This is a genomic window from Pantoea sp. sgz302252, from assembly GCF_042610525.1.
In the GTDB taxonomy this organism is placed as follows: Bacteria; Pseudomonadota; Gammaproteobacteria; order Enterobacterales; family Enterobacteriaceae; genus Erwinia.
This window is the reverse complement of sequence record NZ_JBHDVM010000004.1, coordinates 193,281-250,025: the sequence shown is the minus strand read 5'-3', so window position 1 is coordinate 250,025 and position 56,745 is coordinate 193,281. Positions and strand designations below refer to the sequence as shown.

General features: G+C 56.6%; 54 protein-coding genes (1 of these 54 cut by a window edge). 29 read left to right on the top strand and 25 right to left on the bottom strand.

What is annotated here, in order from left to right; genetic code table 11:
- Both ispE and lolB read right to left on the bottom strand, forming a co-directional pair.
- A protein-coding gene (gene ispE / locus ACETPC_RS09535; protein ID WP_380180741.1) for a 4-(cytidine 5'-diphospho)-2-C-methyl-D-erythritol kinase crosses the window boundary here: on the bottom strand, positions 1-686 show its 5' portion. 178 nt of this gene lie to the left of the window's left edge; 686 of the gene's 864 nt are visible here — the first part of the coding sequence; its start codon is at positions 684-686; its stop codon lies beyond the left edge, outside the window.
- Positions 683-1,300: a lipoprotein insertase outer membrane protein LolB gene (gene lolB / locus ACETPC_RS09530; protein WP_380180739.1), complete on the bottom strand. Its 618-nt coding sequence runs from the start codon at positions 1,298-1,300 to the stop codon at positions 683-685. Before lolB ends, ispE begins: the two co-directional genes overlap by 4 nt.
- 225 nt (positions 1,301-1,525) lie before the next feature.
- Between lolB and hemA the strand changes: the two genes are divergently transcribed.
- The 6 genes from hemA to kdsA are packed head-to-tail and all read left to right on the top strand — an operon-like array spanning position 1,526 to position 6,828.
- Positions 1,526-2,779: a glutamyl-tRNA reductase gene (gene hemA / locus ACETPC_RS09525; protein ID WP_380180737.1), complete on the top strand. Its 1,254-nt coding sequence runs from the start codon at positions 1,526-1,528 to the stop codon at positions 2,777-2,779.
- A gap of 36 nt (positions 2,780-2,815) precedes the next feature.
- Complete coding sequence (prfA, locus tag ACETPC_RS09520) at positions 2,816-3,898, top strand: peptide chain release factor 1 (protein ID WP_380180735.1); 1,083 nt, start codon at positions 2,816-2,818, stop codon at positions 3,896-3,898.
- Positions 3,898-4,725 carry a peptide chain release factor N(5)-glutamine methyltransferase gene (gene prmC, locus ACETPC_RS09515; RefSeq protein ID WP_380180733.1) on the top strand — a complete coding sequence of 276 codons (828 nt, stop codon included), beginning with the start codon at positions 3,898-3,900 and terminating at the stop codon, positions 4,723-4,725. The genes prfA and prmC overlap by 1 nt, the downstream gene beginning before the upstream one ends.
- Positions 4,726-4,739: 14 nt before the next feature.
- Entirely contained in the window at positions 4,740-5,138 is a 399-nt protein-coding gene (locus ACETPC_RS09510) for a SirB2 family protein (protein WP_380180732.1), read from the top strand.
- The gene (gene sirB1 / locus ACETPC_RS09505) at positions 5,135-5,944 is read left to right on the top strand and encodes an invasion regulator SirB1 (protein WP_380180730.1); all 810 of its coding nucleotides are present in this window, start codon (positions 5,135-5,137) and stop codon (positions 5,942-5,944) included. Before ACETPC_RS09510 ends, sirB1 begins: the two co-directional genes overlap by 4 nt.
- 29 nt (positions 5,945-5,973) lie before the next feature.
- Positions 5,974-6,828 (top strand): 3-deoxy-8-phosphooctulonate synthase, encoded by an 855-nt coding sequence (kdsA, locus tag ACETPC_RS09500; RefSeq protein ID WP_380180728.1) that lies wholly within the window; start codon positions 5,974-5,976, stop codon positions 6,826-6,828.
- 42 nt (positions 6,829-6,870) lie between these two features.
- Here kdsA and ACETPC_RS09495 read toward each other — a convergent pair whose 3' ends face one another.
- The 3 genes from ACETPC_RS09495 to chaA form a co-directional block, all read right to left on the bottom strand.
- The gene (locus tag ACETPC_RS09495) at positions 6,871-7,053 is read right to left on the bottom strand and encodes a hypothetical protein (protein ID WP_380180726.1); all 183 of its coding nucleotides are present in this window, start codon (positions 7,051-7,053) and stop codon (positions 6,871-6,873) included.
- Positions 7,028-7,549, bottom strand: coding sequence for a hypothetical protein (locus ACETPC_RS09490; protein ID WP_380180724.1), 522 nt, complete (start codon positions 7,547-7,549; stop codon positions 7,028-7,030). Before ACETPC_RS09490 ends, ACETPC_RS09495 begins: the two co-directional genes overlap by 26 nt.
- Positions 7,550-7,684: 135 nt before the next feature.
- Positions 7,685-8,776 carry a sodium-potassium/proton antiporter ChaA gene (gene chaA, locus ACETPC_RS09485; protein WP_380180722.1) on the bottom strand — a complete coding sequence of 364 codons (1,092 nt, stop codon included), beginning with the start codon at positions 8,774-8,776 and terminating at the stop codon, positions 7,685-7,687.
- Between the two features lie 380 nt (positions 8,777-9,156).
- Between chaA and chaB the strand changes: the two genes are divergently transcribed.
- Positions 9,157-9,387: a putative cation transport regulator ChaB gene (gene chaB, locus ACETPC_RS09480; protein WP_380180720.1), complete on the top strand. Its 231-nt coding sequence runs from the start codon at positions 9,157-9,159 to the stop codon at positions 9,385-9,387.
- 472 nt (positions 9,388-9,859) lie between these two features.
- Positions 9,860-10,537 carry a gamma-glutamylcyclotransferase gene (locus ACETPC_RS09475; RefSeq protein WP_380180718.1) on the top strand — a complete coding sequence of 226 codons (678 nt, stop codon included), beginning with the start codon at positions 9,860-9,862 and terminating at the stop codon, positions 10,535-10,537.
- A 9-nt stretch (positions 10,538-10,546) separates the two neighbouring features.
- Here the strand turns inward: ACETPC_RS09475 and ACETPC_RS09470 are convergent, their stop codons facing one another.
- From ACETPC_RS09470 to ACETPC_RS09435, 8 genes are all read right to left on the bottom strand, one after another.
- Entirely contained in the window at positions 10,547-11,986 is a 1,440-nt protein-coding gene (locus ACETPC_RS09470; protein ID WP_380180715.1) for a serine/threonine protein kinase, read from the bottom strand.
- A gap of 52 nt (positions 11,987-12,038) precedes the next feature.
- Positions 12,039-12,986 carry a hypothetical protein gene (locus ACETPC_RS09465; protein ID WP_380180713.1) on the bottom strand — a complete coding sequence of 316 codons (948 nt, stop codon included), beginning with the start codon at positions 12,984-12,986 and terminating at the stop codon, positions 12,039-12,041.
- A gap of 12 nt (positions 12,987-12,998) precedes the next feature.
- A complete protein-coding gene (locus tag ACETPC_RS09460; RefSeq protein ID WP_380180711.1) occupies positions 12,999-13,772 on the bottom strand; it encodes a PP2C family protein-serine/threonine phosphatase in 774 nt (257 codons plus the stop codon).
- Positions 13,769-14,929 (bottom strand): type VI secretion system-associated FHA domain protein TagH, encoded by a 1,161-nt coding sequence (gene tagH, locus ACETPC_RS09455; protein WP_380180709.1) that lies wholly within the window; start codon positions 14,927-14,929, stop codon positions 13,769-13,771. Before tagH ends, ACETPC_RS09460 begins: the two co-directional genes overlap by 4 nt.
- Before the next feature lie 34 nt (positions 14,930-14,963).
- Positions 14,964-15,656 (bottom strand): type VI secretion system-associated protein TagF, encoded by a 693-nt coding sequence (tagF, locus tag ACETPC_RS09450; protein WP_380180707.1) that lies wholly within the window; start codon positions 15,654-15,656, stop codon positions 14,964-14,966.
- 17 nt (positions 15,657-15,673) lie between these two features.
- Positions 15,674-17,761 carry a type VI secretion system membrane subunit TssM gene (gene tssM / locus ACETPC_RS09445; protein WP_380180705.1) on the bottom strand — a complete coding sequence of 696 codons (2,088 nt, stop codon included), beginning with the start codon at positions 17,759-17,761 and terminating at the stop codon, positions 15,674-15,676.
- Positions 17,761-18,978, bottom strand: a complete 1,218-nt coding sequence (gene icmH, locus ACETPC_RS09440) for a type IVB secretion system protein IcmH/DotU (protein ID WP_380180703.1) — start codon at positions 18,976-18,978, stop codon at positions 17,761-17,763. The genes tssM and icmH overlap by 1 nt, the downstream gene beginning before the upstream one ends.
- Positions 18,979-19,051: 73 nt before the next feature.
- Entirely contained in the window at positions 19,052-19,540 is a 489-nt protein-coding gene (locus ACETPC_RS09435; RefSeq protein WP_380180702.1) for an SH3 domain-containing protein, read from the bottom strand.
- Positions 19,541-19,814: 274 nt separating this feature from the next.
- Between ACETPC_RS09435 and ACETPC_RS09430 the strand changes: the two genes are divergently transcribed.
- The 7 genes from ACETPC_RS09430 (at position 19,815) to cobA (ending at position 31,762) form a co-directional block, all read left to right on the top strand.
- Positions 19,815-21,086: a nitrate- and nitrite sensing domain-containing protein gene (locus tag ACETPC_RS09430; protein WP_380181060.1), complete on the top strand. Its 1,272-nt coding sequence runs from the start codon at positions 19,815-19,817 to the stop codon at positions 21,084-21,086.
- Positions 21,087-21,316: 230 nt separating this feature from the next.
- Positions 21,317-22,567 carry a CmpA/NrtA family ABC transporter substrate-binding protein gene (locus tag ACETPC_RS09425; protein ID WP_380180700.1) on the top strand — a complete coding sequence of 417 codons (1,251 nt, stop codon included), beginning with the start codon at positions 21,317-21,319 and terminating at the stop codon, positions 22,565-22,567.
- A complete protein-coding gene (gene ntrB / locus ACETPC_RS09420; RefSeq protein WP_380180698.1) occupies positions 22,564-23,451 on the top strand; it encodes a nitrate ABC transporter permease in 888 nt (295 codons plus the stop codon). The genes ACETPC_RS09425 and ntrB overlap by 4 nt, the downstream gene beginning before the upstream one ends.
- Positions 23,451-24,230 (top strand): ABC transporter ATP-binding protein, encoded by a 780-nt coding sequence (locus tag ACETPC_RS09415; RefSeq protein ID WP_380180696.1) that lies wholly within the window; start codon positions 23,451-23,453, stop codon positions 24,228-24,230. Before ntrB ends, ACETPC_RS09415 begins: the two co-directional genes overlap by 1 nt.
- Before the next feature lie 10 nt (positions 24,231-24,240).
- Positions 24,241-28,308 (top strand): nitrite reductase large subunit NirB, encoded by a 4,068-nt coding sequence (gene nirB, locus ACETPC_RS09410; RefSeq protein ID WP_380180694.1) that lies wholly within the window; start codon positions 24,241-24,243, stop codon positions 28,306-28,308.
- On the top strand, positions 28,305-30,911 hold the full coding sequence (locus ACETPC_RS09405) for a molybdopterin-dependent oxidoreductase (RefSeq protein WP_380180692.1): 2,607 nt from the start codon (positions 28,305-28,307) through the stop codon (positions 30,909-30,911). The genes nirB and ACETPC_RS09405 overlap by 4 nt, the downstream gene beginning before the upstream one ends.
- A 2-nt stretch (positions 30,912-30,913) precedes the next feature.
- Positions 30,914-31,762 carry a uroporphyrinogen-III C-methyltransferase gene (cobA, locus tag ACETPC_RS09400; protein WP_380180690.1) on the top strand — a complete coding sequence of 283 codons (849 nt, stop codon included), beginning with the start codon at positions 30,914-30,916 and terminating at the stop codon, positions 31,760-31,762.
- Here cobA and ACETPC_RS09395 read toward each other — a convergent pair.
- On the bottom strand, positions 31,678-32,469 hold the full coding sequence (locus tag ACETPC_RS09395) for a DeoR/GlpR family DNA-binding transcription regulator (RefSeq protein WP_380180688.1): 792 nt from the start codon (positions 32,467-32,469) through the stop codon (positions 31,678-31,680). The genes cobA and ACETPC_RS09395 overlap by 85 nt on opposite strands.
- A gap of 340 nt (positions 32,470-32,809) precedes the next feature.
- Between ACETPC_RS09395 and ACETPC_RS09390 the strand changes: the two genes are divergently transcribed.
- The 9 genes from ACETPC_RS09390 to ACETPC_RS09350 are packed head-to-tail and all read left to right on the top strand — an operon-like array spanning position 32,810 to position 41,896.
- Entirely contained in the window at positions 32,810-33,616 is an 807-nt protein-coding gene (locus tag ACETPC_RS09390) for a transketolase (RefSeq protein ID WP_380181059.1), read from the top strand.
- Positions 33,616-34,530 carry a transketolase family protein gene (locus ACETPC_RS09385; RefSeq protein WP_380180686.1) on the top strand — a complete coding sequence of 305 codons (915 nt, stop codon included), beginning with the start codon at positions 33,616-33,618 and terminating at the stop codon, positions 34,528-34,530. The genes ACETPC_RS09390 and ACETPC_RS09385 overlap by 1 nt, the downstream gene beginning before the upstream one ends.
- Positions 34,531-34,540: 10 nt before the next feature.
- A complete protein-coding gene (locus ACETPC_RS09380) occupies positions 34,541-35,335 on the top strand; it encodes a GolD/DthD family dehydrogenase (protein WP_380180684.1) in 795 nt (264 codons plus the stop codon).
- Between the two features lie 44 nt (positions 35,336-35,379).
- Positions 35,380-36,312, top strand: a complete 933-nt coding sequence (locus ACETPC_RS09375; protein WP_380180682.1) for a D-ribose ABC transporter substrate-binding protein — start codon at positions 35,380-35,382, stop codon at positions 36,310-36,312.
- A 36-nt stretch (positions 36,313-36,348) separates the two neighbouring features.
- On the top strand, positions 36,349-36,960 hold the full coding sequence (locus ACETPC_RS09370) for a DUF2291 family protein (protein ID WP_380180680.1): 612 nt from the start codon (positions 36,349-36,351) through the stop codon (positions 36,958-36,960).
- Between the two features lie 10 nt (positions 36,961-36,970).
- Positions 36,971-38,497 carry a sugar ABC transporter ATP-binding protein gene (locus ACETPC_RS09365; protein WP_380180678.1) on the top strand — a complete coding sequence of 509 codons (1,527 nt, stop codon included), beginning with the start codon at positions 36,971-36,973 and terminating at the stop codon, positions 38,495-38,497.
- A gap of 16 nt (positions 38,498-38,513) precedes the next feature.
- On the top strand, positions 38,514-39,581 hold the full coding sequence (locus ACETPC_RS09360; protein WP_380180676.1) for an ABC transporter permease: 1,068 nt from the start codon (positions 38,514-38,516) through the stop codon (positions 39,579-39,581).
- A complete protein-coding gene (locus tag ACETPC_RS09355; protein ID WP_380180674.1) occupies positions 39,574-41,097 on the top strand; it encodes an FGGY family carbohydrate kinase in 1,524 nt (507 codons plus the stop codon). Before ACETPC_RS09360 ends, ACETPC_RS09355 begins: the two co-directional genes overlap by 8 nt.
- 1 nt (position 41,098) lies before the next feature.
- A complete protein-coding gene (locus tag ACETPC_RS09350) occupies positions 41,099-41,896 on the top strand; it encodes an SDR family oxidoreductase (RefSeq protein ID WP_380180672.1) in 798 nt (265 codons plus the stop codon).
- Here the strand turns inward: ACETPC_RS09350 and ACETPC_RS09345 are convergent.
- Positions 41,893-42,441 (bottom strand): YbhB/YbcL family Raf kinase inhibitor-like protein, encoded by a 549-nt coding sequence (locus ACETPC_RS09345; RefSeq protein ID WP_380180670.1) that lies wholly within the window; start codon positions 42,439-42,441, stop codon positions 41,893-41,895. The genes ACETPC_RS09350 and ACETPC_RS09345 overlap by 4 nt on opposite strands.
- A 170-nt stretch (positions 42,442-42,611) precedes the next feature.
- Here ACETPC_RS09345 and ACETPC_RS09340 point away from each other — a divergent pair, with 170 nt between their 5' ends.
- From ACETPC_RS09340 to spy, 4 genes are all read left to right on the top strand, one after another.
- Positions 42,612-44,045, top strand: coding sequence for a YchO/YchP family invasin (locus ACETPC_RS09340; RefSeq protein ID WP_380180669.1), 1,434 nt, complete (start codon positions 42,612-42,614; stop codon positions 44,043-44,045).
- 73 nt (positions 44,046-44,118) lie between these two features.
- On the top strand, positions 44,119-45,024 hold the full coding sequence (locus ACETPC_RS09335; RefSeq protein WP_380180667.1) for a bestrophin family protein: 906 nt from the start codon (positions 44,119-44,121) through the stop codon (positions 45,022-45,024).
- 161 nt (positions 45,025-45,185) lie between these two features.
- Complete coding sequence (astE, locus tag ACETPC_RS09330) at positions 45,186-46,190, top strand: succinylglutamate desuccinylase (protein WP_380180665.1); 1,005 nt, start codon at positions 45,186-45,188, stop codon at positions 46,188-46,190.
- A 321-nt stretch (positions 46,191-46,511) separates the two neighbouring features.
- On the top strand, positions 46,512-47,000 hold the full coding sequence (spy, locus tag ACETPC_RS09325; protein ID WP_380180663.1) for an ATP-independent periplasmic protein-refolding chaperone Spy: 489 nt from the start codon (positions 46,512-46,514) through the stop codon (positions 46,998-47,000).
- 100 nt (positions 47,001-47,100) lie between these two features.
- On the opposite strand, the gene cho is transcribed toward spy, so the two are convergent.
- The 4 genes from cho to ACETPC_RS09305 form a co-directional block, all read right to left on the bottom strand.
- Complete coding sequence (gene cho, locus ACETPC_RS09320; protein ID WP_380180661.1) at positions 47,101-47,970, bottom strand: excinuclease Cho; 870 nt, start codon at positions 47,968-47,970, stop codon at positions 47,101-47,103.
- Between the two features lie 135 nt (positions 47,971-48,105).
- A complete protein-coding gene (nadE, locus tag ACETPC_RS09315) occupies positions 48,106-48,933 on the bottom strand; it encodes an ammonia-dependent NAD(+) synthetase (protein ID WP_380180659.1) in 828 nt (275 codons plus the stop codon).
- A gap of 110 nt (positions 48,934-49,043) precedes the next feature.
- Positions 49,044-50,237, bottom strand: a complete 1,194-nt coding sequence (locus ACETPC_RS09310) for a multidrug effflux MFS transporter (protein WP_380180656.1) — start codon at positions 50,235-50,237, stop codon at positions 49,044-49,046.
- Positions 50,234-50,815: a TetR/AcrR family transcriptional regulator gene (locus ACETPC_RS09305; protein WP_380180654.1), complete on the bottom strand. Its 582-nt coding sequence runs from the start codon at positions 50,813-50,815 to the stop codon at positions 50,234-50,236. The genes ACETPC_RS09310 and ACETPC_RS09305 overlap by 4 nt, the downstream gene beginning before the upstream one ends.
- A 191-nt stretch (positions 50,816-51,006) precedes the next feature.
- Here ACETPC_RS09305 and osmE point away from each other — a divergent pair, with 191 nt between their 5' ends.
- Positions 51,007-51,342: an osmotically-inducible lipoprotein OsmE gene (osmE, locus tag ACETPC_RS09300; RefSeq protein WP_380180652.1), complete on the top strand. Its 336-nt coding sequence runs from the start codon at positions 51,007-51,009 to the stop codon at positions 51,340-51,342.
- A gap of 140 nt (positions 51,343-51,482) precedes the next feature.
- On the opposite strand, the gene ACETPC_RS09295 is transcribed toward osmE, so the two are convergent.
- The 6 genes from ACETPC_RS09295 to ACETPC_RS09270 all read right to left on the bottom strand — a co-directional run.
- On the bottom strand, positions 51,483-51,962 hold the full coding sequence (locus ACETPC_RS09295; RefSeq protein WP_380180650.1) for an Hcp family type VI secretion system effector: 480 nt from the start codon (positions 51,960-51,962) through the stop codon (positions 51,483-51,485).
- 236 nt (positions 51,963-52,198) lie between these two features.
- Positions 52,199-52,624: a hypothetical protein gene (locus ACETPC_RS09290; protein WP_380180648.1), complete on the bottom strand. Its 426-nt coding sequence runs from the start codon at positions 52,622-52,624 to the stop codon at positions 52,199-52,201.
- Positions 52,621-53,325, bottom strand: coding sequence for a hypothetical protein (locus ACETPC_RS09285; RefSeq protein WP_380180646.1), 705 nt, complete (start codon positions 53,323-53,325; stop codon positions 52,621-52,623). The genes ACETPC_RS09290 and ACETPC_RS09285 overlap by 4 nt, the downstream gene beginning before the upstream one ends.
- A gap of 247 nt (positions 53,326-53,572) precedes the next feature.
- On the bottom strand, positions 53,573-53,980 hold the full coding sequence (locus ACETPC_RS09280) for a DUF6515 family protein (RefSeq protein ID WP_380180644.1): 408 nt from the start codon (positions 53,978-53,980) through the stop codon (positions 53,573-53,575).
- A 94-nt stretch (positions 53,981-54,074) separates the two neighbouring features.
- A complete protein-coding gene (locus ACETPC_RS09275) occupies positions 54,075-55,415 on the bottom strand; it encodes an MFS transporter (RefSeq protein WP_380180642.1) in 1,341 nt (446 codons plus the stop codon).
- Between the two features lie 162 nt (positions 55,416-55,577).
- A partial coding sequence (locus ACETPC_RS09270) for a catalase (RefSeq protein ID WP_380180640.1) occupies positions 55,578-56,745 on the bottom strand: 1,168 nt, incomplete at its 5' end.

Genomic DNA, 56,745 nt, shown 5'->3' with positions numbered 1-56,745 from the left:
GAAACGAGCTGTTCAACCTCGCGAAAACGTTTTCTTACTACTGGCTCACAATCATTGCGGTAATTATCCGCTAATAACTGGCTGATTTCCCTTACAGGCGTGTCGCGAATCAGCTCCGGGTCGTTGAAAACCACCGGCGTTGAGATATGCACGCCGGGGTGGATCACCAGATACCATTTTTCCGCTGGTGAGACCGGCGTCAGCGCCTCGCCAACGCCCTGGGCGAAGGCGGCAAAACCCTGAACGAATACCGGCACGTCCGCGCCAAGCTGTAATCCCAGCGCCGCCAGCTCGCTAAAGTTGAAGCCGGTTCGCCAGTAATGATTCAGCGCCACCAGCACGGTAGCGGCATCCGAAGAGCCGCCGCCCAGACCGCCACCCATCGGCAAGCGTTTTTTTATAGCGATAGCGGCACCCGCGCTTTCCGGCAGCGTGCCGCGTAGTCTGGCGCTCTCCCGCAACAGCTCCGCCGCGCGAACGATCAGGTTTTCCTCGTCAGGCACCCCTTCGACCGGCGTCAGCAACTTGATCTGGCCGCTGCTGTCCGGCTCGATGCCAAGCTCATCGCCATAATCAAGAAACTGAAAAAGCGTTTGCAGCTCATGATAGCCGTCGGGACGACGGCCAGTGATATAGAGGAATAGATTTAGTTTAGCGGGCGCGGGCCATTTAGCGACTGCCGTCATTTTACCGTCCAGCCGTCCATTTTCAGCTTAATGCGCTGATCGCCCTCGCGCAGCTCCATATTGGAAGGCAGGGCAGGCTGCTGTTTGCTGTCATAGCCCTGGTAAGTGACTTTCCACTGCTGGCCGTTGCGGCTGTAGTTCACCTCACGCAGGCGATACTGGTCATCCAGCGCATAGTCGGTAGCGTCGCCAGGCAGGCCCATCATCCACTGGTGCAGGCTGGTCAGCGGAATATCCATGCCGGTCAGCTGCGAGATCATTTTCTCTGCATCGTTGCTGGTATAGCGCTTGCCTTTGTTATCGACCAGCTGCACCACGCTGCCCTGCGCGTCCAGCTGCAGTTCGGTGCTGCCCAGCGGGTTGGTCAGCAGCAAGCGATAGCGATCCGGCGCGGTTTGCTGCCAGTTAAAGCGCGCATAAACCTTTTGCTTGTCGGAAAGATAGGCGAATGCGCCGCGCGTCTGGTATTGGGTGATTTTTTCCACGGCGCTTTGATGTTGCTGCCATTGGGGAGAAGTAACGCTCTGCCCCGGGCCCTGGGGCTTATTAACGCTACAGGCTACCAGCAGTACGCTGGCCAGCGGGAGAAGACGCAGTGTGCTCTTCATCAACATAGGGGATAGGCTCCTCAGACTCCGTCCATGCGCTTTCGCGCGAATTAACCGTTTAAGCTAGCTACCGCCAGAGACGGCGTCAATGCTCAATTTGTTCTGTTTCGTGCTTAATAGCTATATCTTGTTACAGCGAACGGTGAATGTGGCTTTTCTTGATCTCGCGCATCTTGTAGAATGCGCCTCACAAAACCCTATCAACTGTGGGATCTCCAAGACCTTATCACCATGACGTTGCTGGCACTCGGAATAAATCATAAAACGGCTCCTGTGGCTCTGCGCGAACGCGTGACGTTTTCGCCGGATACGCTGGATCAGGCTCTCGACAGCCTGCTTGCTCAGCCGCTGGTACAGGGCGGCGTAGTGCTGTCTACCTGTAACAGGACCGAGTTATACCTTAGCGTTGAGCAGCAGGAAAATCTGCAGGAACAGCTGGTAAAATGGCTGTGCGATTACCACCAGCTCAGCGCCGACGACGTGCGTAAAAGCCTCTACTGGCACCAGGATAACGAAGCGGTCAGCCATCTGATGCGCGTCGCCAGCGGCCTGGATTCGCTGGTGCTGGGCGAGCCGCAGATTCTGGGGCAGGTGAAAAAAGCCTATGCCGATTCGCATCGCGGCCACACCACCTCCAGCGAGCTGGAGAGAATGTTCCAGAAATCGTTCTCCGTCGCCAAGCGCGTGCGCACGGAAACCGATATCGGCGCCAGCGCCGTTTCTGTTGCCTTTGCCGCCTGTACGCTGGCGCGGCAGATTTTCGAATCGCTGTCGACCGTCAACGTGCTGCTGGTCGGTGCGGGCGAAACTATCGAGCTGGCTGCGCGCCACCTGCGCGAGCACAAAGTGCAGAAGCTGATTATCGCGAACCGCACCCGTGAACGCGCCCAGAAGCTGGCCGACGAAGTAGGAGCAGAAGTCATCGGCCTGGCAGAGATAGACTCGCGCCTGGCGGAAGCCGATATCATTATCAGTTCTACCGCCAGCCCGCTGCCGATTATTGGTAAAGGCATGGTGGAACGCGCGCTGAAACAGCGCCGCAACCAGCCGATGCTGCTGGTGGATATCGCCGTACCGCGCGATGTTGAGCCGGAAGTAGGCAAATTGCCTAACGCTTATCTCTACAGCGTCGATGACCTGCAGGCGATTATCGAAAGCAATATGGCGCAGCGAAAAGCCGCTGCGGTACAGGCAGAAACCATCGTCGTGCAGGAAAGCGGCGAGTTTATGTCCTGGCTGCGTGCGCAGAGCGCCAGCGAAACCATACGCGAATACCGTTCGCAGGCCGATCAGGTTCGCGCAGAGCTGGAAGAGCGCGCGCTGGCGGCGCTGGCCCAGGGCGCAGATGCGCAAGCGGTGCTGCGCGAACTGGCCCACAAGCTGACCAACAAACTGATCCACGCCCCGACCAAATCCCTTCAGCAGGCCGCGCGCGACGGCGATGACGAACGCCTGCAAATTTTACGCGACGGCCTCGGGCTGTAGCGTCTTTACCTCTTTACATACAGGGTACGTATATTAATGAAGCCTTCTATTGTTGCCAAACTGGAAGCCTTGCAGGAACGCCATGAAGAAGTTGAGGCGATGCTGGGCGATGCCGGCGTTATCGCCGATCAGGAGCGCTTCCGCGCGCTGTCGCGCGAGTATGCTCAGCTGACTGACGTCAGCCAGTGCTTCCGCCGTTGGCAGCAGAATCAGGATGATATTGCCGCCGCCGAAGAGATGCTCGAAGATCCAGAAATGCGCGATATGGCGCAGGAAGAGCTGAAAGAGGCGCGTGAAGCCAGCGAGCAGCTGGAGCAGGAGCTACAGGTACTGCTGCTGCCGAAAGATCCGGACGACGAGCGCAACTGCTATCTGGAAGTGCGCGCCGGTACAGGCGGCGACGAAGCGGCTATTTTTGCCGGCGATCTTTTCCGTATGTACAGCCGCTATGCGGAAGCCCGCCGCTGGAAAGTAGAAGTAATGAGCGCCAACGAAGGCGAGCACGGCGGTTATAAAGAAGTCATTGCTAAAATCGTTGGCGACGGCGCCTATGGCCGCCTGAAGTTCGAATCCGGCGGCCATCGCGTACAGCGAGTGCCAGAGACAGAATCCCAGGGCCGCATTCATACTTCCGCCTGTACCGTAGCGGTGATGCCGGAAGTGCCGGAAGCAGAGCTGCCGGATATCAACCCGAGCGATCTGAAAATTGATACTTTCCGCTCCTCGGGCGCGGGTGGTCAGCACGTTAACACCACCGACTCCGCTATCCGTATTACCCACTTGCCGACCGGTATAGTGGTAGAGTGCCAGGACGAGCGTTCACAGCACAAAAATAAAGCCAAAGCGCTGGCGGTGCTGGGCTCGCGTATTCGCGCCGCAGAAATCGCCCGACGCCAGCAGGAAGAGGCCTCGACGCGCCGTAACCTGTTAGGCAGCGGCGACCGTTCCGATCGCAACCGTACCTACAACTATCCGCAGGGCCGTATCACCGATCACCGCATTAACCTGACCATCTACCGTCTGGATGAAGCGATGCAGGGCAAGCTGGATATGCTGATTGAGCCGGTGGTGCAGGAATATCAGGCGGATCAGCTGGCCGCGCTGTCCGAGCAGGAATAATGGAGATTCGCCAGTGGCTGAAAGAAGCCATTACGCGTCTCGACACGGAAAGCCCGAAACGGGATGCGGAGATTTTGCTGGGGTTTGTTACCGGCAAATCCCGCAGCTGGTTAATCGCTTTTGACGATACAGTATTGACGCCAGACCAGCTGGCGCAGCTGGCCGCGCTGCTGGCGCGGCGCATCAAGGGCGAACCTGTCGCCTGGCTGGTTGGCGAGCGCGAATTCTGGTCGCTGCCGCTCAGCGTTTCTCCCGATACGCTGATTCCCAGACCGGATACCGAGCTGCTGGTAGAGCAGGCGCTGGCGCATCTGCCGGTAGAGCCTGCCGCCGTGCTGGATTTGGGGACGGGCACCGGCGCTGTTGCATTGGCTATCGCCAGCGAGCGTCCCGACTGCCGGATTATCGGCGTCGATCGTATTCAGGGCGCAGTCGAGCTTGCGCAGCATAACGCTCAACGCCTGGGCATCAATAACGTCGAGTTCCGCCTCAGCAACTGGTTCAGCGCGCTGGCGGACGAGCGCTTTTCTATTATCGTCAGTAATCCTCCTTATATTGATGAAGCCGATGAGCATCTGCTACAGGGCGACGTTCGCTTCGAGCCGCTAAGCGCTCTGGTTGCGGCGGATGGCGGCCTGGCCGATATTAAGATTATCGCGGCGCAGGCGGGTGAAGCGCTGCTGTCCGGCGGCTGGCTGCTGCTGGAGCATGGCTGGCGGCAGGCGCAGGCCGTGCAGGCGATCCTGAACCAGGCCGGTTTTAGCCATATTGCTACCTGCCAGGACTATGGCGGTAATGACCGCGTGACCCGCGGGCAAAAAATCTGAAAGAGGGAGAACAGATGGCTGAGTGGTACACTTCTGTAAAAAATTTGCATCTGCTGACGGTCGCCATGACCGCAACGCTGTTTCTGCTGCGTTTCTTCTGGCTACAAACCGGTTCGGCAATGCTGAACAAGCGCTGGGTGCGCATCCTGCCTCACCTTAACGACACGCTACTGCTGCTTTCGGGCGCGCTGCTGGTGGCGATAACGCATTTTTATCCCTTTACGCCTCAGGGCGCATGGCTGACTGAAAAGCTGTTTGGCGTTATTATCTATATCGCGCTTGGCTTTATCGCACTCGGGCGCAAACCACGCGCGCAAAAAACGCGCTGGATAGCTTTTATCGTGGCGGTCGCGATGCTGGTGGTGATTTACCATCTGGCCACCACAAAAATGCCATTGTTGGGGAATGTATGACGTCGATAGCAACTGATGAAGGCACAGCGATCCCGCTGTGCGAGGCGGTAATTGCGGCCACGCTGGCCATCCGTCCCGATTTTCCTGCTGAAGACGTAAAAAAGCAGCTGGCGGAGCTGGTCAAAGAAGCGCGCGCCACTATTCCAAACCAGCTCGAGCAGGATTTGCAGCTGGAAAAACTCATTGAGCTGTTCTGGCAGCAGTGGGGATTCGGCGGCGCAAGCGGCGTATATCGCCTTTCCGACACCCTGTGGCTGGACAATGTACTGAGAACGCGCCAGGGCACTGCCGTCTCGCTGGGCGTTATCTTTTTGCATATCGCCCACGAGCTGTCGCTGCCATTGATGCCGGTGATTTTTCCCACGCAGCTGATCCTGCGCGCCGACTGGATAGATGAAGAGATGTGGCTGATTAATCCCTTCAACGGCGAAACGCTGGATGAGCATACGCTGGAAGTCTGGCTGAAGGGCAATATCGGCCCGGTTGCCGAACTGTACGACGACGATCTGCAGGAGGCCGAGCCGCAGCTGGTGCTGAATAAAATGCTGGATACGCTGAAAGCCGCGCTGATGGAAGAGAAACAGATGGAGCTGGCGCTACAGGTCAGCCAGGTGCTGGTGAATATGGATCCAGAGGACCCTTACGAAATCCGCGATCGCGGGCTGATTTTCGCCCAGCTGGACTGCGAGCACGTCGCGCTGAACGATCTGACCTATTTTGTAGAGCAATGCCCGGAAGATCCGGTCAGCGAAATGATTAAATTACAGATCCACTCGATTGAACAGAAACAGATCACGCTGCACTAATCTGTATATTCAAAGAATAAGGCGAAGAGATGAAACAAAAAGTCGTTAGCATCGGTGAAGTGAAAGTCGCAAACGACCTGCCGTTTGTGCTGTTTGGCGGCATGAACGTGCTGGAATCGCGCGATCTTGCGATGCGCATCTGCGAACACTATGTCACCGTGACCCAGAAGCTGGGCATCCCTTACGTGTTTAAAGCCTCTTTCGATAAGGCTAACCGTTCTTCTATCCGCTCCTATCGCGGGCCGGGTCTGGAAGAGGGCATGAAGATTTTCCAGGAGCTGAAGCAAACCTTCGGCGTGAAGATCATTACCGACGTGCACGAAGCCAGCCAGGCGCAGCCGGTTGCCGATGTAGTGGATGTTATCCAGCTGCCCGCGTTTCTGGCACGCCAGACCGATCTGGTGGAAGCGATGGCGAAAACCGGCGCGGTAATCAACGTGAAGAAGCCGCAGTTCGTCAGCCCTGGCCAGATGGGCAATATCGTCGAAAAATTCGCGGAAGGCGGCAACGATAAAGTTATTCTTTGCGATCGCGGCGCGAACTTTGGCTATGACAACCTGGTAGTCGATATGCTGGGCTTTAACGTGATGAAACAGGTCTCCAACGGCAGCCCGGTTATTTTTGACGTGACCCATGCGCTGCAATGCCGCGATCCGTTTGGCGCCGCTTCCAGCGGCCGTCGTGGTCAGGTAACTGAACTGGCGCGCGCGGGCATGGCAGTTGGCCTTGCCGGTCTGTTTATCGAAGCGCATCCGGATCCAGCCAATGCGAAGTGCGACGGCCCATCCGCGCTGCCGCTGGACAAGCTGGAGCCTTTCCTGGCGCAGATAAAAGCCATTGACGATCTGGTGAAAAACTTCCCGGAGCTGGATACCAGCAACTGACAGTATTAAGGCCAGCTGCCGCAATGGCGCTGGCCTTCAGCTTTATTGATTTGGCGTGTCGCGCAGTTCCGCCGCCGTATAGTACTTGCCGTCTATTTCAACGTATTCGCCCGATGCCAGCTTGCGCTGAGCCAGCGCCCAGCCGCGTTCTTGCAGCATTCTGTTCATGGCGAAAAACGCTTTTTGCGTTGGACTCAGTTCAGAAATAGCTTGTGATGATGGCATAGCCCCTCCTGTCAGTGCAGAGATTATTTACACTTGTCGCCAGCGGAATCTGATTACCCGACACGGCTTTATCGTTAAGCCCCAGCAGGGAATCATAAAGTTCGGTTAGATCTCTGTTCCGCTTGCGTGCAGTATCCTTTGCAGCAACCCACATATAAAGTGCGGATTTGCAAACATTGTAATGGTCGTAGACGGCCCGGGCAACAGATCGAAGCACTTTTGTCGCCTGTAACCCGGTTAATTCCATAACATGCTGAAAATTATTGCTATAGTCCGGCGTCATTTTATCAAACATTACGCACCACACGCCGTTAGCGGGCATTGCTGTTAAACCCGGTGAGAGTTGGGTCAGATCTGTACACCAGGACCTTAGCTCTGCCAGCGTATGGATTCTTGTAAAAGCGACAATATAAAGCATGCCGCCGACGGTAAATGTTCGCTGCACGTAGTCCGGGCCAAAAGGGTCGTCAAAGTCGTGCGCCTGCCAGTGGATCATAACTGCCTCCTTGCTGATTATTTCATGTAAGGAAAAATAACCAGCAGGAAAGCGCGCGAGCAAGCTTTTTAAAGGGTTTTGTTCCGCAAATGCGAGACATCTCGAGACTTTGCGGAACATTGGCGGGAAAGGAGCCTACAGCATTACCGTCATCAGATAGCCGATAAACAGCGCCAGGTGAGCCGCACCGTTTAGCACGTTAGTTCGGCCTGTTGAGAAAGAAACCTGACACAACAGCAGCGAAGCCAGCATTATCACCATATGCGGCGGCTCAAGGCCGAATATCAGCTCCTGCCCGGTTAGCGTGGCGATAATGGTTACTGCGGGCACGGTCAGCGAGATAGTTGCCAGTACGGAACCGAAGAACAGATTCATGGCGCGCTGCACCTGGTTTGCTAACACGGCTTTGATAGCGCCAAGCCCTTCCGGCGAGAGGATCAGCAGCGCCACCAGGAAACCAGTGAACTGTTCCGGCGCGTTCAGCTCGGTGAGCAGGGCGCCAAGGGTGCTGGAATCCATCTTGGTCACGGCGATAACGGCTACCAGATGCACCAGCAGCCAGCAGGTATGCCAGAGGCTGGAGTGGGCGGAAGGCTTGCCATGATGCGGATCGTCGCCGTTGTCTTCATGCTCGTAGACAAACAGGCTCTGGTGCGTTTTGGTCTGGATCAGCAAAAATACGCCGTACATTACGGCAGAAATAGCGGATATCAGCAGCGACTGGCCGATGCTGAAATTGCCGTCCGGCAAAGCGTTGGGGAAAACCAGCACCAGTACGGCCAGCGGGAAAATCGCAATCAGGTACTGTTTTACACCTGCCAGATTAACGTACTGTGTAGCGAATTTACGTCCGCCCAGCAGCAGCGCGAAACCCACCAGACCGCCAGTAACAATCATCACAATAGAGTAAAGCGTATCTCGCATCAGCACAGGTGCGGCATCGCCTGTCGCCATCAGGGCGGAAATTAAACTTACCTCAAGGATCACCACGGAGAGGCTAAGGATCAGCGAGCCGTAAGGTTCACCCAGTCGATGGGCCAGCACATCCGCATGCCGCACTACGCTAAACGCGCTGCTAAGGATCGCTACCAGCGCCAGCAAATTGATGGCGATAATAACCGGAAAAGAGTCGGAAGCGCCCCATAGCCAGAGAATGACCAGGGCAGCAATGGGTAAGACCAGGGTAGACTCTTTATGACGTGTTTTGACGCTTTCATGCGCGCTCATAGGCTTTATTTCCTTTTCTGACCATTGGCCTGTAAACCAGGCGGAAACACTTTTACATAAAATGATTATATAACAAACGACAACAGTGTAGCGGCAGCAAGGTTAACAACAGGTAAACTTTACATGATTTTACCTCATTAACCTGAGTTCGCGCCAAAGATGGCATAAAACATCTATTTTAAATTAATATTTTGATTATTATGATTTTTATAGATGGTGAATGTAATTTATGATTATCATAAAGGCGAAATGGCGTCATGTTATTAGTGTTAAATGACGATAATTTTTCATTTATAGCTTAATCTCAATAAAACAGTATGGCTGGCATCCTGGCCGCTTTTGTTCCAGGCTTAAAGCGTCTGTTAACAAGGAGATTATTTATGCCTTATAGCTCAAGAGCATCGCTGCCCGACAGCGTAAAGAACGTCCTTCCGGCTCACGCGCAGGACATCTATCAGGAAGCTTTCAACAGCGCCTGGGATGAATACAAAGAGAAAAAAGACCGACGCGGCGACGAATCGCGAGAAGAAGTTGCCCATAAAGTTGCCTGGTCGGCAGTCAAGCATCAGTACGAAAAAGGCGACGACGATAAATGGCATAAAAAGCACTAACGTGCTTGAGGTTGATGACAAACCCCAGGTCGCGTTTAAATCAGTGTCAGAGCAGCAGAGACAGATCGGAACATGGACACGCCGTGAAATCGTCCCTGATGGCTCGGTTGGCGCGTCCCTGCGCCCACCTGGCCGCTCTGCCTCTGCCGCTATCAAGCTGCGGGGGTTACTGTAAAAAAAGGCAATCCTGATTAAGGGTTCAGGTTTGTCAGCAGTCTGAAGCACTAACCTGCTCGCTGCCCGTGAGGGCAGCGCTACCCTGAACCGCTTTCTGCAACCCCGCTCGCGTTTCCCGCTTTTCCCACTGAAGTTTCCCGTTATACCGCCGATGATAAACCTAAGTTAAATTTCTTCTTTTGTGATGCGCTTCAAACTTGATCGCCTTACCTAAAATGACTTAAGGTCAGGTTAAGCGTAACGAGAATGTCACTTTATATAAGCAGCAGGGAACGGGCAGTAGCGGAGAGGTTGAATGTTAACAAGAGATTTCCTGGCGAAGGCGGATTGTAAAACGGCTTTTGGCGCAATCGAGGAATCGCTGTTATGGACCTGCGAGCAGCGTGCCGCCTCGCTGGCGGCTACCCTGGCCTGCCGGCCCGATGACAGCCCGGTGTGGATATTCGGCTATGGTTCGCTGATGTGGAACCCGGTATTTGAATCTGACGAAGTGGCAGAAGGTACGCTGAGCGGCTGGCACCGTGCCTTTTGCCTGCGGCTAACCGCCGGACGCGGCACCGCGCAGCAGCCGGGGCGCATGCTGGCGCTAAAAGAGGGCGGCAGTACCACCGGTCTGGCTTTTCGCCTGCCGGAAGCGCAGCTGGCCGAGGAGCTGGCGCTGCTGTGGAAACGGGAAATGGTCACCGGCTGCTACCTGCCAACCTGGTGCGAGCTTAGCCTGGCGGATGGCCGCAGCGTAACGGCGCTGGCCTTTGTGATGGATCCCCGCCATGCGCTTTACGAGGCCGACTCCTGCCCGCAAACCATAGCGCCGCTGATTGCCCAGGCCAGCGGCCCACTGGGCACCAACGCGCAGTATCTCTTCTCGCTGGAGCAGGAGCTGAAAAAACGCGGACTTTACGACGAGTGCCTGGTCGACCTGGTGCAGCGCGTTCGCGATCTCCAGGATTATCATAACGATTTGGTCGGTTAGCCAGCGTCCTCAGGAACCCGGATTAATCAGCCAGGTGCCCGGCTTCACAATATCCAGCTGCTGGCTGCGTACCGCACCGGCAGTCTGCACATCAATTTTATAATGCCCCGCCGGTAAATTTAGCGAAGCATAGCCGCTGGTATTCGGCTTCACCTCTACAGGTTTATCGTTCAGCAGCAGGGTTTCGCCGCTGGCCAGCTTAAGATAAACCGTGGCAATAGTCGGCTTGTCCGCTGGCGTAGCTGCAGGCGCAGCAGGCGTTTCGCTGTTTTGGTTAACGGCGGCGGCAGATTGTTCGGCTGGAGCGGGGCTCTCTTCTCCCTGCATTAGCGCAATGGCTATACCTACAATAGCCAGTACCGCGACACCAGCGGCAATCGCCAGCGGTTTTGCCAGGCGATGATGGCGCAACGAAGCGTATTCGGCGCTGGCAGAGGCTGGCGCAATTGGCACGGGCTGCGGCTGAGCTTCTGGCACGGGTACAGGCACAGGTTCCGGGATAACTATCTCTTCAGGCGCTTTAGCCACGCTGCTGACCAGCTCTTCTACCGTGCTGACCGGCAGCGCGATTAACGCGGCGAATTCATCTACGGACTGCGGGCGATCCTGGGGTTTCATCGCCAGCGCACGGTCAATAGCATTGAGCAGCGGCAGCGAAAAGCCCTCCGGGCGCAGTTGGGTCAACGGCTGATAACGATCTTCAATACAACGCACTACGCTGACCGGCGGCGGATTGCCGGTGACCAGCGTATGCAGCACCGCGCCCAGCGCGTAAATATCCGTCCAGGGCCCTTGCTCGCCATCGCTTTCTTCGCTGTATTGCTCAATCGGCGCATAGCCGGGCTTAAGCATAATTTCCGTCTGATCGGAAAGGTTGCCGATGGTTTTACGAGCCGAGCCGAAATCCAGCAGCACCGGCAGCTGGTTATCCTGAATCTGGATATTATCCAGCGAGATATCACGGTGCAGATAGCCAGCCTGATGAATGGTGTCGATAGCGCCGAATAGCGGCGGCAGCAGCTGGCGGATCCAGGCGTCGGTCAGCGTTTCCGGGCTGCCGAGCTGCCACTCTTTTAGCGTCATACCGCTATAGTAGAGAGTGCCCATATAGGCGGTGCCGTTCTCTTCCCAGAAGCGCAGCACGTGCAGCAGGCCCGGATGGTTAAACCGCGCCAGCAGGCGGGCTTCCTGAATAAAGCTGTTCAGGCCTGCGGTAAACAGTTTCTGATAGCGTTCGCCACGCAGCGCAATAGTGAGATGCTCATCGCGCGAAACCAGCGAAACGGGCAGATATTCTTTAATGGCGATGGTGCGTTCCAGCAGATGATCCCAGGCACGGTACACAATGCCGAAGCCACCACCGCCGATGACCTCTTTGATTTCAAATTCGTTAAAACGGTGTCCGGCCGGAAGGGCGTTGGGTACGTTTTTTTTATCGTTTGCCGACATAGTAAACACTCTCTAAGCGTTAACGGCTGTGCTTTCCTCAGGGAAAAGCGGCTCAGTTAACAGTGCGCCAGGCGCCAATAGCCGGATCGGCCAGGTCTGCATGCAGGTCGTTCACCAGCAGCACATTTGTTTTAACCTGTGGGTTGGTCAGGTTGCCCCAGGCTTTGCGCGCCGCTGCTACACGGTTTTTCAGCGCTGCCGCGTCGCTTGCCTCGCTTTTGCTCATTTTCACCAGCAGCGTGCCGTCGAATGACCAGACGTGCAGCGCAGGATTAAACGCCAATAGCAGCCAGCTGTCGGGCGCCTCTTTCAGGCTCATTACCAGCCGCTGATTGTTGGCGGCGACAATGGTCAGCTCGCCCGTATCCGGATGCAGATTGCGTAGCGGAAAACCCTGATAAAACTGCACGGGGATACGCTGGGTTTTTCCGTTGCTGGACAGGGTTAGCTCGCTTTTGCCCTCCAGCCAGCCTTCCGTCGAGCAGCTCAAATGCTGGGCATCCGGGATAAACAGCGACTGGCCTTTTTCATCCCACCAGGTGCGGAAATGGCAGCCGCCCGGCAGATCGAAATGCTGCAGCGGCGCGCTGTTGGCAGGCTGGGAAAGATCCAGCGGCTCGGCGTTGCTGGCCGTCGCCGTCGCCGTGCCGTCGGCAATGACGATAGGCCGCCAGTTTTGGACTTTAGACGCGCTGCCGGAAGCAAGAACGGTGCTGGCTTCATTGGTCATCTGCCAGGGCAACTCGATCAGTTTGCTGCACTGATTATTCAGCAGTTTGCCCACGCGCGGCAGAAAATTATTCAGCACGCCCGACTCCTTGCTTTTGCCGGAGACGATGCGCAGGTGAATACTTTCCTGACACCAGTCCTTTGGCGCGTTACTTTCCACGTTATCGATAAAAACCTCCAGCGCGAGACTGGGGGAATAAACCACGCGGTAATCCTCCGCCTGAGCGGCGGTTGCAAACAACAGTGTGACAACCGGCAACCAGAATTTCATAGCGTTCCTTGATTAATCACGCGATGGAAGAAAGCGAGCAGAATCCGCCATCGATTGTAACAGGGTAGTGTCCTGCGGCGAGCCGACCCACACGGCTACCGCGCTTAAATTATCTTTTTGTTCGCTGCGATTGATCGCTTTTTGCATCAGCGCCAGCCACTCCTGCGGCGAGCTGACCATGCGCAGAGCCTGCTCCATCTCGCCAGACTGCAGATTGCACCAGAAGCCGTCGGTGCAAAGTAGAAAAACGTCGCCATCCTCCAGCGGTATCACTTCGCTATAGCTAACGGGCTGCATGCTTTCCGCGCCGAGAGCATTATAGAGTAAGTTGTTGTTAATGCCGGTATTATCTACGCCAGCATCTTTTAGCTGTTGGGCCAGACTATGGTCACGGGTAACGCTGTGAATAAAGCCGCGGCGAAAGTGATAGAGGCGGCTGTCGCCCGCATGCGCCCACCATGCCAGTTGACGATCGCGATCGATAAACAGGGCGGCCAGCGTCGTACTCATCCGTTCAAAATTCAGATTCGTTCGCTGCGCCTGACGAATAGCCTGTTCCGCCTGTTCTACCCAGCTCTTGCTGACGCAGGCGGTCAACGGGCGATCTTCCATACGCGCCAGCAGCACATCGCGAGCGATGCGGGCGGCCTGTTCGCCGCCTGCGGTACCGGCAACGCCATCGCAGACCAGAAAGCAGGCGCAGTGGGTGCCGACGCGAACGCCAGTCTCATCCTGATTGGTTTCACGCGCGCCCGTTTGCGACGTGGAGGCATAATTTATCTTCATTCTTGTTCCGGTCTTATTTGGGAATCTTTGTATTGATTCACTTCCATATCATAAGCCTGCAGAAAAGCGTCGCCGAACAGCGTATGGAAATCATCCTCGATTTCGCCAGAGGTATTTTGATAATGACGCAAAAAATAGTCCCACAGGGCGGCTTTTTTTACGGCGCTCAGCCCGATACGCGGCAGGTTGCCGTCGCGGCGGGCATGGTCTTCCAGCCGCTGCGGATTGAAAGACTGCAGCATCGCGGCGATAATCGCGCGGATACCGGCAATCATGCCCAGCTGGTGCGCCTGTAGATCGACCAGCGCATCGCGCACAGCCTGCTCGGGCGGCATAAAGCCAGGCATCTGGCTTTGATAGATCTGCATCAGCACGGTTTTACCCGAGGGCAAAATCTTGAACGGATTATTAGCCTCGTTCAGGATCATGGTCATTTCCGCCTTAACGCCGCGCTTCAGGATCGAGCGGGAAGAAAGCAGGGCGACCGTGCCCTGGGAAAAAAGGCTCAGCATTCTGCCGGTAGTGCGCATCTGTTCTTCGGTAAACAGCGGCTTGCCCGGCCCGTTTTCCAGTCCCATCCCTTCCATTAGCGCGTTTAACAGGCGCTGTTCATTGCTGTCGCCGACGGCACGCTCCGCGTAAGCCGGTTCGTGTGCGACAGGGTCAATATCCAGACGCGCATCGCCGGGCCGGTGCTGCTGGCGAACCGGAGCAGGCTCGCGTTCCGTGGGTGGCACAACAATTGGCACTTGCTCGTTTAAAATGCCCAGCGGATCTTCCGGCAGCGTTCGATCTTCGCTAAATAGCGCCAGCGGATCAACATCGCCGAACGGCGTTTCCTGCTCGCGGGCAGGATCGCTGACCGCGATTTGGTAATCGCCAATACCCAGCAAATCGCCATGATGAAGCAGGATCTGCTTGCCGCGCGCCAGCGGCACGTTATTGTGCAGCACCGCAGTCACGCTACCGTGATTGGTCAGTCTGCACTCTCCGTTACCGGCAACATGAACCACGGCCTGCAGGCGTGAAATGGCCCGCTCGCTATCCGGCAGAACCAGATCGTTATCGACGCTACGGCCGATAGTGCCGCCGGGCGGAGCAAAATCACAGGCGGTTAAAGGCGCCTCGGTTTTGCTCTCAACAATGGTAAATCGCATGCGCTTTTCCTGAAACCTGGGCCATAAGGTCACTCTATTCAAACATCGGTGGATAGAGTCCATGACGACCCGGCTGCGCCACGGCGGCCGGATCGAAAAGTTGTGAAAACAGCTGAGCGGTAAGGTTGCCGCTGTGTTTATGGCTGGCCAGCGGGTAGCCGTCGCCCTGATTAGTCCACCAGTAGCTGGTATAGCGCATCGGGTCGAAACTGTTGGCTACCTCGCGCCAGGCCAGCGTACAGGGAAGATCCTGATAGCCAATCACGTCCATGATATCCGAGCGGCTGGTATCGGGCAGCGACAGCGGCGTCAGACCCAGCAGGCGCTGCTCAAGCTGTTCGGGTGTAGCAGCGTGCGCGACGGCGTGGCAGAGCGCCTCGCCCAGCGTGCGATACCAGTCGCCGGCAACGGCCAGCTGTGCCGGATGCCAGTGGCTGACCGGCACGCTTTGCAGCGCCAGCAGAGGCCAGCTGCGGCCAACACGGTCGCGCGACGGCAGCAGACAACCGATCTGAACACGCTGTACGCCAAGGGTCGCGGGCAGCGCAAAGTTCCAGATCGGCGCGCGGCTGAAAAGTTCGCCGTCACCGTTCTGATACCAGTGCGACAGGCCCAGCTGAAACCAGTTTGACCAGCTGGCCACTATAGGTTCAGGCATGCGGCGCTGTAAAAAATCGCCGGTGCCCGGCAGCTTGCCGTACCAACCCAGCTCGTTTTTTTCCGGCATGGTGATCACCTTTCCCGCTAAGGGTTTTTGGCCTGGCCCGCTGCGTCCTGCTGGCCTGCGCTATCAATAGTTACCGCCAGTTTCCGCATAATCAGGGCATTATCCCTGGCAAACGGCGAAGTCTGAATCTGGCGATCCAGCAGCTGGCTCAGATGCCAGTCCAGCTGTTGCAGCTGGCGGGTAGTGGCGCTGGCGGGCAGCGTCCGCTGCAGATTCTGCATCACCCAGCCGCGTAAAAACTCGCCGTCATAGCTGCGCGGCTGATAAAGCATCTGGTAAGCGCGCAGGGCGTTGCGGCTGAACTCGTTGTCGTCGCCTTTATCGTTGCGCAATGTCTGCGTAATATTTTGTGCGACACGTGGCAGCAGCAGCGTTTTAAGCGCGTTCTGATAAAAGCCCAGCGCGGCGGCGCTAACCTGATCGCCGCGGTAAAGACCTGCACGCATAGTTACAGGCGGATCGTCGAGCGAGAAGCTATCACTCTTCGGCAGGGCCACCAGACTGTTTAAAAAGGGTAGCAGATCCAGGATATTGCCGCGGTTATTGTTAACTAACTGCCGTGCCTGCTGGTCCACTGGCGCAAGCCGCGTCTGCACCTGCTGCAAATAGTGCTGGTTTTTGTAGTAGCTGGTGGTCCAGAGCAAACTGGCGGCAAAGAGCGCCAGCGCCAGCAGGGCGTAGCTCGTCCAGTGCAGCAAGCGGTTACGGCGCTCCCAGCTTCTGTCGCTGCCAGCCAGCCCTTTCTCCTGGAAAATTAAATCGCTCAGCAAGGAGTGGATAAAGTAGCTTTGCCCTTTGTTAGCCGGGATAGGCGCATTACGGTGCACCGTATCCCAACTGGCGATTGAATGACCGGAAGCCTGCGGCAGCTGTAGCTTACGCGTTAGCTGGCCCATAATGCGGTCAAAAGGCAGGCCTTCCTGCGTGCCGCTGGTAAAAAACAGCCCGCGCGGCGCCCAGGGCAGTTCGCCTTTTTCCGGGGCGAACACTATCTCCAGATATTCCGCCAGTAAAGGACGCAGCGAGGCGAACTCCTGAGGAAAAAGAAAGCAGTCCGCACGCTGGGAGAGGTCGTTCTCTTTCGCCATCTTACCGGCCAGATCGGCCTGCAGACGCGAAGCCAGCTCGCGGAATTGCCGATCGAAAAGCGCGCCAATAGCACGCTCGCCGGTTTGCTGCGGCTCCCAGGGAAAGGTGAAACCCCAAATGCGGTCGCGCTGGCTCTTGTCCAGGGTGCCGTTGTAGCTCATAAATCCTTTCAGCAGATCGGTTTTGGTCACCATGACATAGACCGGGAACTGAATGCCGGTTTGCTGATGCAGCTCCATCATGCGGCTACGCAGTGCAGTGGCCTGAGCATAGCGGGCATCCGCCGAGTCGCCGAGCAAATCCGCTACGCTGATAGTCATAATTACGCCATTGATGGGCTGACGGGCACGATAGCGCTTCAGCAGCGCAATAAAAGTCTGCCATTCGCTGGCGTCGCGAGCACGCTGGCTCTCCTGCAGCGTATAGCGCCCGGCGGTATCCAGCAGTACCGCTTCCTCGGTGAACCACCAGTCGCAATGGCGAGTGCCGCCGACGCCACGCAGAGCGCTGCGGCCCAGGGTATCGCCTAGCGGAAATTCCAGACCAGAGTTAACCAGCGCCGTTGTTTTCCCCGCGCCGGGGGCGCCGACGATGATGTACCAGGGCAGCTGATAAAGATACTGCGCGCTAAAGCGCTGCAGCCAGCCCTGATTACGCTTCTGTTTGCGTCCCGGAAAATAAGTTTTCTTCAACAGGGTCGCTGCTTCGCTGAACAGGGCGCTGAGCAGCTCTTCCGCTGCTGCCTGTTCTGCATGCTCGTTGCTAAGCTGCTGGAGATTGTTTAACAGCTTGCCGTTAAACCAGGCGCGGTAAAGCTGAGGAATAAGCTGAAACAGGATCCAGAAGAAATAACACAAGCCAATGGCTATCTGCCGGTTCAGGCTGCTTTCCAGCCAGTGAATATCGTTGATCGACAGCAGCGGTCCGGCCAGCCAAATCAGCGCGGAAAGCGCCGTAATGCCGAAAAAGCCCCACAGCAGCCGACTGGAAAATAAGGTGAAAAATAAGGAAGGCATTAAAATTTCCCCGCCTCGCTGGAGTTAACTTCAGGTGCCGGAAACAGCACTATCTCTACCCGGCGGTTACGCGCCCGGTTTTCGCTGCTGTCGTTAGGCAGCAGCGGATTGCTGTCGCCACGGCCTTCGCTGCGAATCTGATGGCCCGGCTCAAGCATCTGCTGACGCATCAGCGCACTGATGCTGCGCGCCTGCGCCAGTGAATATTCATAGGTAGAGGCGAAATGGCCGATGCGCTCCTGCTGATTATCGGTATAGACGCTGACCAGCACTGTGCCTTTGATATTGTCCATCGCCGCCGACACCCGGGTGATAATCGCCCGTCCTTCGGGAAGCAGATCGCTGCCGGACGCGCCGAAAAGTTTATCGGCGGCGATAATCACCTTGCTGCCGTTGGCACCGTCGGCGACGTCAAGCTGGCGGGCGGCGATCAGATCGTCCAGCCTTCGCCGCAGATCGAGCAGCGCCTGGGCCGAACTGCTACGGGCAATCTCGTTGCTCGGCAGCGGCGTTTGCCAGATGGCGCGCAGCAGCGGTTCAGCGGCACTACCCAGCCGCCAGTTCAGGCCCATATAGATGACGCAGGCGATAAAGGCGGCCAGAGCAAAGCTGGCCCAAAGCGGTACCGGCGGCCGCCACAGCTTGTTTTGAGCGATGGGATCCAGCGGCTGCGGCTGCGTTCTGGGCGGTTGTTCACCGCGCGTATCGGCGATCAGCTGCGCCAGTCTGGTGCGAATGGCGTCGCGTTGTATTCGCCCCTGTTCTACCGCGCGATAGCGTCCTTCATAGCCAAGCAACAGGCAGTAGTGAATAATTTCCAGCAGCCATAAATGTTGCGTCGGCGCCTGTGAAATACGCGACAGCAGCTGAAAGACTTTTTCGCCGCCCCAGCTTTCATTATGAAAAGTGACCAGCAGGCCATTACCTGACCAAACGCCGCGCGTCCCCCAGGGGGTCTGTGCTGCAGCTTCGTCCAGCACGCTGCACAAACAATAGCGGGCACCGATAATCATATCAAAAGGCAAACCGGCCTGTTTACAGCGGTTTTCGAACTGACGGATCTCATCAACCAGCTGCTGGCGCAGGCCGGCCGGGTCGTCGTGCGTCGCCGCCAGGCGGATCTGCACGATCGCATTCAGCAGCGGCGCCGCTGCGGCGAGTAACGGGTTTTCCTGGCCGACAACAACAGGATTGTCAGCGTGGTGTTCCGGGGTCATCAGACTTTACTTTCTCATCCAGGTAGCGCCTGGCAGGGCGCTTGATGCTCTCTAAGAGTGGGCGCGGTCGCGCCTATTCCAAAATCCAGGTAGCCGTATCGTTATTCCGGCAGGCTTTGCTCTGTCCGCCAACATCAACGCAGACTTTTTTTGTTTTCCGCGGACGAGGGCGATCGCTGCGCAGCGTGGCCTCGTAAAGATCGCTCTTTACGCCCGCTTTGAAAGGCACATAGCCAATCAGCTGCTGCTCGTCCGGCTCGGCAATAGCCAGCCAGTGGTTTTCTACCTCGCCCAGCACGGTAAACGGCTTGCCGTTCTCCAGATAGCGCACAACGCTGCCGCCGAAGTCAGGCGTGCTCATTACGGAAGCGTTATAAAGCGCCCGGTAGGTTTCATTAACAGGGGTAAAGGATTGCGGCGCGCGGACGGCATATCGGTGCGTCAAAGTGACGCCGTCAACGCTGGAAGAAACGATCGTATCATCCGTGACCGCAGGTGCAGGAGCCTTACAGGCTGACAGGGCAAGCACTGCCAGCAGAGTTAACGCGATGCTTATTTTCACATTGATCCTCGTGAATATCGTCAGTGGGTACGGCTACAGTCCACTCTTCACGGGCGATGCGGGCCGCCACGTGAAAATCGCTCTGTTTACAGAAAGATAAATTTGCATTTAGTCTACATGACGCTTTTGAGAATGGGAACAATTGCGGACGGCGACGTAACATGTTATTGACAGAGGTCCTACAGGATCGGTCAATCCTGCTTACTGAGTTTAGTAAAAAACGTGCATGAATTTTGCTTCTTAACTTCTTTTTAGCGTAAAAGGAGCGAGCATGATGCATGCCGCCATTAGCTGGCTACAGGCTTCACGACAGTGCGAGATAGCCGAGTTAAAGAATCTGCTACAGACGGGCGAGCTGACAGTAGCGCTGAGCCGACTAATCCATGAACTACAGCGCGAGCGCGGTACCAGCAACGTCTGGCTTTGTTCGCAGGGCGCGCTGTTCGGCGAAGAGCTGCCTGAGCGCGAACGCCAGGTAGCCGCAGCCAGTGAGCTTGCGTTCGCCAGCTTTCCTCCGTTGCCCCGACCTGGCGAAGCCGTTAGCGGGCAAAGCCGCCTGTGTAACCGCATTGCTGCCGCGCTTTATGGCCTGGAAACGCTGCCTGCGCTGCGTCGGCAAATTCGTAGCTTTCAGCTTAGCCATGCCGAAGCGATGGCGTGTTTTAGCCAGATTATTCGCCAACTGCTGAACTTAGGCTTCGCCACTATTGATAGCGCCTGCGACCCGGTTGTCGCCAGGACGCTGGTGGCAATGTTCAGCTTTATGCAGGGTAAAGAACTGGCGGGGCAGGAGCGGGCGCTGGGTTCAGCAGGCTACGCCAGTGGCGCATTCAGCCAGGCGCAAAGCGAAGAGATCGGTGCGCTGGTTGCCGCCCAGGAGCGCTGTTTCGCCAGCTTCAGGCGTTTTGCCGATGCCGAAGCGCTACGCGGCTGGCAGGCGCTGGAAGCGGAAAACGGTGAGATCGAGCGGCTGCGGCGCATCGCCTGCACGCGCGGCACGCCAGATGCGGCTGGCACAGAGATGGCGCTTCGCTGGTATGCTCTGATGACGCAGCGTATTGACCGGCTGAAAATTCTGGAAGATCAGCTGGTACAGCAGTTGATGGCGCGCTGCCGCGAAAGCATCCGGCTGGCGGAACAGGCGGAGATAGGACAGGATACGCTGGAACAGGCGCTGTCGGGCGGCGATAACGATCCGGCATGGAGTATTTACCTGGAAGGAAAAGACGCGCTGCGCCAGGAAATGCAGGCGCTGGAAACCGACGGGCTTACGCCGCAGCTGGGCCGTTTTGTGCTGGGGCTGGTGCAGGAGCAGTCCCGGCGGCTACAGGCTCAGGATGACGAACTGGCCGCCATGCGCGCCACGCTGGAAGATCGCAAACAGATCGATCGCGCCAAAGCTTTGCTGATGCGCCATCAGGGCTTCAGTGAAGAACAGGCCTGGCAGAGCCTGCGTAAAATGGCGATGGATCAAAATCGGCGCATGGTGGATATCGCTAACGCGCTGCTTTCGGTCGCGGCTGTTTTCCCCACTACTCCCAAATGAGTAGTTGCACAAAGGCTGTGCGTATTCCGCTCCATCAGAGGGCAAAAAACTTACCAAAGTGACGATAATGCCGCCTTAGCGACGGTTTTTTCTGGCACGCCACTTGCAATAACTTCCACAAATAACGCGTTTTCCCGCCAACGGCGGTGGGCAAACGCGATGGATAAAGGCGTCCAGCCGCATGCCCAGCGCATGTCGGCCGGACGCCTTTTTTGTTTTCTGGAGGCCAGATGAGCAAAACCGCTTTTCCGCTAACCCGTCGTCGTTTTCTGACCGGCAGCGCGCTGCTGGGCAGCAGCCTGTTGCTGTCGGGGGGCGTTTGGGCAGCCGGTTCGGACGCGCCGCAGATTAAAACGCTGCGGGTAGGTTTTATTCCGTTAACCGACTGCGCGCCGCTGGTGATGGCCGTAGTGAAAGGGTTCGATAAAAAGTACGGCATCAGCCTGCAATTGAGTAAAGAGGCGAGCTGGGCGGCGGTGCGAGACAAGCTGACCTCCGGCGAATTGGATGCGGCGCATGCGCTTTACGGCATGATTTATGGACTACAGCTGGGCGTCGCCGGACGAGCGCATAAAATGGCGAACCTGATGACGCTGAACCAGAACGGTCAGGCCATCACGCTTTCGCGCCAGCTTCGCGATATGGGCGTAACCGATGCGCAGAGCCTGCGGCAGAAAGTCGCCGCCTCGCCCGCGGGCACTTACACCTTTGCCCACACTTTTCCCACCAGCACGCATGCCATGTGGCTTTATTACTGGCTTGCGAATGCCGACATCGATCCTATCCGTGATATCCGCACGCTGGTGGTCCCGCCGCCGCAAATGGTAATGAACATGAAAATCGGCAGCCTGAGCGGCTACTGCGTTGGTGAGCCATGGAATCAACGTGCCATCAGCGGCAATGTCGGTTTTACCGCCGCCACGTCACAGCAAATCTGGCCCGATCACCCGGAAAAAATTCTTGCCGCCCGCGCGCAGTGGGTAGACGAAAACCCGGACAGCGCGCGGGCGCTGACTGCCGCCGTGCTGGAAGCCTGCCGCTGGATTGAAGCTTCGGACGCTAACCGTAGAGAGACGGCAAGAATTATAGCCGGACGCGCTTACCTCAACGTTGCGCCAGAAATTATTGAAGGCCGCATGCTGGGCCGCTACGAAGACGGTTTGGGAAAACGCTGGCAGGATCCGCATCCGCTGCGTTTCTTCGGCGACGGCGAAGTGAACTTTCCCTGGCTCTCGGACGGAATGTGGTTTCTGACGCAGCAAAAGCGCTGGGGATTGCTGAAAAACGCGCCCGACTATCTGGCGGTGGCGCGGGAAATCAACCGTACCGATCTCTATCGTCAGGCGGCGCAGGCGGCAGGCGTCAGCGTTCCCAATGGGGAAATGCGCAGCAGCACGCTGCTTGATGGAAAAGTCTGGAACGGCGCTAACCCCGCCAGCTACGCCGACAGCTTCGCACTTCACTCCGGAGGTTCATTATGAAAAATCAGGCCCGTATTGCGACGCCGATCGCCGAGACCGCGCCGGTGGCAGCAGAAATCATTGCTTTACCTGTCCGTAAAAAACGCTCGCCAGGCCGCCTGCGTCCCGTTATGCAGCAGCTTTTCCCGGCGGGATGCGGTATCGCGCTGCTGTTGCTGATTTGGCAGATCGCCTCGCTGAGCCGCCAGGATTTTCCCGGCCCGTACAGTACCTGGCTGGCCGCTCGGGAGATTTTCGCCCATCCATTTTATCTCAACGGCCCCAACGATCAGGGCATCGGCTGGAACATCCTCGCTTCACTACAGCGGGTCGGCGTGGGTTTTGGGCTGGCCGCGCTGATTGGCATTCCCGGCGGCTTTCTGCTGGGGCGCTCGCTGTTTCTTAGCCGCATGTTTACGCCGGTAATTGCGCTGCTGCGTCCGGTTAGCCCGTTGGCCTGGCTGCCGGTCGGGCTGCTGCTGTTTCAGCGCGCTGAACCCGCTTCCAGCTGGACGATTTTTATCTGCTCAATCTGGCCAATGCTAATCAACACCGCCGAAGGCGTCAGAAACGTGCCGCAGGACTACCTCAACGTGGCGCGCGTGCTCAGGCTTTCTGAGGCCACTATTATGCGCAAAATTCTGTTTCCGGCGGTGCTGCCGTCGATCCTTACAGGCGTCAGGCTATCGATCAGCACGGCGTGGCTGGTGATCGTCGCGGCAGAAATGCTGACTGGCGGCATGGGCATCGGTTACTGGATCTGGAACGAATGGAACAATCTCAACGTGGAACACATTCTGATAGCGATCGGCGTCATCGGCGTAGTCGGCCTGCTGCTGGAACAGGCGCTGCTGCTGCTGGCCCGTCAGTTTTCCTGGCAGCACAGCCGCAAAGGAGAAAAATAATGCCGCACATCATCGATATCCAACAGGTCAGCCAGCGTTTTCATACCGCTAAAGGCGAATTTCTGGCGCTGGACAACGTCAGTCTGGCTATTGAACCGGGCGAAACCGTCAGCCTGATCGGCCATTCCGGCTGCGGCAAATCAACCTTGTTAAACCTAATCGCCGGGCTGACGCTGCCGACGCAGGGCGTGCTGCTGTGCGACAACCGCGAAATCGCCGGGCCAGGCCCGGAAAGGGCTGTGGTATTTCAAAACCATTCGCTGCTGCCGTGGCTCACCGCGCGGGATAACGTGGCGCTGGCGGTAGACCGGGTTTTCAGCCAGCAGAGCCGCGCCGAGCGGCGTGACTGGGTCGATCACAATTTGGCGCTGGTACAGATGAGCCATGCCGCCGATAAGCGTCCCGACGAGCTTTCTGGCGGTATGAGGCAGCGTGTCGGCATCGCCCGCGCCCTGGCAATGAAGCCGCGAGTGTTGCTGATGGACGAGCCATTCGGCGCGCTGGATGCGCTGACACGCGCGCATTTACAGGATGCGGTAATGGCGATTCAGCAAAAGCTTAACACCACAATCGTAATGATCACGCATGACGTAGATGAGGCGGTGCTGCTTTCCGATCGCGTGGTGATGATGACCAACGGCCCGGCTGCCAGGATTGGCGAAATCCTTGCGGTGGACTTGCCGCGTCAGCGCTCACGGGTAGCGCTGGCTAACGATACCCGCTACCACCAGTTGCGTCAGCAAATCCTGCATTTTCTCTATGAGAAACAGGCGGCGTAAGGAGCGGATCATGGCAGAACACCTGGTGGTCATCGGCAACGGCATGGCCGCGATGCGCACTGTAGAAACGTTGTGGCAGCTCGCGCCTGAGCGTTATCGCATTACTGTAATTGGCCGCGAACCCTGGGGGAACTACAACCGCATTATGCTTTCTCCAGTACTTGGCGGCGAAAAAAACTTTGCGGAAACGCTGCTGCACTCGCCCGAATGGTACCAGCAGCGCGGCATTACTTTGTTGAGTGGCGAACCGGCGCTGTCACTGGATCTGCCTGGTAAAACCGTCATTACTACCCGTCGCGGTTTACAGTGGGATCGGCTGCTGCTGGCGACCGGATCGCAGCCGATCTTGCCGAACATTCCCGGCAGTGATTTGCCGCACGTTTCCGGGTTTCGCACGCTGGCGGACGTGGAACGGATGTTAAGTAATAACGGCCCGGCGCTGGTAGTAGGCGGCGGTCTGTTAGGTATCGAAGCGGCGGCAGCGCTGCGGCTGCGCGGGCGCGAGGTAACGCTGCTGCACCGTAACGGCTGGCTGATGGATCGGCAGCTGGATGAAAAGGCTGGGGAACTGCTGCTGGCCGAGCTGCAACAACGCGGTATTAACTGTCGGTTGAAAGCGCAGTTGGCTGCTATCACACCTGACAGCGTCTTGCTAAAAGACGGCAGCCGGTTAGCAGCCGCCAGCGTAATTATCGCCGCTGGCGTCGCGCCCGAAATTGCACTGGCTCGCGAAGCGGGAATTCCGTGCGGTCGCGGTATTTTAATCAACCGCCAATGCCAGACCAGTATTTCCTCCATCAGCGCGGTAGGTGAATGCTGCGAAATCGACGGCGAAACCTGGGGGCTGCTCGCGCCTTGTCTGGCGCAGGCCAAAGTACTGGCACATCGACTTGCCGGACAGCCCATCGCCGATTTTCATACCGAAGAAGCAGGCACCCGACTCAAGGTTACGGGCGTATCCATATTCAGCGCGGGCGACCTGCGCGACGCACCGCAGCATCAGTCTGCTTACTCACTCGATCCGCTAAGCGGCCACTATCGGCGCCTCGTCTTCGCTGAAGGCAGGCTAAAAGGCATCCTCCTCTACGGGGACGTCAGCGACGGCGAAACCCTGTTAAAGCAGATGCGCGCAGAGCAACCACTTTCCACACGCGCACTTCTGGACCCCTTAAATGCAACGAAGCCACAGGCTGAAAGGAAAAAAAACATGAGCAAACCCACCCTGGTTGTTATTGGTCACGGTATGGTCAGCCAACATTTTCTTGAACAGCTGGTGGCCTGCGGGCTACAGCATAAATTTCACGTGGTGGTATATGGCGAGGAACGGCACCATGCCTACGATCGCGTGCATCTTTCCGACTACTTCGCCGGTAAAGGCCATGCGGAGCTGTCGCTGGTGGCGGGCAACTTTTTCGCCGATCACGGTATTGAACTGCGTAGCCACTGCCCGATAGTGGCTATCGACCGCGAACGCCGCTGTGTGCGGGAAGCCAGCGGCCACGAAATGGCCTGGGACAAACTGGTTCTGGCGACCGGCTCTTATGCTTTTGTGCCGCCGATCCCCGGGAACGACCAGGCGGGCTGCTTTGTTTACCGCACGCTTGACGATCTGGACGCCATCGCCGCCAGAGCGAAAACGGCCAGCAGAGGCGTGGTGATTGGCGGTGGACTGCTGGGGCTGGAAGCGGCTAACGCGCTAAAGCAGCTTGGCCTGGAAACCTCGGTGGTGGAATTCGCGCCGCGCCTGATGGCGGTGCAACTGGACGACGGTGGCGCAACCATGCTGCGGCATAAAATCGAAGCGCTGGGCGTGGCGGTGCTGACCGGCAAGGCGACGCAAAGCATTAACCCGCAGTCTGACGGATCCCTGCGGCTGGATTTTGCCGACGGCGCAGTCCTGGAAACGGATCTGGTGCTGTTCTCCGCCGGGATCCGACCGCGAGACCAGCTTGCCGCCGAAGCTGGCCTGATGCTGGGGCCACGCGGCGGTATTGTAGTGGATGACAATTGCGCTACTTCCGACAGGAATATTTTCGCGATTGGCGAATGCGCGCTGTGGAACGGACAGATTTTTGGCCTGGTTGCGCCGGGCTATCAGATGGCGCGAGTGCTAGCCGCGACGCTGGCGGGCGAGCAGGCCGCTTTTACCGGCGCGGATATGAGCACCAAACTCAAGCTACTGGGCGTGGATGTTGCTTCTTTTGGCGATGCACATGGGCGAACGGCGGGCAGCCAGAGTTATTACTGGATGAATGAGCCTCAGGAGATCTACAAAAAAATGGTGGTCTCTGCCGACAAAAAACAGCTGTTGGGCGGCGTGCTGGTTGGCGACAGCAGCGAATACAGCACGCTGCTACAGATGATGCTCAACGGCATGCCGCTGCCAGAAACGCCGGAATCGCTGATCCTGCCCGGCAGCACGCCGTTGAAAACTTTGGGTGTGGCGGCATTGCCCGAGAGCTCGCAGATCTGTTCCTGCCATAACGTTAGCAAAGGCGACGTCTGCGCGGCGGTGGCAGCAGGCTGCGGCGATATGAATGGCGTAAAAAGCTGCACCAAAGCGGCAACCGGCTGTGGCGGCTGCGCGGCGCTGGTTAAGCAGGTGATGGAATTCCAGCTCGCCAGCCAGGGCGTGGAGGTAAAAAAAGATATCTGCGAGCACTTTGCCTGGTCGCGCCAGGAGCTGCACCATTTGATTCGTACCGGCAATATTCGAACCTTTGAAGAGCTGGTGGCAAAGCATGGGCGCGGGCTGGGCTGTGAAATCTGTAAACCGCTGGCCGCCTCGCTGCTGGCCACCAGCTGGAACGACTACCTGCTGAAGCCGCAGCACCTGCCTTTGCAGGACACCAACGATCGCTACTTCGCCAACATCCAGAAAGACGGGACCTATTCGGTAGTGCCGCGCGTTCCCGCCGGAGAAATCACGCCAGCAGGCTTAATCGCAATTGGTCAGGTCGCCGATCGTTTCAACCTTTATTGCAAAATTACCGGCGGCCAGCGTATCGACCTGTTTGGCGCTCGCCTTGATCAGCTGCCTGAAATCTGGCAGGAACTGTTGGCGGCAGGCTTCGAAACCGGCCATGCCTACGGCAAGTCGCTGCGTACGGTAAAATCCTGTGTTGGCTCGACATGGTGCCGCTATGGCGTACAGGATTCCACCAGCTTCGCCATCGAGCTGGAGAATCGCTATAAAGGCCTACGTGCGCCGCACAAAATCAAAATGGCCGTTTCAGGCTGCACCCGCGAATGCGCCGAGGCGCAAAGCAAAGATATCGGCGTAATCGCTACCGAAAAAGGCTGGAACCTCTACGTTTGTGGTAACGGCGGCATGAAGCCTCGCCATGCCGATCTCTTCGCCAGCGATCTCGACGACGCCACGCTGATCCGTTATGTCGACAGGCTGCTGATGTTTTATATCCGCACCGCGGATCGTTTACAGCGCACCAGCGTCTGGATGGACAATCTGGAAGGCGGCCTGGGCTATCTGCGTCAGGTGGTGATAGAAGATTCGCTGGGGATTGCCAATGAGCTGGAGCAGGAAATGGCGCGCGTGGTTGAAAGCTATCAGTGCGAATGGCAAACCACGCTTGCTAATCCGGATCGCCTTGCGCTGTTCCGCTCTACGCTAAACAGTGACCAGCCGGACGAGAGCGTGCAGTGGCAACAGGTGCGTGGACAGATTGCGCCTGCCGAACAAATACCGCATGTGGCTACAGTGCACAACTACGGCTGGACGGAAATATGTCGGCTGGAAGATATTCCGCCGCAGGCGGGGATCGGCGCGCGGCTGGGCCAGCAGCGTATTGCGCTGTTTCGTCTGCAAGATCGGGTTTATGTATTGGACGATCTGGAGCCGGGTACTAATGCCTGTGTGCTGTCGCGCGGAATTCTGGGGGATAGCGCGGGCGAGCCGATAGTGATCTCACCGCTCTATAAACAGCGTTTTCGCCTGCGCGACGGCAAAGCTTTGGACAATGGCAGCGCCGCGGTACGCAGCTGGCAAGTGAAGATGGAAGCCGGAAAAGTCTGGGTGGCCGCGCTACAGCCTGCGCTGGCCGAAGCGGTGCCGCTATGAAAACGACCTGTCCTTACTGCGGCACCGGGTGTGGGGTCATAGTTACAACATCCAAATCAGGTGAGTGCCGGGTCGCGGGTGATGAGCGGCATCCGGCCAATTTTGGCAGGCTGTGCGTGAAAGGCGCCGCGCTCGGAGAAACGCTGACGCCACAGGGCAGGCTGCTTTATCCGCAGGTGGATGGCGCACGCGTAAGCTGGGACAAGGCGCTAAATGAGGTAGCCGGGCGCTTACGGCAGATTATCGCTGAGCACGGGCCGGAAGCGGTGGCGTTTTATGCTTCTGGCCAGCTCTTGACCGAGGATTATTACGTTGCCAACAAGCTGATGAAGGGCTTTCTTGGCGTCGCCAATATCGATACTAACTCGCGGCTCTGTATGGCTTCGGCAGTAGTGGGATACAAGCGGGCGCTGGGTGCGGATGCGGTTCCCTGCTGTTATGAGGATTTACACCAGAGCGACTTAGTTATTCTGGCAGGCTCTAACACGGCCTGGGCGCATCCGGTCGCCTTTCAGCGGCTGACCCAGGCGAAAAAGGAGAACCCTGCGCTGAAAGTGGTGGTGATCGATCCCCGCCGTACAGCGACCTGTGATTTAGCTGACTTGCACCTGGCCCTGAAGCCGGGCAGTGACGGGGCGCTTTTTACCGGGTTGCTTAACTGGCTGGCGCAGCACGGGGGCATCGACAGCTCAATGCTGCCTCATCTTGTTGGTCTGGACGAAACATTAAGCGTTGCCGCGGACTGGACGCCAGAAGCGGTAGCGGATTTCTGCAAACTTAGCGTAACGGAAGTCGTGGACTTTTATCGTCTGTTTCTCGCCTCGCCCGAAGTCTTAACGCTTTATTGCATGGGCATCAATCAGTCTTCCAGCGGTAGTGACAAGTGCAACGCCATTATCAATGTGCATCTCGCCAGCGGTAAAACGGGCAGGCCGGGCAGCGGGCCTTTTTCGCTGACCGGACAGCCAAATGCCATGGGCGGCCGCGAAGTGGGCGGACTGGCTAATCAGCTGGCGGCGCATATGGGCTTTAGCGAGAGCGAGGTGGATCGGCTACGGCGCTTTTGGGGCAGCCCGAAAGTTGCCGACAAGGCCGGGCTGAAAGCGGTCGATCTTTTTCAGGCGGTAGGGCGCGGAGAAATTAAAGCCGTCTGGATTATGGCGACTAATCCCGCCGTATCGCTGCCCGACAACCAGACCGTGGCGCAGGCGCTACGGCAGTGTCCGCTGGTCATTGTTTCCGACGTTTGCGCGCAAACCGATACCACAGTGCTGGCCGATATCCTGCTGCCCGCCCAGGGCTGGGGTGAAAAAAACGGCACTGTTACTAACTCCGAGCGGCGTATTTCCCGCCAGCGTGCCTTTGTCGAACCGGCGGGCGAAGCGAAGCCTGACTGGTGGATACTGGCTCAGGTTGCGCAACGCCTGGGCTATAGTGAAACCTTTAGCTGGCAGCACCCGGCGGAGATCTTCCGCGAACACGCCGCGCTTTCAGGCTTTGAAAATCACGGCGAACGCGCTTTTGATATCAGCAGCCTGGCGGAATTAAGCAATGAGCAATGGGATAAGCTTGCCCCGATTCAGTGGCCGGTAAACGAACGCTTTCCACAGGGTTGCGCAAGATTATTTACCGATCGTCGCTTTTATCACGCCGACGGCAAAGCGCGGCTGCTGCCTGTACAGCCGCGTCTGCCAATAGCGCAGCCTTCCGCAGCTTATCCGCTAATAGCCAATACCGGACGCATCCGCGATCAGTGGCATACCATGACCCGCACCGGACAGGTGCCGCGCCTGATGAAGCATTTCAGCGAGCCATTTTGCGAACTGCATCCGCAGGATGCGGCAGGGTACGGCATTGAGGAGGGTGATTTGGTGCGGGTGCAGTCAACGCAGGGCTGGACGATCTGCCGGGCAAAGCTGGAGCAAGGACAGCAGCCGGGCACACTGTTTTTGCCGATGCACTGGAACCAGCAATTTTGCAGCCAGGGTCAGGTCGATGCACTGGTAGCAGCGGAGGTTTGTCCGCAATCGGGCCAGCCGGAAAGCAAACAGACCGCCGTCAGGATCGGCCTCTGGCAAAGCGACTGGCAGGCAACGCTCTGGCTACGCGACGACTATCGCCCCGATAACCTTGGCTGGTGGGCCCGGATCCCCGAAGAACAGGCTACGCGCTGGCAGATTGCAGGCAAGGGCGTAGCGCGCGACTGGCTGCTTCAGCAGGCTTTTATTAAAGGACTACAGCTACAGATAGCGGAAGCGGACTATTTCCATCTGCTTGGCTGGCGCGACGGTAAACTGGCGCTGGCTTTTTTCAGCGATGGAATAACTCATGCCGAAGCCGTAAGCAGCGCGTTCGCTAAGCCGCCCGAAACGGCGGCCGCGCGTTTTAACCTGCTGAGCGGCCGCGCCGCCGCCAGCGGGCCAGGCAAAACAATTTGCAGCTGTTTCGGCATTGGCGAAAAACAGATCCTGGCCGCTATTGGCGAGGGCTGCCATAGCGCGGCTGAGCTGGGCGATAAGCTAAAGTGCGGCACCAACTGCGGCTCCTGTATTCCCGAATTGACCCAGCTGATCGCCCGCGAGCGCTCGGCTACCGCGAGGTAACTATGACAAAACTTCTTCCCGCATTCGATAAATTACTGGCAGCACGCGCAGGAAAAGCCAAAGGCCACGTTTGGCTGGTAGGTGCCGGTCCTGGCGACGCAGAATTGCTGACAGTTAAAGCGCTGCGCCTGATTAGCTCGGCAGAAGTGGTGGTTTACGATCGGCTGGTCAGCGAAGAGATTCTGGCGCTGATCCCGTCTGCGGCACTCTGCATCGACGTAGGTAAACAACCAGGTAGCCACGCGATGGCGCAGACGCAGATTAATCAGCTGCTGGTCGAGCTGGCGGCGGCAGGACAACAGGTTATCCGGCTGAAAGGCGGCGATCCTTTTATATTTGGCCGCGGTGGCGAAGAGATGCTGGCTTTAAAAGAGGCTGGCATCGCCTGCAATATCGTGCCGGGAATAACCGCCGCTACAGGCTGTGCCGCCGCTACGGGCATTCCGCTTACCCATCGTGGTCTGGCCCAGTCGGTGCGTTTTATTACCGGACACGGACAGCAAGGGCTGCCGCAGCTGGAGTGGCAGAGCCTGCGCGATCCGCGCCAGACGCTGGTGTTTTATATGGGGCTGACCTGGTGCGAAGCGCTGAGCGAAAACCTGCGCACCGCCGGACGACGAGCGAATACGCCTGTTGCCATTATCGAGCGCGGCACGCGATCCGATCAGCGCGTTATCACTACTACGCTGAAGCAGCTTGCTGAAACGGCAGCACGCGAGCGGCCGCAGTCACCCGCATTATTGATCGTTGGTGATGTGGTAGCGCTTTACGACGCTACCAGCACTTTTACGCCCAGCGCTTCAAAGGCGGCTATCGACTGCGCGGAAATGCCGCTGTCGGTAATCAGATAGTGAATATTGCTCCAGTCACAGGGCAGGGCAAACATCGACACCTTATCAATTTTGCTGGAATCGGCCACCACATAAACGGTGCTGGCCGATTTAATCATCGCCGTTTTCACCTTGATATCGGTCTCGCTGGGAAAACTTAGCCCCAGCTTCGGCGAAATGCAGGCGGTAGCCAGAAACAACTTCTGCGCCAGCACGTTTTCGAAAAAGCTGGCGGCCTTTTCGCCTGAGGTGGAAAGAGTGGGAAATTTAAAAGTGCCGCCGGTCAGCAGGATATTTATGCCCGGCTCGCCGCCCAGCTTCAGCGCGATATTCACCGCCGTGGTCACTACTGACAGCCTGCGGATATGGTCGAGATGCTCGGCGATAGCTGTTGTGGTGGTACCAGAATCGAAAATCACCGTATCGCCATTTTCGATATGCGTAGCCGCCAGACGACCGATCGCCGCTTTCTGATCCAGATGCGTCTGCCGTTCCAGCAGCAGCGCGCCGGTATTTTGCTTGCCGGTCGCCAGCGTCGCACCGCCATGATAACGCTGGACAAATCCCTCTTTTTGCAGCATACGCAGATCGGTGCGAATAGTAGCCTCCGTCAGGCCAAAGGCCTCGGTCAGCATTTTCACCGTAACGGTGCCGTCTTCACGGATCATCTCCAGAATCTTTTCGCGTCGCTGCTGCATATCCGCCAGCTGTTCACTTTTGCTTTTCAACCAAAACGCTCCCTCAGCCCACTGTTTAGCAAATAGTAACCCTGGTTTAGCCCGAATGCGAATTTCTCCATGGGTAATTTTGTTTTCGAACGAAAATGTTTGTTTTTGCTTTTTTCTGGTCTGGCAGGCTGGCTGACCCTCTCTTTATCTCTTTTTATCAGCGGCTTGACCCAAACGAGTATGATTGCAGCAGGCTGAAAGCGACAAATGCTTTTGTTTGAAATTTGATCCACGCCACAAATCGCTTTTAATCGATAGCGTATATTTTTGTTCGAAAACCAATAGCCCCACATCGCCGTGTTGGCGGCGAGACGGGGCGCGACCCTGAGCTGAGGTAATGATGGATTTTCAGGCAATCAAGCAAACAGCGCGTCAGGCCCGGCGTTACGTGCTGCAAATGAATCATCGGGCCGGAAAAGGCCATACGGGCGCCGATCTTTCCGAGGTAGATATTATCTGCACGCTGTTTATGGGCGTGATGGATCGCACGGCGGCAGAGCCGGATCGGGATCGCTTTATTCTCTCGAAAGGCCATGGCGCGGGCGGACTTTACTGTAGCGCGGCGGCGATGGGATTGATTCAGCCGGAAGTGTTAGAGCAGTTCATGGGCGACGATACGCTGCTGGCTGGCCATCCAATCCGCCAGAAGCTGCCGGAGCTGGTGGAGATCAACTCCGGCGGCCTGGGGCACGGTTTGCCGATCGGCGCAGGCCTGGCACTGGGCAACCGGCTGGCGGGACTGGCGCACCGGCGCGTTTTCGTGCTGCTGGGCGACGGCGAGCTGGCGGAAGGCTCTAACTGGGAGGCCGCTATGTCCGCCAGCAAGTTCGGGCTGGACAACCTGATCGCCATCGTCGATCGCAACCGCCTACAGCTGGCGGGTAAAACCGAAGAGATCATGCCGCTGGAGCCGCTGGCGGATAAATGGCGGGCCTTCGGCTTTGAAGTGCTGGAGTGCGACGGCCACGATCCGCAGGCCATCGCAGGTGCGGTCAACCAGCCCGCCTGTGGCAAGCCCAGGGTGATTTTAGCCAACACGGAAAAAGGCCACGGCATCTCCTTTATGGCTAACGTGCCTGCCTGGCACCATGCCGTGCCCAACGACGAACAGCTGGCCCAGGGGCTGGCGGAACTGGAGGAAAGATAATGCAGGATCTACGCGACGCCGTGATCGCCACGCTGCTGGAAGAGCAGCAAAAAGGCGCAAATCTCAGCGTGATGGTGGCGGATTCCACCTCCACGTCAAAAATCGCCCCGTTTGAAAAAGCCTTTCCGCAGCGGGTCATTAACGTCGGCATCGCCGAGCAGAATATGGTGGGAATGGCGGCAGGCATTTCACTGAGCGGCAGCACGGTGTTTACCGCCAACGCCGCGCCTTTTCTGTTCGCCCGCGCTAACGAGCAGGTAAAAAATGACGTTTGCTATACCGATACCAACGTCAAAATGCTGGGCCTGAATGCCGGCTTTGCGTATGGCCCGCTTGGTGCCACGCATCACTGCACTAACGATATCGCTATCGCGCGCACCTTCGGCAATCTGCAAATCTTTGCGCCTGCGGACGCCGTGCAGGCCAGCGCGATAACCCGTCATGCCATTTATCACTGCGGCCCGGTCTATATCCGTATGGACAGTGACAAGCTGCCGCTGCTACATGACGACGACTACCGCTTCGTGCCGGGCAAACCGGAAGTTCTGCAACAGGGCGCGGAAACCATAGTGTTTTGCCTTGGCACATTGGCCCACGAGGCGCTGGCGGCGGAAGAGCAGGGCGTAACTATAGTGTCGCTGCCGTCGCTGTGGCCACTGGATGAGGCCGCCGTGGTAGCGCTAATCGCTCGCCATCGCCAGGTAATCACTATGGAAGAACACATATTGAGCGGCGGACTAAGCAGCATTATCAGCGAACTGATGCACAAACATGCGCTGCGCCAGCATTTTATTCCGCTGGGCATTCCCGCTTACGCCTTTACCCACAGCAGTAGCCGGAGCGCGCTGCGCCGCCAGTTCAATATCGACGCGCAGGGGTTGCTGGCCGCTTTGCAGCAAACCGTGGCCGCGTAAGGAGCTACTAATGAGCGAGTACGATGTCAGTTTGCGCTACGGCGTAGATATCAATACGGATCTGAGCGGCAAAGTCGCGGTCGTCACCGGCGGCCTGGGCGGCATCGCTATGGCCAGCAACGAGATGCTGCTGGCGAAGGGTGCCCGGCTGGCGCTGCTTTATCCTGCTTTTGAGCAGAGCAAAGTCAGCGACGCAGCCGGGCAGTTCGCTGCCGATAAGGTGCAGTTCGTCGAGTGCGACGTCGCCGATCCGCTTTCCGTTGAGGAAGCTTTCGCCGAAGTGGTCGCGCACTACGGGCAAATCGACATTCTGGTGAATTGCGCAGGTTACGTAATGCTGCAACCAGCGCTGGAAACAGAGTTCAGCGAGTGGCAGCAACAGCTGGCGGTCAACCTGACCGGGCCTTTCCTCTGCTCACAGGCGGCGGCCAGGCAGATGATCAAGGCGGGCAAGGGCGGAAAAATCATCAATATTGCCTCGCAGGCCGCCTCCATCGCCATCGATAACCATGTGGCCTATACCTCGGCCAAAGCAGGGCTACTGGGCATGACCAAGGTGATGGCGAAAGAGTTTGCCCCGCACCAAATCAACGTTAATACGCTATCGCCGACGGTAGTGCTGACGCCGATGGGCGAAAAAGCCTGGCGCGGCGAAAAAGGCGAGGCAATGAAAAAACTGATTCCGCTGGGACGCTTTGCCTACACCGATGAGATTGCGGCGGCGGTGCTGTTCTTTGCCGGCAACGGCAGCGACATGATCACCGGCGCCGACCTGATGATCGACGGCGGCTTCACGATCTGGTAGCCGACCGCCCGAGTACCCTACAAATAACGATAAGGCAATGACCTATGAAGATGCGATTAACTCTGTTAGCGACAGTGACCGCTTTGTGCAGCCAGGCAAGCATAGCGGCGGAAAAAGGCACCATTATGATCCTGGTCAACTCGCTGGATAACCCTTACTACGCTTCGGAGGCGAAAGGCGCCGACGCTAAGGCGAAGGCGCTGGGCTATAAAACCTCGGTGCTGTCGCATGGCGAAGACGTAAAAAAACAGAACGAACTGATCGATGCGGCTATCGGTAAAAAGGTGCAGGGAATTATTCTGGATAACGCCGATTCCACCGCCAGCGTTGCCGCCATAACCAAAGCCAAAGAGGCGAATATTCCGGTAGTACTGATTAACCGCGAAATCCCGGTGGATAACGTGGCGCTGCGGCAAATCACCCATAACAACTTTCAGGCCGGTTCGGACGTTGCCAATGTTTTCGTGGAGAAAATGGGCGAAAAAGGTAAATACGCCGAGCTGACCTGCAATCTTGCGGATAACAATTGCGTTACCCGTTCCAAATCCTTCCATCAGGTTATTGACCAGTATCCCGATATGCAAAGCGTGGCGAAGCAGGATGCCAAAGGCACGCTAATCGACGGCAAACGCATTATGGACAGTATTTTACAGGCGCATCCGGACGTGAAAGGGGTGATCTGCGGCAACGGTCCGGTGGCGCTGGGCGCGATTGCGGCGCTGAAAGCCGCCGGGCGCGACGATGTGATCGTGGTCGGCATCGACGGCAGCAACGACGAGCGCGACGCGGTGAAAGCGGGCACGCTGAAAGCCACCGTTATGCTACAGGCGCAGGCGATTGCGGCGCAGGGCGTTACCGATCTCGACAGCTATATCCAGCACGGCACTAAGCCGGACAAACAGCGCGTGATGTTTCGCGGCATCCTGATCGGTCCGGACAACGCGGCGAAGGTGCAGGACTTTAACTACCAACCCTGAACCGCCGTCTTCCGTTAAGGAAGCAAGGAGAAACCTATGTCCAGGCTTTTCTTACTGGCTGTGGCGACGTTAGCGCTGGCCGGTTGCCGCATCGTTTCGCCGCAGGAGCTGGCCGATTTAAAAAACCCGCCTAATCCTCAGCTGGCGAACGTCGGCACCAGCTGGCAGCAGAAAATTGTACCGCAGATTGCGCATGACGCCAGGCCGCCAGCCGAGCTGATGGCCAGCCTCGCCGCCGCGAAAGATTTCGACAGCGCCTGCCAGCAGTTCGGCTATCGCAGCCAGCCGGAAAACCCCTGCGTGTTCGCGGTGCGTATAAATGGCGCGGTGCAGACAGTGGATAGCGCTTCGCGCAGCGGCAAGATGACCCTAAAAGATCGTAACGGCGACATCTTTACCGTGCAAACCGGCCCGGTTATCCGCGGCACCGCGCTGCGTGACGGCTACAAGGGCGCCAGCTATCAGGATTTCAACGACCAGGTGCTGTTTGGCGACTATGGCAAAGCTATTAACCAACTGGCCGCTGCCGAAGTGAAAAAGCTTCAGCCAAAGCCTGGCGATGAGATTCAGGTGGAGGGCGTTTTTAGCAGCTGGGACGTGCCGCAAAGCCTGCCGCCGATTACGCCCGCGCGCGTTAGCCGCCAATAAGGAGCGCACTATGATGAATGCTGAAGCCCTGCCGGAAGCGATTATTGAAACGCGCAACCTTTCGCGCCTTTATCCCGGCGTGACCGCGCTGGATCAGGTGAACTATCGCGTCTGGCGCAACCGGGTCAATGTACTGATTGGCGAAAACGGCGCGGGCAAGTCCACCATGATGAAAATGCTGGCAGGCGTAGAGACGCCATCGTCCGGGCAAATCCTGCTGGACGGCGAGCCGGTCATGCTCGGTTCCACCCAGCAGGCGGAAAAATTGGGCATCAGCATTATTTTTCAGGAGCTGAACCTGTTTCCCAATATGAACGTGATGGACAACATCTTTATTGGCAACGAGTTTTTCCAGCGCGGGCGCATCAACGAAAAGTATCAGTATCAGCTGGCGAAGGCGCTGCTGGAGCGGCTGGGGCTGGATGTTGATCCTTACGCTTCGCTCGGTGAGCTGGGTATCGGGCATCAGCAATTAGTGGAGATTGCCCGCGCGCTCTCCAAAGATACCCGCGTGCTGATTATGGATGAGCCGACCTCGGCGCTCAGCCAGTCAGAGGTAAAAGTGCTGTTCGAAGTCATTGCGGCACTGAAGCGGCGCGGCGTCACCATTATCTATATCTCGCACCGGCTGGAGGAGCTGATGGAGATCGGCGACCACATCACTATCTTCCGCGACGGCCGCTTTATCAGCGAGCGGGAAGTGCGGGACGCCAGCGTACCCTGGATCATCGCGCAAATGGTGGGCGACAAAAAGAAACAGTTTGACTATCGGGCGGCGGAGCCGGGCGAAACGGTGCTGGAAGTCAGCGGCCTGACTGCGCTGGCGCAGAACGGCGGCTACAGCCTGAATAACGTTACTTTTTCGCTGCGTAAAAGCGAGGTCATTGGCATCTATGGTTTGTTGGGCGCCGGGCGCACCGAGCTGTTTAAAGGAGTAATCGGCCTGATGCCGTGCCAGAGCGGCAGCGTGACGCTGAACGGCGAAAACCTGGCGAAGCGCAGCTTTCAGCAGCGGCTGAAAAAAGGGCTGGCGCTGGTGCCGGAAGATCGTAAAGGCGAAGGAGTGATCGAGATGATGTCGATTAAAACCAATATGACGCTCAGCGATCTCAGCCTGCGCGGCTTCAGGCAGGCGCTGAAACCACTGCGGCCTGCGGAGGAAAATTCGCGCGTCAGCGGCATGATCCAGCGGCTGGCAATCAAAGTCAGCGATGCGGAGCTGCCGGTGACTTCCCTCAGCGGCGGCAACCAGCAAAAAGTGGTGCTGGGCAAGGCGCTAATGACCGGGCCACAGGTGGTGCTGCTGGACGAGCCAACGCGCGGCATCGATGTAGGCGCTAAAAGCGACGTTTATCATCTGGTCGGAGCGCTGGCGCAACAGGGCCTGGCGGTGATGTTTTCCTCGTCAGAACTGGATGAGGTCATGGCGCTGGCCGATCGCATCCTGGTAATGGCCGACGGCAAAATTACCGCGGATTTATCCCGTACGGCGGCAACGCGAGAAAAACTGATCGCCGCCTCTACGCCCCACGACTAACGCCGAGGATAAAAGAGTGAATCATAAATACCTGCTTTACATGTATCTGCTGAAAGCGCGCACCTTTATTGCGCTGCTGTTAGTCGTGGGCTTCTTCAGTGCTATGGTGCCGAACTTTTTCACGCCGTCGAACCTGCTGATTATGACCCAGCATGTGGCGATCACCGGCCTGCTGGCTATTGGCATGACGCTGGTGATCCTGACCGGCGGCATAGATTTATCCGTAGGCGCGGTGGCCGGGATTTGCGGCATGATTGCAGGCGCGCTGCTGACCAGCGGCGTGCCGCTTTGGGACGGCCAGCGGCTGTTCCTGAACGTGCCGGAAGTGCTGCTGGTGGTCGCCGTGGCAGGCGTGATCATCGGCCTGATTAACGGCGCAGTGATTACACGGCTCGGCGTCGCGCCTTTTATCTGCACGCTGGGCATGATGTATGTGGCGCGCGGCGCGGCGCTGCTGTTCAACGACGGCAGCACCTACGCGAATTTGACGGGCATGCCTCAGCTTGGCAACACCGGCTTTGCGCTGCTGGGATCCGGCACCTTTCTTGGGATCTATCTGCCGATCTGGCTGATGCTCGGCTTTCTGCTACTCGGTCTCTATATCACGCGCAAAACGCCGCTCGGCCGCTATATCTACGCCAGCGGCGGCAACGAGTCGGCGGCACGGCTGGCGGGTGTACCGGTTTCTAAAGTAAAAATTTTCGTCTATGCCTTTTCCGGCCTCTGCGCGGCGCTGGTTGGGCTTGTGGTCGCCTCGCAGCTGCAAACTGCCCATCCGATGACCGGCAATATGTTTGAAATGGACGCCATCGGCGCGACGGTGCTGGGTGGCACCGCGCTGGCTGGCGGTCGCGGTCGCGTTTCCGGTTCGATTATCGGCGCTTTCGTGATTGTTTTCCTGGCCGATGGCATGGTGATGATGGGCGTCAGCGATTTCTGGCAAATGGTGATCAAAGGGCTGGTGATCGTTACCGCCGTGGTGATTGACCAGTTCCAGCAGCGTCTGCAAAGCAAGGTGGTACTGATGCGCCGCCATGAAAAAAAGCTGACGGCCGCGCCGCTTTCTGAGGTGAGTCATGGCTAGAGAATTGGTTATTGCGCTGGACGAAGGCACCAGCAACGTTAAGGCAGTGGCTATCGATGCTCGAGGAGACATAGTCTGCCAGACTTCGCGTCCGCTGTTTGTCGAGACGCCGCAGCCGGGCTGGGTGGAACAGGATGGCATGCTGCTGCTGAATACCTCCCTGACGGTAATCCGCGAAACCATCCAGCAGCTCGGCGAAAATCGCGTCGCGGCGCTGGCCATCAGCAACCAGCGCGAAACGGTGATGGGCTGGGAGCGGCAGAGCGGCAGGCCGCTCGCCCCGGCGCTTACCTGGCAATGCACCCGTTCGGCGGCTTTTTGCGAACAGCTGCGCCACGATCGCCAGGAGGAGCTGATCCGGCAAATTACCGGGCTGCCGGTGGCGCCGCTGTTTTCCGCCTCGAAAATGCGCTGGCTGCTGGACAGTATGCCGGATGGCAACCAGCGCGCTGCCAGCGGCGAACTTTGTCTTGGCACCATTGATGCCTGGCTGCTGTGGCAGCTTACCGGCGGCAAACAGTTCAGCTGCGACACTTCTAACGCCGCACGTACTCAACTGCTGAATCTGCAAACTGGCGACTGGGACGAAACCATGCTGGCGCTGTTCGGCATTCCCCGCGCGGCGCTGCCAGTGATTCGTCCATCCAGCGGACTGTTCGGCACCACGCTTGGCCTTAGCGGTATTCCGGATGGCCTGCCGATTATGGCGATGATCGGTGATTCGCACGCGGCGCTTTACGGTCACGGTTTGGGTGCGCCGGGCAGCGTTAAAGCGACCTACGGAACGGGGTCATCAGTAATGGCGCCGTTACCGACACCGGACACCGGCATTACTGAACTGGCGACCACTATCGCCTGGCACGACGGCAAACGGCTGGTTTATGCACTGGAAGGCAATATTCCGCATACCGGCGACGGCGTGGCCTGGATGGCACAGGCCACCGGGCTGGTCGACGGCAAGGGCGAGGTGTTAAGCCATGCGCTCAGCGAGCTGCCTGCCAGTATCGACTCTACGCTCGGCGTTTGTTTCGTTCCGGCGCTGACTGGCACCGGCGCGCCCTGGTGGAACGAGCAGGCTCGCGGTGTGATCTGCGGCCTGAGCCGGGGCGTAACCTCCGCCCATCTTATTCGCGCCTCGCTGGAGGCGATAGCCTATCAGATAGCCGATGTCATTGCCGCCATGCGCCAGCACAGCGCTTTTCATCTGGATACGCTGATGGTGGACGGCGGCCCGACGCGCAACGCCTGGCTGATGCAGTTTCAGGCCGATCTGCTGGGCTGCCCGGTAGCCCGTAGCTGTACGGCAGAACTTTCCGCGCTGGGCGCAGGCCTGCTGGCGCGCAAGGCGCTGGGGCAGCTAAGCGACCAGCAACTGTTGCCGCTGCTGCCAGAACACGATCGCTGGCTGCCCAATGAGGCGCGGCATGCGGTTCTTCAACAGGCCTGGCATAACTGGCGCGATGCGGTACAGCGCACGCTCTGGCAGCCGGACGTAACCCTACTTCAGGGAGCATAAAATGCAGCGTAATTTTCAGGACAAAACTATTGTTATCACCGGCGCTTGCCGTGGCATCGGCGAAGGTATCGCAGAACGTTTCGCGCGGGACGGCGCAAGGCTGGTGATGGTATCGAATGCGGAAAGGGTATTTGCAACGGCCGACCGCCTGAGCGAAACATACGGCAGCGAAATCCTGCCGCTTCAGGTGGACGTTACCGATGAACAGCAGGTTATCAGTCTCTATCAGCAGGCCGTAGAGCGCTTTGGCCGCGTAGATGTTTCCATTCAAAACGCGGGCGTTATCACTATTGGACATTTCGATAAGATGCCGAAGGCGGATTTCGAAAAGGTGCTGGCGGTCAATACCACCGGCGTCTGGCTCTGCTGCCGCGAAGCGGCAAAGCAGATGGTGAAGCAGCGTTGCGGCAGTTTGATCAACACCTCATCCGGGCAGGGCCGTCAGGGTTTTATCTATACGCCACATTATGCAGCCAGCAAGATGGGAGTAATCGGCATTACCCAAAGCCTGGCGCACGAGCTGGCGCCTTTTAACATCACCGTCAACGCTTTTTGTCCCGGCATTATCGAAAGCGAAATGTGGGACTATAACGATCGCGTCTGGGGCGAAATCTTAAGCAACGCACAGAAAAAATATGGCAAGGGCGAGCTGATGGCGGAGTGGGTGCAGGGCATTCCCTTAAAGCGTGCCGGACAGCCGCAGGACGTGGCCGGGCTGGTGGCTTTCCTGGCGTCCGATGACGCGCGCTATATCACCGGACAGACCATCAACGTCGACGGCGGACTGATTATGTCTTAATCGTTGCCGAAACGTCCCACCAGGCCAGCCGCGCCCAGCGCATGGCCTTTCAGCCGGGCAAACAGCGCTTCACGCGTTAAACCCTGCTCCAGTCCGTTAGCCGGTAGATCGGTGGCGATCAGCGTAAAGTTGTAGTGGTGCTGGCCGCTGCCGACCGGCGGGCAGGGGCCGTGGTAATGCAGCGTGCCCGGCGAGTTTTTCCCGCCCGTGTAGCCTTTGCCGTCGGTCAGCTCGCCCTGGGCGAAGCTGGTGCGCTGGAAAGGAATGTTATAAGCCACCAGGTGATCGACGCCCAGCCCCTTAGCGCCGACCGGATCGGTCACCACCAGCGCAAAGCTTTTGGTGCCTTCCGGTGGATTATTCCAGCTCAGCGCGGGCGATACGTTCTCGCCTGTACAGCTGGCGTTGCCTTTAGCCGAGCCGGCGAACTTTTTCGCCATCACGTCGTTGTCGTTAAAATCGGGCGAACTAAGAGTAAAAATCGGCGCGGCAGAGGCGCTGACGGCGCTCAGCAATAGTGCCGCGGCAAGCAAAGATTTTTTCATTAGCGGTTTCCTGATTAATAGGCCTGGGCAAAGCCTGGCTGATAAAACATCGCTCTGCCAGCTACTTGCATAACGGGTGCCGCTGGCAAAACAAAAATGTTAAGCTAACCTTTGGCTGATTTTGTGATCTACATCCCATACTCAGATAAGGTTTGCCGATTCGTTACCGCATGAAAAAGATAACCGCTTTGCTTTTTTCCGCCGGGAAAACCGTACCGGCAGCGCTGCTGGCGCTATCTCCCGCGACTCAGGCGCTGACTACCGATACCCGCGTCGCCGACGCGCCTTTCGCCGATCCCGCTCGTTTTACCAGCCAGCTTCCCGATCTTGGTAGCAGTAGCGGCGGATCGGACGAAGCGCTGCAAAAGCGTATCGCGCAGGCGATGAAAAGCATCGGCGAGGCCAGCATGAGCAGCGACGACGACAAATCGCTGGGCAGCGAGGCGGGCGCCTGGGCTTTTAACCACTTTCGCGACGAGGCGGCGCAGCGCATTGAAAACCAGGGCCAGCAGCTGCTATCGCCGTATGGCCAGGCCAATTTATCGCTGCTGGTAGACAGCAACGGCAACTTTGACGGATCTTCCGCACAGCTGATTACGCCGTGGCAGGATAAGTATCAGTATCTGACCTTCAGCCAGCTGGGCGTGCAGCAAACCGACGATGGCCTGGTCGGCAACGCCGGACTGGGGCAGCGCTGGCTGGCGGGGGACTGGCGGCTGGGCTATAACGCCTTTGTCGACGAGCTGTTTACCGGCAACCAGCAGCGCGGCTCGCTGGGCGCGGAGGCCTGGAGCCATTTTTTGCGGTTTTCCGCCAACTACTATCAGCCGCTTTCCGGCTGGCGGCAGCGTTCGGCAACCCAGCAGATGCGTATGGCACGCGGTTACGACATCACTACTCAGGGCTATCTTCCTTTTTATCAGCAGCTCGGCGTTTCCCTTAGCTATGAACACTATTTGGGTAACAATGTCGATCTGTTCAACAGCGGTACGCTTAGCAGCAACCCTTCTGCAATCAAAGTGGGCGTCAGCTACACGCCGGTGCCGCTGTTTACGCTGACCGCCTCGCATAAAACGGCGGACAGCGGCGAAACCCAGGATCAGCTGGGCCTGAAGCTGAACTATCAAATCGGCGTGGCGCTGAGCAAACAGCTTTCAGCGGATAACGTGGCGGCAGCGCGCTCGCTGAGCGGTAGCCGCTACGATGCCGTCACGCGCAGCAATCTTCCGGTAATGGAGTTTCGCCAGCGTAAAACGCTGTCGGTATTCCTGGCGACGCCGCCGTGGCAGGTACAGCCGGGCGAAACGCTGCCGCTGAAGCTGCAAATCCGCCAGGCTAACCCGCTCAAGGCCATTAGCTGGCAGGGCGATACCCAGGCGCTAAGCCTGACGCCGTCTGCGGATAATACTAACCCCAACGGCTGGAGTATTATTATTCCGGCGTGGGACAGTTCGCCCGAGGCGAGCAATGAATACCATCTTTCGGTCACGATAGAGGACAGCAGGCAGCAGCGCGTAACCTCCAACTGGATTACGCTAAAGCTGTCGCCGCCTGTGACGCTACAGGATCCCAATGCGGATCAATTTAACCTGATGACGCCCTGACTGTTCCAGAGCGGGCAGCAGAATAAACGGCAGGGATGCGCCGCTTTTTTAACGAAATTACGGCTGGCTTACTATGATCGTTCGTCCCCATCGTCACTGGTTTATCCGTCTTTTTTCCTGGCACGGCTCGGTGCTGCCGGGCATTTTGTTCAGGCTGGGTCTGAACCTGCTGATGTCGATAATCGCCATTATTTGCCTGAACTGGTATGAAACCCTCGGCATCAGGCTAACGCTGGCACCTTTCAGCCTGCTGGGGGTTTCCATCGCGATATTCCTCGGTTTTCGCAATAGCGTTTGCTATGCCCGTTTCTCCGAGGCGCGGCAGCTATGGGGCAGCCTGTTGATTAACTGCCGTGATATCCAGCGCCAGGTGCTGGCTATCTCGCCAACCGACGCGCCACGTATCGCTTCGCTGCTGATGGCCTTCTGCTATAGCCTTAAGCATCAGCTAAGGCGCACCGAGGCGCGGGAAGATTTAGTCCGCTTTCTGGGCGACGAGGCCGAAGATATTCTGAAAAGGCGTGCGCGCACCAATATGATAGCGCTGAGAATTTCCCAGTGGCTGGCCGATAAGCGCCGCAGCGGCGATATCTCTGATATCGTTTACGCCCAGCTCGACAACAGTATCCATCAGCTCTCGCTGGTGCTGGGCGGCTGCGAGCGGCTGGCCAGCGTGCCGGTGCCTTTTGCCTACGGCCTGCTGCTGCACCGCACCGTTTATCTTTTTTGTACGCTGCTGCCTTTCGCGCTGGTGCCGGATCTGCATTACATGACGCCGCTGGTCTCTGTGTTTATTGCCTATAGCTTTCTTTCACTGGATACGCTGGCGGAAGAGCTGGAGATGCCTTTTGGCTACGCCAATAACCATCTGCCGATGGATGCGATGTGTACCAATATCGAAATCAACCTGCTGGAGATGAATAATCAGCGCGAGCTTCCTGCGGCGGCGGTGCCGGATAAATATTATCGGCTGACTTAAATTATGTTGTTGCTCACGGAAGAGATGCCGAAGCGCTGGACGAGTTGACTAAGCTGCTAGACTTAGAAGGTATCTATTATTTTAATACTGATCAGGGAGGAGCAGGGCGCGCCTTTAGCGTGCGCTGACAGTCGCAGGGAAAATTATAATAAGGAGAACCCATGCAGGATTTTCTACAGCAGACGTTAAGCGCCAAGCCGCCTGCACGCGCTACCGGCCACAACGACCAGCTAAGCTGGCAGTGGCTGGATGAAGGTATACTGGAGCTGACACCGCATCAGCCTTGCTCACAGGCGCTGGTGATCTCCGCCGGTATCCACGGCAACGAAACCGCTCCCATCGAAATGCTTAACCAACTGGTTAGCGAATTACTGGCTGGTTCACGGCCACTTAAGACGCGCGCGCTGATTATTTTCGGCAACCCTCAGGCGATTGCCTGTGGCAAACGCTATGTGCATTGCGATCTTAACCGTCTGTTTGGCGGCCGCTGGCAGCAGTACGACGACCATCCGGAAGCGCAGCGTGCCTGGCGTCTGGAGCAGGCGCTGGAAACCTTCTGGCAGGCTGGCTGTTCGGAAGAGAACCGCTGGCATTTAGATCTGCATACCGCTATCCGCGATTCCTGGCATACTCGTTTTGGTGTATTGCCGCTGCGTGAAACCCCGTGGCCGGACGATTTTTTACATTGGCTGAGCGCGGCTGGCCTGGAGGCGCTGGTTTTTCACCGCGCGCCCGGCGGCACCTTTACGCATTACAGTTCGCAGCATTTTAGCGCTGCAAGCTGCACGCTGGAATTAGGCAAAGCGCTGCCCTTTGGCCAGAACGATCTGACGCAGTTTAGCGCCGCGCGCGCCGCGCTGGCTGCCGTGCTTAGCGGCGAGCCTTTGCCACCTGTTGATAAAAAGCCGTTGCGCTATCGGGTATCACAGCAGATTACGCGCTTTACCGAGGCTTTCGTGCTGCATATGAGCGCAGAGACGCTGAATTTTACCGCTTTTCCCCAGGGGACACTGCTGGCTGAGGATGGCAGTAAACGCTGTTACGTGCAGCAGGCCAGAGAATATGTGCTGTTCCCAAACCCCAATGTGGCAAAAGGGCAGCGCGCCGGGTTGATGCTGGTGGAAGATAACGCCCATAAAGAAACCAGCGGCAGCGATCGGACATAACAGGAAATTGCCGGCGCTTGCTCATCGTGAGAAGCGCCAGCTTCGGCTCAGGGTTTCGTCTTTTAGCCTTACTTTTTCCTTTCTCGTTCCTGTCGACTGTATTACACTCCTCCACAATTCCTGCATTAAACGCACTATCGTCATATCCTTTTGCAATTCCTCACCCTAATCTTCGCATTCTCTCCATGATTGCCGCTTTTTTATCTTTTATGCTTTCAGGGCTTTACCCTGGCTCTGAGTACTTGACGTTCAGCGCAATAAACTGATTTCCGACATCACGACAACGCTGTCGTCACAGAAATGCAAAGTAAGGAAAATAGAATGCGTAAATTAACTTCTCTGGTAGTAGCTATGACACTGGCAATGGGCGCGGCGAATATTGTCCACGCTGCCGCAGACAACATCACGCCGCCGCCGGCTGGCGCAGATAAGCCAATGATGCACAAGCCGCCTCGCCACGGCGGGCCGCACGACATGTTTAAAGGTTTGAAGCTGACCGATGCGCAGAAAGAGCAGATGCGCAACATTATGAAAGAGGCGCATAAAGATCATCCGCGTCCTTCTCTGGAAGAGCGTCGTGAACTGCACAGCATCATTGCTGCCGACAGCTTCGACAAGGCGAAAGCCGAAGCCCAGGCGGAGAAAATGTCTGCCAACGGCAAAGCGCGCGCGCTCTCCATGCTGGAAACGCAGAACAAAATGTATAACGTGCTGACCCCAGAGCAGAAAAAAGAGTTCAACGCGAACTTCGAGAAGCGTCTGACTGAGAAGCCGCGCCATCACGGCGAGCAGCCGCCAGCCGCTGAATAAAAAGCCAACAACCGGGCGGCGCAGGTCGCCCGGCTTATGTTTAACCGAAACCGCCGATGTTGTTCATCACCCGGAGTGGTGGCCAGCCTCGGCGGTTTTTTTACGTCGTCTGAAGCGGAATGATGGGGAACTTGCCGCTAAGAATTGGCTTGCAGAGAATTTTGTAGCCATCGCTGTCGAAGCCCTGCGGCGTAGAGGTCAGCTTGCCTGCTTCGCTGATATCGTCCACCGATCCCAGGTAAAACCAGTTATTGATAACGTGGATCTGCGTCTTTTCCGGCCCTTTCTCTACTACGCCGACCGCGCTTTCCCACGGCCAGCACTGCACGCGCACGCGCTCCAGCGCGGCCAACAGCCTCTCATGATGGGCTTCTGGCGGCTCTTTGCCGCAGCAGGCGCCCGCGCAGCGGCCCAGGCTGGCGCGAAAGCAGGCGCGGCCTTTACTGACATTTTCCAGCCCCAGCAGGCCGAGGCACAGGCGCTGATCGTCCGCGATTTTTTGTAGCGTTTCCAGCGCCGAGCGGCGGCTTGAGTAGAGACCGAACAGGTTTGAGGTATGTGAAAAATCCACCTCTTTGGCGTAAACCACGCTGGGTTTCATCTCGCTTATCAGCAGCGAACAGAGCTGCCGGTTTTTGCGCAGGCGCTTGTTAAACAGCGGCTGCTGCACCTTGATCATCTGCGCCTCCAGCAGCAGCGCGCCCAGTTCGCCAGCTGTGGTGATATAGCTGACATAGCGCGACTGACGCAGCATTTTCGCCTCGTCCGGGGTACGAAAATGCGACATGACCCGGCTGCGCAGGTTGATGCTTTTGCCTATATAGAGCGGCAGGGACTCGCTGTCGCCATGGAAAGTATAGACGCCAGGCAAGGAAGGCAGGCCTTCCAGCGAAGGCCGCAGATGTTCGGGATACTGATAAATAGCCGCCGGTTCAAATGACAGGCGATGGCTGGCTGTACGTCTGACCACATTGCACTCCGCTTACTGTTTGCTTATACAGTGTATCAGGCGTTTGCTGGATAAAAAAGAGTCTGATAGCGCGGAAAAAGTAGCAAAAGGCTAACTGTACGGGCGGCTGAGCGCCGCCCGGCGTGAAAAGAACGGTTATTTTTTCCAGAAATCATCAAATACGGTGATCGGCGGACGGCGCTTGTGCTCGGTTTTCAGATACCAGCCTTCGATAATTTTCGCCGCGCTGTCATCAATGGTTTTGCCTTCCAGATACTGGTCGATCATCTCGTAGGTCACGCCCAACGCCACTTCATCCTGCAGGCCAGGACGGTCATCTTCCAGGTCGGCAGTAGGGTGCTTGAGATAAAGATGTTCCGGGCAGCCCAGCGCTTTCAGTAACTGTTTGCCCTGGCCTTTGTTCAAACGGAACAGCGGATTAATATCGGTGCCGCCATCGCCATACTTGGTAAAGAAGCCGGTTACCGCTTCCGCCGCGTGATCCGTGCCTACTACCACGCCGGAAGTCATCCCGGCAATACTGTACTGCGCCTTCATCCTTTCACGCGCTTTTTCATTGCCGCGTACGAAATCAGAAAGTTTAATGCCCGCTTCCTGTAGCGCTTTTTCGCTGGCGAGCACCGCTTCCTTGATATTCACTGTCAGAACGCGATCGGCCTTGATAAATTTCAGCGCGTCCTGGCAATCCTGCTCATCTGCCTGATTGCCATAGGGCAGGCGCACGGCGATAAACTGGTACTCTTTGTTACCGGTCTCTTCGCGCAGCTCGCTGATGGCGAGCTGGCTTAGCTTGCCGGCCAGGGTCGAGTCCTGACCGCCGCTGATGCCCAATACCAGCGATTTCAGAAACGGATGGGCCTTCAGGTAGGCTTTCAGAAAGTCGACGCTGGTGCGGATTTCCTGCTGGGCATCAACGGTAGGTTTTACCCCCAGCGCTTCGATAATTTCCTGTTGCAGAGCCATTTACCTCTCCTCAGATTAAGTGTTGGGACGCGAGCATCGCTCTGTTAAAACTAACGCGCCAGGCGTGAAACAACAAGGTTGCGACTTGCTGTTTACACGCCTTTTGCTGATTAATCAGGCTTTTTCGGTTTTTGCGCAAGGAAAACGAACATGGCGATCGCCAGCATATAGCAGCCGAAAATGGTGGCGGTCATGGTCAGCACCGAGGTGCCGCCAATGCCCGTTACCGGCACGGCGATGCCGCCCAGGGTAAACATCACTACGCCCAATACAGCAGAGGCGCTGCCCGCGCGATGCCCCTGACTCTGCATCGCCAGTGAGGCGGCGGCAACGCCAACTGCACCGTTGCTTGCCACGCTAAAGAAAAGGGCGACCAGCACAAAAGGCAGCGCTGCGCCGCTCAGTCCGGCGATCAGCAGGCTGGCGGAAGAAACAAAAGCCAGTGCCAGCGCACCTTTAACCACGCGATATTCGCCCCAAAGCGGGCTGAGGCGCGCGCTGGTCTGCGAAGCGATAATCAGACCCACGCCGTTAGCGGCGAAGCAGAAGCTGAACGCCTGCGGTGAAAGACCATAGAGCTGCTGCAGGACGAAAGGCGAGGCGCCGATATAGGCGAACATGCCGGACATCATAAAACCCTGGGTTAAACAGAAACCCATAAATGGACGATGCGTAATAACCTGGCCCAGCGCGGCCCAGGCGGAAAACAAACTGCCCTGGCTGCGGCGCTCCAGCGTTAGAGTCTCACGCAGCTTGACGCGTGCCAGGATAAACAGCAGCAGCGCAATAGCGGCAATCACCATAAAAAGGCCACGCCAGCTAAGCAGCGCCATTAACGCGCCGCCCATTACCGGCGCGGCAACCGGAGCCAGTCCATTGACCAGCATCAGCAAGGCGAAAAAGCGTGTAAGATCGTGGCCGCTGTACATATCTCTGGCGATAGCGCGTGAGAGTACCGCGCCGCCCGCGCCGGAAAGCCCTTCAAACAGACGTGCCAGCAGCAGCTGATGAATAGTTTGCGCCATCGCGCAGCCTACGGAAGCTATCAACAGCAGCGCCAGCGAGAGCAGCAGCGGCTTGATACGACCATATTTATCGCTCATTGGCCCAAAAATCAGCTGGCCTGCGCCAAGGCCGATTAAACCAGCGGTAAGGCTAAGCTGGGCGGTCGCGGTTGGGGCAGCCAAATCGCTGGCGAGAGCAGGCAGCGCGGGCAGGTAAAGATCGATGCAAAGCGGGCCGAGCGCCGCCAGCAGGCCGAGCGTAATGGCGTAGCCAAAACGGTTGGGGTGTGCAGGTGTCATGAATCCTCTGTTTTAAAAAGTAGTGCGTTGATTTGTTGGTAAAGCGGATAAAGATGTTCCGACGACGCTTTTTGCGGCATCTGGCGACGCCAGGCGGTGCCTTCCGACAGCACGGCCATGACCTCGACACAGGCATGGGTCTGCTCATCGCTCATTTCGGGATGGTCGCGCTTTACGTTCTGGCAGGCCTGGGTAAACATGCGGCTGTCCGCCTCCGCCATCATGCGGGCCACGACCGGATTACGCGTAGCTTCTGCCGCCACCTCTTTCATCAGCGCTTCATCATCTTCATCAAGCGCGTAACGCCAGGCAAGCAGGCGCGGTAGCTCAACGGTGGCGGTTTCTTTAATATGTTGTAAGCGGGTATCGATAATACGTTTGACCATCTCTTCAATAATCGCGTCTTTATTAACGAAATAGCGGTAAATCTGGCCGACGCTAAGCTGCGCCTCGCTGGCTAGCTGCGCCATGCTGGCCGCATGAAAACCGGACTGGCGAAAGCAGCGGCGGCCGGCAGCGATGATCTCATCCTGACGCTGCCGATGGCGGGCATCGCGGGCTTCGCTGGCTGTGCTCATACTGGTGACCTTATGCAGCAGGGGGCTCGCCCTATGAGAGCGAACGTTCATTCTCGAAGCCGGCATTATAAGCCGCTTTGCCAGGCTGGCGTAAGAGTTATATCCCGCCTTTTTTCAGCCATAAAGTTGATAACTCAGCATTTATGTTCCAGGCTTAAACCGACATGGACAATAAATGAGGAATAAAAAACATGAAGAAGGTAACAGGATTTATCGGAGCGGCGGTGGCGCTGGCTGTTTTATCCGGCTGTACGGCCTATGACCGCGCGGAAAGCTACGTGACCAAACCAGTAGTGCAGGATGTGAAAAAAGGCATGACCCGTCAGCAGGTTCGCGATATCGCCGGGCCAGCTTCAACTGAGATCACTATGGTGCACGCGCGCGGTACTTGCCAGACCTATGTGCTGGGCGAGCGTGACGGCAAACAGCAGACCTACTTTGTTAGCTACAACGATACTGGCCGCGTAATGAACTACGGTTTCCAGAGCTGCAAAGAATATGATACTGACCCGCAGGCTGGTCAGTAAACCTTAGCAGTTATAAACCTTTTTTAGAGGTTTAACCGCAGTCCCGGCCCAAAGCCGGGACTTTGCTTTGATATGGCTCCACGCATGAGAAGATATTGCCTTGACGGGGGGATATTGAAATTAACAGCTATTAAAATGATTTAATAAACCCGATCGTCCCAAATACTATAAGCAGAGGTGCCTGCAATTTTATGTTCCCAGGTGATTGATTTATATTTCAGGCAAACCTGTTCATAGGGCATTGTTTCAATACTGTCGATGACATGGGGATAGATGGCATCTATGTTCACTATGCTGGCTTCCGTTAGTTTTACCTTGTAAAAAATTTCTAATAAACCATTCGGGTTTAGCCAGTAAATCTCAAAAATAGCGGTAAGCATTTCATTTTCTGAGATAGCTAATCCGAGTAAAGGCGAAGATTTATCAACAGGCTTTACGAAATCTATCGGGTGATGGTTACAATGTTCTGCGCGGGATAATCTATGGTTTAGTGAAATAACTTGTATCTCATCAGTGTGCCCTTTTTGGAATTTATTACCTACTGAATTTATTGTGTTACAACCAGCAGAGATCAAACCCTGTTGTTTTCCCGTTAAACTTAAATAGATATTAAAACTCATCCTGAACTCCTTTTATTGATTTGGTGTATCTATTGAGTGAATTAAAGTGTTTCTGGACTGGGTGTTTTTTGCCCGTCCTGGCTGATTTTTAACTCCTGAAAATATCATGATTGTGGAGTGTTAAATAAAGCAAAAGCCGGAAGCCTCTTTGATAACCTAAGCGATCGCGCGCATTAAAATAAAGCAAACGGGGGCTATTTTCCAAATTAACTAAAAAGAAGAATTTTAGAATTTTCTTAATAGTTATCTACGCAAATCTGTACCAGAACAACATCAAGATCGGTTATTTTTCCAACCGTAACAATGTCATTAGAATAAGCCGCCTTCCAGCACTCTGCTTCTACATTACATGTCTCTTGCAACTCATAACCTTTTGCCAGTAGATAATCCCTGATGGAAGTAGTATCAGTAGTCTCCTCAAATATAATGCTATAGACGAATGCCTGTGGTCCGCTGATATTACTATAGCGAAAATAATACTTTTGCGATATTTTGGGCATTTTTTTAAGCAATTCCGGAGTGTAATAATTATATTCTCTTTTATCACTTTCAGTATAAGTGGCGCTGCTCGCAAACTCCATTTTAACATAAGGTAAGGCATAAACGATGAATGCCGCTAAAACCACTGAGGTAATAATAAACGTGAGCAGCCGTTTTCTCATAATCCCATCCTGCCGTTATCAGTGCCTATAATAATAAAGGTTTTTTCATTGGCTGGTAATATAACATTTCCGGAAAGAAAGTCGTTATAGGGGACGATTTCCTTCATAAAAGAGGGCAGAAAACCTTTTCGTGGTCTTGCGCAGGGATATTTGTCAGGATCTGGAAATAAGAGCGGCGCAAAATCATAAACCTTATAGCTACCTATACGGCCATAGCGATCCCACCTTCGCAGCGCTTTCGCCTTTGAAACGGGCTTTAATAAAGGGAAGGGGTTGGGCGTTGATACCACCCGGTAAAAACCCAACAAATCAGAAACTAAATCTTCAGCGCTAAACCCGCTATCGGTAACGAAACTATTTGGAAAGGCGCCCTGGAATGCCTCAAATTTTTTGGCCATGGTCATCATCATTGCTAATGCTATGCTTTTTCTCTCCCATAAAGGGCGTCCATGTTTAATACGCCAGGTTATGAACTTTCCGGAACGTACAAGTTTATAAGGAGCGTTCATTCCCTGAGAGTAGGTTACATCATAGTAATTTTTCCCGGATAACTCTCCCTCCTGCATTTTATCGAGGATCTTTTTTATATCTTCTCCTCGGGCGTGCCCTAAATCTATCCAACCTAATACTTCTGTATAAATCAGCCCATCTTTGGAAGTTGAAGCATATTGTCCATCTATTATATCTTTCCTGCCGCTCATCTTTAGCACCTCTGTCCTTAAGGTTAATGAAGCTTAATAATCGTACCACTCATTTTTGCACCAGTAAAATATAAATTGCCTGAGCGTTCCTGCTTTACGCGGGCCAGCGATGAGCAGGCAGGGAAGTAAGCTATTGTAATGAAAATAGTCAGGCGAAGATCTTATAATGGATTATCTTACTAAAATCGGTAAATACATTAATGGGAAAGGGGGCCGATCGTAAAATCGGCCCTTATTGTAGTAGTGATTACAATCCTGGCGGCCTGGGCACTTCCAGATAGCGCCCGTCGATATCGCGGCGATAGTAGTAACCATCCTGCACATAGAAGCGCTCGCCGTTATAGTCGAGCGCGCGCATGGCACCGCTAACCCGTTCAACCGGCGGCTGAACAACCACATAAGTATTGTCGTTCTGGCGCTGATAGTAGTTGCCGTTTAGCGCGTAATAGGTCAGGCCGCCGATAATTACCGCCGCCGCCGCCTCCGGCAAAAAGGAGAGCCTTCCCGGCCCGCGCCCGCGATCCCAGCCGGGTCCGCGATCCCAACCATGACCGCGATCCCAGCCTGGGCCTGGTCCCCAGCCGCCCGGATGCGCCGACGCCAGCGTGGGTGCCAATAAGGTTAAGGCGAACAGAGTACTCATCACCTTTTTCATACAGTTTCTCCTGGTTCTCACTGCAGCTTACATTACTCCGGGCCAGTGAAAACGCAAGAGCCAGCCACAGGCTATTGTGGGTTACTTACACTGCTTAACGTATTCTTAACTCAGCCTCCATGTTGGCTGCCAGATCGGGCGCCGGTGGCGCGACAGCCAGCTTCTTCTCCGGCTGCAATAGCATCATTGCCAGCATGCTGCCGAAAGCGATTGCCGCCGTAGCACTGAACATTGCGTTATAACCGAAGTGCTGCGCCAGCCAGCCGCTCAGCATCGGCGAAATCACAGAGGCAAGATTGGCGATCGCCAGCGTCATACCGCTGTAGGTACCGACCGTGGATTTTGGCGTGACGTCAATAACTACCGACCAGTAAACGTTGTTAACCAGAGCATTCAACGCGTTGCCCATCGTCATTAACAGGATAATTCCGGCAGCGGAACTCATCCAGGGGATCGCCATAAAACAAAGTGCGGTGCAGAGCAGGCCGGCCGCGGCAAACAGGTTGCGCGCCAGCCGCAGATTGCCGGTGCGCCGCAGCAGCGTGTCAGCGATTTTTCCGCCCAGCAGCACGGTAACACAGGCGCCGCTCCAGGGGATCATCGCCACGTACCAGAGCGAGTGCAGATCGTAGTGAAAGCTGTCCTGAAGATATTTCGGCCCCCAGGTAACCAGCGTAAAGGTAACATAGAGAAAAGAAAAATAGCCAAGCGCGTTGCAAACCAGAGTACGGCTGGTAAAAAAACGCCACCACGGCAGGCGCGGCCCGCCAGCGCTCTGTTTCTGGCCGCGCATAATGAGTTCGCGCTCTGCCTGACTGGCGCGAGGCTGCTGTACAGGCGTATCGGTGAATGTGCGTGCAAAGATCAGCATAGCGACCAGAGAAAAAATACCCAGCAGAATAAACATCATTCGCCAGTCATTAGTCAGCAATAGCAGGCCTACCGCAATGGGTGCAGTTAGCAGCGCGCCGACCTGGGTGCTGAGCAATCCGATGCCCAACGCCATGCCGCGTTCATTATCGGGCGCCCAGTGTGCGATAGCTTTATTCATTAATGCATAGGCCGGGCCTTCGGCAAAACCGAACAGAATACGCATTACGGCGAAGCCCATAATGGCCGAACCGCCAAAGAGTGCCACGCCCAGCTCGCCTGCCCAGGCCGTGGCAATTTCCAGCAGTGACCAGAGCACGCCAGCCAGCAGCCAGACTTTTTTGGTTCCCAGACGGTCAGCCAGAAAGCCACCGCAAAGCGAACCGAACAGATAGCCAAAGCCAAAGTAGCTAAGCACTACGCCAAGCTCTGTTTTGCTGAACTGGAACTCGGTGGAAATGGCGTTGGCCGCGAAAGAGAGCGCGCCGCGATCGATATAATTAATCAGCGCGATAAAAAACAGCATAGCGAAAATGCGGTAGCGATAGCGGGTGTCAACTCTCATGGATCTTCTCCTGAACAACGAGTGGTTAATCAGAAGAAGCAAGTTCGGTGCCAGAGTTTTTTCGGCTACAGGTTGCGATATATTGCAGCTAACCCGCCAAAAAGTGCCAAATAAAAAGGCGCAGCCATCGCTGGCTGCACCTTAACAGAACACATGGGCGAATTAAGCAGGCACGCTTAACGCTTTCTGGCTGCGCGACCAGACGCGGTGTGCGGCCATCGCTGCGAGGAACTCGCTCATCAGTACGCCTTCGGCCTTGTCATCTTCAATCAGGCCTTCTTCACGTTCGCTGTCGCCAAGACCGAACTGTGATTTAAAGCGGCGTGCGTCACCGCTCAGGCCAATAACTTTCAGATGCTTATAGGCTTCCAGCAGGAAGTAGCGGGCATCGCCGCTCAGCAGCAGGGCGTCAATATTACCGTCTGGCACGATTACCGCATCGAAAGTCAGTGAGGGAAGGCCGCTAAAAGTGGCGTCGATCGGCAGATTTGAACCATCGTCCGCACGTACCTGGCCCATATGCGGCGCAAGTAGCTTGCCATGCACGCCCTGAGCCTTGAGCTCCTGCAGAATAGCCAGCACGTCCGCTGCCAGCACGCCATCGCTGATTAGCAATGCTACCTGGCGGCCCTTGATCGAGCCGCTTGGCACGGCATAAAGGCTCAGGCTGGCGTCTTTTTTCAGGCCGTTAACGTCTTTCGGTGGCGCGGTGTGCATTTTCTCATCAGAGAGCGCGATACCCAGATTTTCCGCAACGCCGTTAGCCAGCGAAACATCAATATGCACCAGATGATCCACTACGCGTTCACGAATATAGGCGCGGGCGACTTTACTCAGCTCAAAAGAGAAAGCATCGATAATGTGTTGCTGCTCAACCGGTGTCTGGCTGTTCCAGAACAGACGCGGCTGCGAATAGTATTCGCCGAAAGAAGGGCTGCGCTCGCGCACTTTATGGCCTTCGATACGTTCCTGGTAGCTTTCGAATCCACCGCGATGTGGCGACGGTGGCGTTTCGCGCGGCCAGTTATCGTTGATGGAATTCGGCTCATAGTTGGCCGGATTGGTATCGATATCCATGCGGTGCATGCCCTGACGCTGGAAATTATGGTAAGGGCAGGTAGGGCGGTTAATAGGGATTTCATGGAAGTTAGGCCCGCCAAGGCGGCTAATCTGCGTATCCGTGTAGGAGAACAGACGGCCCTGCAACAGCGGATCGTTGGTGAAATCCATGCCGGGAACGATATGGCCCGGATGGAAAGCGACCTGTTCCGTTTCCGCAAAGAAGTTATCAGGATTACGGTTCAGCACCATTTTGCCGATCAGCTGCACC

What these genes read in the sequence shown, in the direction of transcription:
- sirB1 (WP_380180730.1), top strand. Translation starts at nt 5,135, where the DNA reads ATGACGTCGATAGCAACTGATGAAGGCACAGCGATCCCGCTGTGCGAG.
- ACETPC_RS09310 (WP_380180656.1), bottom strand. Translation starts at nt 50,237, where the DNA reads ATGACACCTGCACACCCCAACCGTTTTGGCTACGCCATTACGCTCGGC.
- ACETPC_RS09460 (WP_380180711.1), bottom strand. Translation starts at nt 13,772, where the DNA reads ATGAAGATAAATTATGCCTCCACGTCGCAAACGGGCGCGCGTGAAACC.
- ACETPC_RS09490 (WP_380180724.1), bottom strand. Translation starts at nt 7,549, where the DNA reads ATGATCCACTGGCAGGCGCACGACTTTGACGACCCTTTTGGCCCGGAC.
- ACETPC_RS09345 (WP_380180670.1), bottom strand. Translation starts at nt 42,441, where the DNA reads ATGAAAAAATCTTTGCTTGCCGCGGCACTATTGCTGAGCGCCGTCAGC.
- ACETPC_RS09425 (WP_380180700.1), top strand. Translation starts at nt 21,317, where the DNA reads ATGAGCAAAACCGCTTTTCCGCTAACCCGTCGTCGTTTTCTGACCGGC.
- ACETPC_RS09475 (WP_380180718.1), top strand. Translation starts at nt 9,860, where the DNA reads ATGTTAACAAGAGATTTCCTGGCGAAGGCGGATTGTAAAACGGCTTTT.
- lolB (WP_380180739.1), bottom strand. Translation starts at nt 1,300, where the DNA reads ATGTTGATGAAGAGCACACTGCGTCTTCTCCCGCTGGCCAGCGTACTG.
- ACETPC_RS09335 (WP_380180667.1), top strand. Translation starts at nt 44,119, where the DNA reads ATGATCGTTCGTCCCCATCGTCACTGGTTTATCCGTCTTTTTTCCTGG.
- spy (WP_380180663.1), top strand. Translation starts at nt 46,512, where the DNA reads ATGCGTAAATTAACTTCTCTGGTAGTAGCTATGACACTGGCAATGGGC.
- ACETPC_RS09370 (WP_380180680.1), top strand. Translation starts at nt 36,349, where the DNA reads ATGTCCAGGCTTTTCTTACTGGCTGTGGCGACGTTAGCGCTGGCCGGT.
- prfA (WP_380180735.1), top strand. Translation starts at nt 2,816, where the DNA reads ATGAAGCCTTCTATTGTTGCCAAACTGGAAGCCTTGCAGGAACGCCAT.
- hemA (WP_380180737.1), top strand. Translation starts at nt 1,526, where the DNA reads ATGACGTTGCTGGCACTCGGAATAAATCATAAAACGGCTCCTGTGGCT.
- tssM (WP_380180705.1), bottom strand. Translation starts at nt 17,761, where the DNA reads ATGCCTTCCTTATTTTTCACCTTATTTTCCAGTCGGCTGCTGTGGGGC.
- nadE (WP_380180659.1), bottom strand. Translation starts at nt 48,933, where the DNA reads ATGGCTCTGCAACAGGAAATTATCGAAGCGCTGGGGGTAAAACCTACC.
- nirB (WP_380180694.1), top strand. Translation starts at nt 24,241, where the DNA reads ATGGCAGAACACCTGGTGGTCATCGGCAACGGCATGGCCGCGATGCGC.
- astE (WP_380180665.1), top strand. Translation starts at nt 45,186, where the DNA reads ATGCAGGATTTTCTACAGCAGACGTTAAGCGCCAAGCCGCCTGCACGC.
- ACETPC_RS09405 (WP_380180692.1), top strand. Translation starts at nt 28,305, where the DNA reads ATGAAAACGACCTGTCCTTACTGCGGCACCGGGTGTGGGGTCATAGTT.
- ACETPC_RS09280 (WP_380180644.1), bottom strand. Translation starts at nt 53,980, where the DNA reads ATGAAAAAGGTGATGAGTACTCTGTTCGCCTTAACCTTATTGGCACCC.
- ACETPC_RS09465 (WP_380180713.1), bottom strand. Translation starts at nt 12,986, where the DNA reads ATGAAATTCTGGTTGCCGGTTGTCACACTGTTGTTTGCAACCGCCGCT.
- ACETPC_RS09305 (WP_380180654.1), bottom strand. Translation starts at nt 50,815, where the DNA reads ATGAGCACAGCCAGCGAAGCCCGCGATGCCCGCCATCGGCAGCGTCAG.
- ACETPC_RS09510 (WP_380180732.1), top strand. Translation starts at nt 4,740, where the DNA reads ATGGCTGAGTGGTACACTTCTGTAAAAAATTTGCATCTGCTGACGGTC.
- ACETPC_RS09365 (WP_380180678.1), top strand. Translation starts at nt 36,971, where the DNA reads ATGATGAATGCTGAAGCCCTGCCGGAAGCGATTATTGAAACGCGCAAC.
- ACETPC_RS09375 (WP_380180682.1), top strand. Translation starts at nt 35,380, where the DNA reads ATGAAGATGCGATTAACTCTGTTAGCGACAGTGACCGCTTTGTGCAGC.
- ACETPC_RS09295 (WP_380180650.1), bottom strand. Translation starts at nt 51,962, where the DNA reads ATGAGTTTTAATATCTATTTAAGTTTAACGGGAAAACAACAGGGTTTG.
- ACETPC_RS09385 (WP_380180686.1), top strand. Translation starts at nt 33,616, where the DNA reads ATGCAGGATCTACGCGACGCCGTGATCGCCACGCTGCTGGAAGAGCAG.
- tagF (WP_380180707.1), bottom strand. Translation starts at nt 15,656, where the DNA reads ATGCCGGAAAAAAACGAGCTGGGTTGGTACGGCAAGCTGCCGGGCACC.
- tagH (WP_380180709.1), bottom strand. Translation starts at nt 14,929, where the DNA reads ATGCGATTTACCATTGTTGAGAGCAAAACCGAGGCGCCTTTAACCGCC.
- prmC (WP_380180733.1), top strand. Translation starts at nt 3,898, where the DNA reads ATGGAGATTCGCCAGTGGCTGAAAGAAGCCATTACGCGTCTCGACACG.
- ACETPC_RS09290 (WP_380180648.1), bottom strand. Translation starts at nt 52,624, where the DNA reads ATGAGAAAACGGCTGCTCACGTTTATTATTACCTCAGTGGTTTTAGCG.
- ACETPC_RS09355 (WP_380180674.1), top strand. Translation starts at nt 39,574, where the DNA reads ATGGCTAGAGAATTGGTTATTGCGCTGGACGAAGGCACCAGCAACGTT.
- icmH (WP_380180703.1), bottom strand. Translation starts at nt 18,978, where the DNA reads ATGACCCCGGAACACCACGCTGACAATCCTGTTGTTGTCGGCCAGGAA.
- ACETPC_RS09495 (WP_380180726.1), bottom strand. Translation starts at nt 7,053, where the DNA reads ATGCCATCATCACAAGCTATTTCTGAACTGAGTCCAACGCAAAAAGCG.
- ACETPC_RS09350 (WP_380180672.1), top strand. Translation starts at nt 41,099, where the DNA reads ATGCAGCGTAATTTTCAGGACAAAACTATTGTTATCACCGGCGCTTGC.
- ACETPC_RS09285 (WP_380180646.1), bottom strand. Translation starts at nt 53,325, where the DNA reads ATGAGCGGCAGGAAAGATATAATAGATGGACAATATGCTTCAACTTCC.
- chaB (WP_380180720.1), top strand. Translation starts at nt 9,157, where the DNA reads ATGCCTTATAGCTCAAGAGCATCGCTGCCCGACAGCGTAAAGAACGTC.
- ACETPC_RS09275 (WP_380180642.1), bottom strand. Translation starts at nt 55,415, where the DNA reads ATGAGAGTTGACACCCGCTATCGCTACCGCATTTTCGCTATGCTGTTT.
- ACETPC_RS09380 (WP_380180684.1), top strand. Translation starts at nt 34,541, where the DNA reads ATGAGCGAGTACGATGTCAGTTTGCGCTACGGCGTAGATATCAATACG.
- cobA (WP_380180690.1), top strand. Translation starts at nt 30,914, where the DNA reads ATGACAAAACTTCTTCCCGCATTCGATAAATTACTGGCAGCACGCGCA.
- chaA (WP_380180722.1), bottom strand. Translation starts at nt 8,776, where the DNA reads ATGAGCGCGCATGAAAGCGTCAAAACACGTCATAAAGAGTCTACCCTG.
- ACETPC_RS09430 (WP_380181060.1), top strand. Translation starts at nt 19,815, where the DNA reads ATGCATGCCGCCATTAGCTGGCTACAGGCTTCACGACAGTGCGAGATA.
- kdsA (WP_380180728.1), top strand. Translation starts at nt 5,974, where the DNA reads ATGAAACAAAAAGTCGTTAGCATCGGTGAAGTGAAAGTCGCAAACGAC.
- ACETPC_RS09415 (WP_380180696.1), top strand. Translation starts at nt 23,451, where the DNA reads ATGCCGCACATCATCGATATCCAACAGGTCAGCCAGCGTTTTCATACC.
- ACETPC_RS09390 (WP_380181059.1), top strand. Translation starts at nt 32,810, where the DNA reads ATGGATTTTCAGGCAATCAAGCAAACAGCGCGTCAGGCCCGGCGTTAC.
- osmE (WP_380180652.1), top strand. Translation starts at nt 51,007, where the DNA reads ATGAAGAAGGTAACAGGATTTATCGGAGCGGCGGTGGCGCTGGCTGTT.
- ACETPC_RS09470 (WP_380180715.1), bottom strand. Translation starts at nt 11,986, where the DNA reads ATGTCGGCAAACGATAAAAAAAACGTACCCAACGCCCTTCCGGCCGGA.
- ntrB (WP_380180698.1), top strand. Translation starts at nt 22,564, where the DNA reads ATGAAAAATCAGGCCCGTATTGCGACGCCGATCGCCGAGACCGCGCCG.
- ACETPC_RS09340 (WP_380180669.1), top strand. Translation starts at nt 42,612, where the DNA reads ATGAAAAAGATAACCGCTTTGCTTTTTTCCGCCGGGAAAACCGTACCG.